The organism is Acinetobacter sp. XS-4 (assembly GCF_023920705.1).
Classification (GTDB): Bacteria; Pseudomonadota; Gammaproteobacteria; order Pseudomonadales; family Moraxellaceae; genus Acinetobacter.
In genome coordinates this window covers 749,299-806,969 of sequence record NZ_CP094657.1, presented here as the reverse complement: position 1 = coordinate 806,969, position 57,671 = coordinate 749,299, and the positions used below count along the sequence as shown (strand labels likewise).

The 57,671-nt window shown below is 38.6% G+C and carries 55 protein-coding genes (2 of these 55 only partly in view); 25 read left to right on the top strand and 30 right to left on the bottom strand.

Annotated elements, in window-relative coordinates:
* The 3 genes in view from sdhA to sdhC are tightly spaced (at most 12 nt apart) and all read right to left on the bottom strand, a layout consistent with a single transcriptional unit that may run on beyond the window.
* Positions 1–829, bottom strand: the 5' end (the start) of a protein-coding gene (gene sdhA, locus MMY79_RS03955; protein ID WP_252612178.1) for a succinate dehydrogenase flavoprotein subunit. 1,007 nt of this gene lie to the left of the window's left edge; only the first 829 of its 1,836 coding nucleotides appear in the window; its start codon is at positions 827–829; its stop codon lies beyond the left edge, outside the window.
* A gap of 12 nt (positions 830–841) precedes the next feature.
* Complete coding sequence (sdhD, locus tag MMY79_RS03950) at positions 842–1,207, bottom strand: succinate dehydrogenase, hydrophobic membrane anchor protein (protein ID WP_016137039.1); 366 nt, start codon at positions 1,205–1,207, stop codon at positions 842–844.
* Entirely contained in the window at positions 1,207–1,608 is a 402-nt protein-coding gene (gene sdhC / locus MMY79_RS03945) for a succinate dehydrogenase, cytochrome b556 subunit (protein ID WP_003655453.1), read from the bottom strand. Before sdhC ends, sdhD begins: the two co-directional genes overlap by 1 nt.
* Before the next feature lie 942 nt (positions 1,609–2,550).
* Here sdhC and gltA point away from each other — a divergent pair.
* Complete coding sequence (gene gltA, locus MMY79_RS03940) at positions 2,551–3,825, top strand: citrate synthase (protein ID WP_252612176.1); 1,275 nt, start codon at positions 2,551–2,553, stop codon at positions 3,823–3,825.
* Between the two features lie 80 nt (positions 3,826–3,905).
* On the opposite strand, the gene MMY79_RS03935 is transcribed toward gltA, so the two are convergent.
* Entirely contained in the window at positions 3,906–4,391 is a 486-nt protein-coding gene (locus MMY79_RS03935; protein WP_252612174.1) for a DUF1289 domain-containing protein, read from the bottom strand.
* Between the two features lie 111 nt (positions 4,392–4,502).
* Here MMY79_RS03935 and MMY79_RS03930 point away from each other — a divergent pair, with 111 nt between their 5' ends.
* A complete protein-coding gene (locus tag MMY79_RS03930) occupies positions 4,503–5,435 on the top strand; it encodes a rhodanese-related sulfurtransferase (protein WP_252612172.1) in 933 nt (310 codons plus the stop codon).
* A 296-nt stretch (positions 5,436–5,731) separates the two neighbouring features.
* On the opposite strand, the gene MMY79_RS03925 is transcribed toward MMY79_RS03930, so the two are convergent.
* Positions 5,732–6,256, bottom strand: a complete 525-nt coding sequence (locus MMY79_RS03925; RefSeq protein WP_199967695.1) for a YecA family protein — start codon at positions 6,254–6,256, stop codon at positions 5,732–5,734.
* Positions 6,257–6,330: 74 nt separating this feature from the next.
* Positions 6,331–6,537: a PA3496 family putative envelope integrity protein gene (locus MMY79_RS03920; protein ID WP_002116495.1), complete on the bottom strand. Its 207-nt coding sequence runs from the start codon at positions 6,535–6,537 to the stop codon at positions 6,331–6,333.
* A gap of 358 nt (positions 6,538–6,895) precedes the next feature.
* On the opposite strand from MMY79_RS03920, the gene rpoD reads away from it, so the two are divergent.
* The 6 genes from rpoD (at position 6,896) to MMY79_RS03890 (ending at position 13,474) form a co-directional block, all read left to right on the top strand.
* Positions 6,896–8,779, top strand: a complete 1,884-nt coding sequence (rpoD, locus tag MMY79_RS03915; RefSeq protein ID WP_252612170.1) for an RNA polymerase sigma factor RpoD — start codon at positions 6,896–6,898, stop codon at positions 8,777–8,779.
* Between the two features lie 97 nt (positions 8,780–8,876).
* Positions 8,877–9,164, top strand: a complete 288-nt coding sequence (locus MMY79_RS03910) for a DUF493 domain-containing protein (RefSeq protein WP_062850024.1) — start codon at positions 8,877–8,879, stop codon at positions 9,162–9,164.
* Positions 9,165–9,368: 204 nt separating this feature from the next.
* Positions 9,369–10,022 (top strand): lipoyl(octanoyl) transferase LipB, encoded by a 654-nt coding sequence (gene lipB, locus MMY79_RS03905; RefSeq protein ID WP_252612168.1) that lies wholly within the window; start codon positions 9,369–9,371, stop codon positions 10,020–10,022.
* A gap of 81 nt (positions 10,023–10,103) precedes the next feature.
* Positions 10,104–10,637 (top strand): hypothetical protein, encoded by a 534-nt coding sequence (locus tag MMY79_RS03900; RefSeq protein WP_252612166.1) that lies wholly within the window; start codon positions 10,104–10,106, stop codon positions 10,635–10,637.
* 1 nt (position 10,638) lies between these two features.
* Positions 10,639–11,823, top strand: a complete 1,185-nt coding sequence (locus MMY79_RS03895) for an iron-containing alcohol dehydrogenase (RefSeq protein WP_004789399.1) — start codon at positions 10,639–10,641, stop codon at positions 11,821–11,823.
* A 265-nt stretch (positions 11,824–12,088) separates the two neighbouring features.
* A complete protein-coding gene (locus tag MMY79_RS03890) occupies positions 12,089–13,474 on the top strand; it encodes an APC family permease (protein WP_252612164.1) in 1,386 nt (461 codons plus the stop codon).
* 36 nt (positions 13,475–13,510) lie between these two features.
* Here the strand turns inward: MMY79_RS03890 and MMY79_RS03885 are convergent, their stop codons facing one another.
* Entirely contained in the window at positions 13,511–14,071 is a 561-nt protein-coding gene (locus tag MMY79_RS03885) for a flavodoxin family protein (RefSeq protein WP_252612162.1), read from the bottom strand.
* Positions 14,072–14,187: 116 nt separating this feature from the next.
* Here MMY79_RS03885 and MMY79_RS03880 point away from each other — a divergent pair, with 116 nt between their 5' ends.
* Entirely contained in the window at positions 14,188–14,568 is a 381-nt protein-coding gene (locus MMY79_RS03880) for a helix-turn-helix domain-containing protein (RefSeq protein ID WP_252612160.1), read from the top strand.
* Positions 14,569–14,641: 73 nt separating this feature from the next.
* Here MMY79_RS03880 and MMY79_RS03875 read toward each other — a convergent pair whose 3' ends face one another.
* The 3 genes from MMY79_RS03875 to MMY79_RS03865 form a co-directional block, all read right to left on the bottom strand.
* The gene (locus MMY79_RS03875; RefSeq protein ID WP_252613425.1) at positions 14,642–15,274 is read right to left on the bottom strand and encodes a hypothetical protein; all 633 of its coding nucleotides are present in this window, start codon (positions 15,272–15,274) and stop codon (positions 14,642–14,644) included.
* Between the two features lie 16 nt (positions 15,275–15,290).
* Positions 15,291–16,100 (bottom strand): DUF6502 family protein, encoded by an 810-nt coding sequence (locus MMY79_RS03870; RefSeq protein WP_252612159.1) that lies wholly within the window; start codon positions 16,098–16,100, stop codon positions 15,291–15,293.
* A gap of 85 nt (positions 16,101–16,185) precedes the next feature.
* Complete coding sequence (locus MMY79_RS03865) at positions 16,186–17,376, bottom strand: cupin-like domain-containing protein (RefSeq protein WP_252612158.1); 1,191 nt, start codon at positions 17,374–17,376, stop codon at positions 16,186–16,188.
* A 101-nt stretch (positions 17,377–17,477) separates the two neighbouring features.
* Here MMY79_RS03865 and MMY79_RS03860 point away from each other — a divergent pair, with 101 nt between their 5' ends.
* On the top strand, positions 17,478–19,067 hold the full coding sequence (locus MMY79_RS03860; protein WP_252612157.1) for a PT dipeptide repeat lipoprotein: 1,590 nt from the start codon (positions 17,478–17,480) through the stop codon (positions 19,065–19,067).
* A 59-nt stretch (positions 19,068–19,126) separates the two neighbouring features.
* Here the strand turns inward: MMY79_RS03860 and MMY79_RS03855 are convergent, their stop codons facing one another.
* From MMY79_RS03855 to rplU, 7 genes are all read right to left on the bottom strand, one after another.
* Positions 19,127–19,600: a tRNA (cytidine(34)-2'-O)-methyltransferase gene (locus tag MMY79_RS03855; protein WP_002116042.1), complete on the bottom strand. Its 474-nt coding sequence runs from the start codon at positions 19,598–19,600 to the stop codon at positions 19,127–19,129.
* A gap of 43 nt (positions 19,601–19,643) precedes the next feature.
* On the bottom strand, positions 19,644–21,017 hold the full coding sequence (gene cysG / locus MMY79_RS03850) for a siroheme synthase CysG (RefSeq protein ID WP_252612156.1): 1,374 nt from the start codon (positions 21,015–21,017) through the stop codon (positions 19,644–19,646).
* A gap of 67 nt (positions 21,018–21,084) precedes the next feature.
* Positions 21,085–22,356, bottom strand: coding sequence for a serine--tRNA ligase (gene serS, locus MMY79_RS03845; RefSeq protein ID WP_252612155.1), 1,272 nt, complete (start codon positions 22,354–22,356; stop codon positions 21,085–21,087).
* 118 nt (positions 22,357–22,474) lie between these two features.
* Positions 22,475–23,275 carry an RsiV family protein gene (locus tag MMY79_RS03840; RefSeq protein WP_252612153.1) on the bottom strand — a complete coding sequence of 267 codons (801 nt, stop codon included), beginning with the start codon at positions 23,273–23,275 and terminating at the stop codon, positions 22,475–22,477.
* Between the two features lie 117 nt (positions 23,276–23,392).
* On the bottom strand, positions 23,393–24,088 hold the full coding sequence (gene lolA, locus MMY79_RS03835) for an outer membrane lipoprotein chaperone LolA (RefSeq protein ID WP_009389642.1): 696 nt from the start codon (positions 24,086–24,088) through the stop codon (positions 23,393–23,395).
* Positions 24,089–24,329: 241 nt separating this feature from the next.
* Positions 24,330–24,587, bottom strand: coding sequence for a 50S ribosomal protein L27 (rpmA, locus tag MMY79_RS03830; RefSeq protein WP_002116037.1), 258 nt, complete (start codon positions 24,585–24,587; stop codon positions 24,330–24,332).
* Positions 24,588–24,605: 18 nt separating this feature from the next.
* Positions 24,606–24,917 carry a 50S ribosomal protein L21 gene (rplU, locus tag MMY79_RS03825; RefSeq protein ID WP_004639133.1) on the bottom strand — a complete coding sequence of 104 codons (312 nt, stop codon included), beginning with the start codon at positions 24,915–24,917 and terminating at the stop codon, positions 24,606–24,608.
* 443 nt (positions 24,918–25,360) lie between these two features.
* Between rplU and sdsA the strand changes: the two genes are divergently transcribed.
* The 8 genes from sdsA to MMY79_RS03785 all read left to right on the top strand — a co-directional run bounded on the left by sdsA (position 25,361) and on the right by MMY79_RS03785 (position 36,039).
* Positions 25,361–26,338 (top strand): All-trans-nonaprenyl-diphosphate synthase, encoded by a 978-nt coding sequence (gene sdsA / locus MMY79_RS03820; RefSeq protein WP_252612151.1) that lies wholly within the window; start codon positions 25,361–25,363, stop codon positions 26,336–26,338.
* Between the two features lie 14 nt (positions 26,339–26,352).
* Complete coding sequence (locus MMY79_RS03815) at positions 26,353–28,413, top strand: site-specific recombinase (protein ID WP_252612149.1); 2,061 nt, start codon at positions 26,353–26,355, stop codon at positions 28,411–28,413.
* Positions 28,414–28,596: 183 nt separating this feature from the next.
* Positions 28,597–29,223 carry a phosphatase PAP2 family protein gene (locus MMY79_RS03810; protein WP_252612147.1) on the top strand — a complete coding sequence of 209 codons (627 nt, stop codon included), beginning with the start codon at positions 28,597–28,599 and terminating at the stop codon, positions 29,221–29,223.
* A 23-nt stretch (positions 29,224–29,246) separates the two neighbouring features.
* Positions 29,247–30,494 (top strand): multidrug efflux RND transporter periplasmic adaptor subunit AdeI, encoded by a 1,248-nt coding sequence (adeI, locus tag MMY79_RS03805; protein ID WP_252612145.1) that lies wholly within the window; start codon positions 29,247–29,249, stop codon positions 30,492–30,494.
* Positions 30,495–30,506: 12 nt separating this feature from the next.
* Positions 30,507–33,683, top strand: a complete 3,177-nt coding sequence (gene adeJ, locus MMY79_RS03800) for a multidrug efflux RND transporter permease subunit AdeJ (protein ID WP_252612143.1) — start codon at positions 30,507–30,509, stop codon at positions 33,681–33,683.
* Positions 33,683–35,137 (top strand): multidrug efflux RND transporter outer membrane channel subunit AdeK, encoded by a 1,455-nt coding sequence (gene adeK, locus MMY79_RS03795; protein WP_252613423.1) that lies wholly within the window; start codon positions 33,683–33,685, stop codon positions 35,135–35,137. Before adeJ ends, adeK begins: the two co-directional genes overlap by 1 nt.
* A 109-nt stretch (positions 35,138–35,246) precedes the next feature.
* Entirely contained in the window at positions 35,247–35,597 is a 351-nt protein-coding gene (locus MMY79_RS03790) for a YbjQ family protein (protein WP_252612141.1), read from the top strand.
* 7 nt (positions 35,598–35,604) lie between these two features.
* Complete coding sequence (locus tag MMY79_RS03785) at positions 35,605–36,039, top strand: YbjQ family protein (RefSeq protein ID WP_252612138.1); 435 nt, start codon at positions 35,605–35,607, stop codon at positions 36,037–36,039.
* Here the strand turns inward: MMY79_RS03785 and MMY79_RS03780 are convergent.
* From MMY79_RS03780 to MMY79_RS03770, 3 genes are read right to left on the bottom strand one after another with little or no spacing between them, the layout of a single operon-like run.
* The gene (locus tag MMY79_RS03780; protein WP_252612136.1) at positions 36,036–36,470 is read right to left on the bottom strand and encodes a nuclear transport factor 2 family protein; all 435 of its coding nucleotides are present in this window, start codon (positions 36,468–36,470) and stop codon (positions 36,036–36,038) included. The two genes, MMY79_RS03785 and MMY79_RS03780, sit on opposite strands and share 4 nt — an antisense overlap.
* A 53-nt stretch (positions 36,471–36,523) precedes the next feature.
* Entirely contained in the window at positions 36,524–37,330 is an 807-nt protein-coding gene (locus tag MMY79_RS03775) for an SDR family NAD(P)-dependent oxidoreductase (protein ID WP_252612134.1), read from the bottom strand.
* A gap of 27 nt (positions 37,331–37,357) precedes the next feature.
* Entirely contained in the window at positions 37,358–38,029 is a 672-nt protein-coding gene (locus tag MMY79_RS03770; RefSeq protein WP_252612132.1) for a hypothetical protein, read from the bottom strand.
* Positions 38,030–38,225: 196 nt separating this feature from the next.
* On the opposite strand from MMY79_RS03770, the gene MMY79_RS03765 reads away from it, so the two are divergent.
* Positions 38,226–41,123 carry a valine--tRNA ligase gene (locus MMY79_RS03765; protein WP_252612130.1) on the top strand — a complete coding sequence of 966 codons (2,898 nt, stop codon included), beginning with the start codon at positions 38,226–38,228 and terminating at the stop codon, positions 41,121–41,123.
* 27 nt (positions 41,124–41,150) lie between these two features.
* Here the strand turns inward: MMY79_RS03765 and MMY79_RS03760 are convergent, their stop codons facing one another.
* Positions 41,151–42,341: an MFS transporter gene (locus MMY79_RS03760; RefSeq protein ID WP_252612128.1), complete on the bottom strand. Its 1,191-nt coding sequence runs from the start codon at positions 42,339–42,341 to the stop codon at positions 41,151–41,153.
* 120 nt (positions 42,342–42,461) lie between these two features.
* Between MMY79_RS03760 and MMY79_RS03755 the strand changes: the two genes are divergently transcribed.
* Positions 42,462–43,376 (top strand): LysR family transcriptional regulator, encoded by a 915-nt coding sequence (locus tag MMY79_RS03755; RefSeq protein WP_252612126.1) that lies wholly within the window; start codon positions 42,462–42,464, stop codon positions 43,374–43,376.
* Positions 43,377–43,422: 46 nt separating this feature from the next.
* Here the strand turns inward: MMY79_RS03755 and MMY79_RS03750 are convergent, their stop codons facing one another.
* Together MMY79_RS03750 and MMY79_RS03745 are read right to left on the bottom strand one after the other, a co-directional pair.
* Positions 43,423–44,439: a molecular chaperone DnaJ gene (locus tag MMY79_RS03750; protein WP_252612124.1), complete on the bottom strand. Its 1,017-nt coding sequence runs from the start codon at positions 44,437–44,439 to the stop codon at positions 43,423–43,425.
* Between the two features lie 126 nt (positions 44,440–44,565).
* A complete protein-coding gene (locus tag MMY79_RS03745) occupies positions 44,566–45,471 on the bottom strand; it encodes an AEC family transporter (protein WP_252612122.1) in 906 nt (301 codons plus the stop codon).
* A gap of 116 nt (positions 45,472–45,587) precedes the next feature.
* On the opposite strand from MMY79_RS03745, the gene MMY79_RS03740 reads away from it, so the two are divergent.
* The gene (locus MMY79_RS03740; RefSeq protein WP_252612120.1) at positions 45,588–46,472 is read left to right on the top strand and encodes a LysR family transcriptional regulator; all 885 of its coding nucleotides are present in this window, start codon (positions 45,588–45,590) and stop codon (positions 46,470–46,472) included.
* Between the two features lie 302 nt (positions 46,473–46,774).
* The gene (locus MMY79_RS03735; protein WP_252612118.1) at positions 46,775–47,962 is read left to right on the top strand and encodes an ammonium transporter; all 1,188 of its coding nucleotides are present in this window, start codon (positions 46,775–46,777) and stop codon (positions 47,960–47,962) included.
* Positions 47,963–48,056: 94 nt separating this feature from the next.
* On the opposite strand, the gene MMY79_RS03730 is transcribed toward MMY79_RS03735, so the two are convergent.
* Positions 48,057–48,191 (bottom strand): hypothetical protein, encoded by a 135-nt coding sequence (locus MMY79_RS03730; protein ID WP_252612116.1) that lies wholly within the window; start codon positions 48,189–48,191, stop codon positions 48,057–48,059.
* A 77-nt stretch (positions 48,192–48,268) separates the two neighbouring features.
* On the opposite strand from MMY79_RS03730, the gene MMY79_RS03725 reads away from it, so the two are divergent.
* Positions 48,269–48,970 (top strand): phosphatase PAP2 family protein, encoded by a 702-nt coding sequence (locus MMY79_RS03725; RefSeq protein ID WP_252612114.1) that lies wholly within the window; start codon positions 48,269–48,271, stop codon positions 48,968–48,970.
* Position 48,971: 1 nt separating this feature from the next.
* Here MMY79_RS03725 and MMY79_RS03720 read toward each other — a convergent pair whose 3' ends face one another.
* From MMY79_RS03720 to MMY79_RS03695, 6 genes are all read right to left on the bottom strand, one after another.
* Complete coding sequence (locus tag MMY79_RS03720; protein ID WP_252612112.1) at positions 48,972–50,306, bottom strand: ATP-binding protein; 1,335 nt, start codon at positions 50,304–50,306, stop codon at positions 48,972–48,974.
* A 30-nt stretch (positions 50,307–50,336) separates the two neighbouring features.
* Positions 50,337–51,005 (bottom strand): response regulator transcription factor, encoded by a 669-nt coding sequence (locus MMY79_RS03715; protein ID WP_252612110.1) that lies wholly within the window; start codon positions 51,003–51,005, stop codon positions 50,337–50,339.
* Between the two features lie 14 nt (positions 51,006–51,019).
* A complete protein-coding gene (locus MMY79_RS03710; protein WP_252612108.1) occupies positions 51,020–52,669 on the bottom strand; it encodes a phosphoethanolamine--lipid A transferase in 1,650 nt (549 codons plus the stop codon).
* A 181-nt stretch (positions 52,670–52,850) separates the two neighbouring features.
* Positions 52,851–54,149: a DcaP family trimeric outer membrane transporter gene (locus MMY79_RS03705; RefSeq protein WP_252612106.1), complete on the bottom strand. Its 1,299-nt coding sequence runs from the start codon at positions 54,147–54,149 to the stop codon at positions 52,851–52,853.
* 271 nt (positions 54,150–54,420) lie between these two features.
* Positions 54,421–54,612 (bottom strand): hypothetical protein, encoded by a 192-nt coding sequence (locus tag MMY79_RS03700; RefSeq protein WP_252613421.1) that lies wholly within the window; start codon positions 54,610–54,612, stop codon positions 54,421–54,423.
* A 73-nt stretch (positions 54,613–54,685) separates the two neighbouring features.
* A complete protein-coding gene (locus MMY79_RS03695; protein WP_252612104.1) occupies positions 54,686–55,945 on the bottom strand; it encodes an MFS transporter in 1,260 nt (419 codons plus the stop codon).
* A 128-nt stretch (positions 55,946–56,073) separates the two neighbouring features.
* On the opposite strand from MMY79_RS03695, the gene MMY79_RS03690 reads away from it, so the two are divergent.
* Positions 56,074–56,700 carry a lysophospholipid acyltransferase family protein gene (locus MMY79_RS03690; protein WP_252612101.1) on the top strand — a complete coding sequence of 209 codons (627 nt, stop codon included), beginning with the start codon at positions 56,074–56,076 and terminating at the stop codon, positions 56,698–56,700.
* Positions 56,701–56,766: 66 nt separating this feature from the next.
* A protein-coding gene (locus MMY79_RS03685; RefSeq protein ID WP_034591625.1) for a patatin-like phospholipase family protein crosses the window boundary here: on the top strand, positions 56,767–57,671 show its 5' portion. It continues 13 nt past the right edge of the window; only the first 905 of its 918 coding nucleotides appear in the window; its start codon is at positions 56,767–56,769; its stop codon lies off the right edge, out of view.

Here is a 57,671-nt window from a genome sequence, read left to right as displayed (position 1 = left end):
TATTACGAAGGATTGCACCTTCACCACGACAACCTTCTGTCAACAAAACACCAGCGCCGGCAACACCTGTTGGGTGGAATTGCCAGAATTCCATATCTTGCAATGGAATACCAGCACGAGCAGCCATACCAAGACCGTCACCAGTATTGATATAAGCATTAGTTGATGCACGGTAAACACGACCAGCACCACCCGTAGCAAATAATGTCGCTTTTGCTTGGAATACTGAAATATTACCAGTTTCTTGGTCAATCGCTGTTACACCAAGAACCTCACCAGCTTCGTTACGGATCAAATCAAGAGCGATCCACTCAACGAAGAATTGAGTACCCATTTTCACGTTGCTTTGATAAAGAGTATGCAATAATGCATGACCTGTACGGTCCGCAGCTGCACAAGCACGTGGAACTGGCTTATCGCCATAGTTAGCAGAGTGACCACCGAACGGACGTTGGTAAATTGTACCATCAGCGTTACGGTCAAACGGCATACCCATGTGTTCAAGTTCATACACAACTTTTGGTGCTTCACGACACATAAATTCAATTGCGTCTTGGTCACCTAACCAGTCAGAACCTTTTACTGTATCGTAAAAATGGAAATGCCAGTTATCTTCTTGCATATTACCTAACGACGCACCGATACCACCTTGAGCAGCTACAGTGTGCGAACGTGTCGGGAAAACTTTAGTCAGTACTGCAACCTTCAAACCTGCTTGAGCAAGTTGGTAAGATGCACGCATACCAGAACCACCACCACCAACGATAACTGCATCGAAAGTGAGGTTTTGAATATTTGAATAATCTTCTTTAGGGGTTATCGCGCCCATGATGTCTTCCTATCAATTCGCCCAGAAAATCTGGATGCCCCAGATTGCGTACACAAACACTGCAATAATGACAGCCGTCGTCAGTACAAGGCGTAAACCTTTCGCTGAAGGACCCATTTGACGAGTAGTGACATAGTCAGTAAAAACTTGCCACATACCAATCCATGCGTGTGCGATAAGCGATAAAATTGCCAATAAAGAAAAAATCTTCATTGGTAATGTCATCATGAACCCAGCCCATTGTTGATAGTCAAATCCGCCTTTGCAGAGAATCCAACCCAAAAGAACAACAGTATAGGCCGCTAATACAACCGCACTTACACGCTGGATATACCAATCGCGAGAACCTGAACCAGTTAAACCTGTAGCACTTTTCATTAGAACATAATCCATACAAAGGCTGCGATAATGGCTACCACAGATAAGATCAATGAAATTGTCGCTGCAATACGACCACTTTGCAGTTCTTCAGCAAAACCTAAATCTGCAAGTAAGTGCTTTACTCCAGCAATAAAGTGGAATAACAAGCCGGCTACAAATACCCAAACGATAAAACGTACAAGGATATTTCCAAACACGACATTTTTAACGTAGTCAAATCCTTCTGGTGAAGATAATGATTTATCTAAAATCCATAATAGAACTGGTACTAATAAGAAAACGATGACACCTGATAAACGGTGTAAAATTGATGCAATAGCCACGGGTGAGCGTAAATTTACCGCTAACACCTGACCCATGGACAAATTGACAGGTCTGTTGCTTTTCACAGCGGGCATCCTGTAGGTAGAAACTCCGACCGGAGTTTGTTGAATTAATTCCAAGGAAAGCTGGCATTGTTAGGCAAGCACAGCTCATGCCTAACCTATAAACGACACTGAATTATAAAACGCGAAGTATCAAAATACAAACAATCCACTTTCCCATTTAAGTAAAAAACAATTAAATAAGAATCATTCACAATGATATCACCCTATTAACCCCATTAAAAAGATATACATAGTTCCATCATGTTGTTGTTTAAAATAACTTTTTATTTAATTTCATTTTTTCTCAAATTTCTTTTAAATAAGTAAGTTTTAGACTAAAGATAAAGTTATAAATTCATCATATAAATAGAAAAATGTTAGTAACTCCTCATATTTTCAATAAAAGCCACAATTCAATTAAGTAAACGCACTTACATTCACCCCAAATCAGTCAATCTAAAATACATTTAGGAGAGCAATTTCCACTAAAAATAGGAGTTTTTATTATTTTAGGGCAGTTCAATTAGCTATTTTTTATACAATTAAACTTAAAAAAACACCAACACTCTTTGTTACAACTAAATAAAAATAGAGTTTTTTTTGATTAGCAATTTGAAATTACACCATGAGTTTTATGATTTTTTTAATTGGATTGGCATTTTCTACCTGCTTATCATTTTTAATCTTAATTTTAAAATTTGCTTACAATTGGACTGATACTTCATTTTTTTTCTGCACGTTCTTGTTGAATTGACTTATTATACCATCCCGATGCAGTGATTTTACTGACTTTTTTGCTCGGGTCTTGATGACTAACTCTCTGTGAGATCGTCATTTTTTATCCATAAGTATAATTGACAAAATTTCAGTACTCACTAATCTTATAGCAAATTTTGACACCGTCTGATTCGCACATGAGAACATTAGGATTTCGGGTCAGATCAACATTCACCAGGACAGGAGATCTATTGAATGTCTGAAGCAAATGGCAAAAAAGCCGTATTACATCTTGATGGCAAAGAAATTGGTTTACCAATCTACAGTGGCACTTTAGGTCCAGATGTAATTGATGTCAGCAGCATATTGAAAGAAGGTCATTTTACTTTCGATCCTGGTTTTATGGCGACAGCTGCATGCGAGTCTAAAATTACGTTCATTGATGGTGACAAAGGTATTTTATTACACCGCGGTTACCCAATTGATCAGTTAGCAACTCAAGCAGACTATCTTGAAACTTGTTATTTATTATTAAATGGCGAGCTCCCAACTGCTGAACAAAAAACAGAATTTGATGCCAAAGTTCGTGCTCATACGATGGTTCATGACCAAGTTAGCCGTTTCTTCAATGGTTTCCGTCGTGATGCTCACCCTATGGCAATCATGGTTGGTGTTGTTGGTGCATTATCTGCGTTCTATCACAACAACCTTGACATTGAAGACATCAATCACCGTGAAATCACTGCAATTCGTCTAATTGCAAAAATTCCAACACTTGCTGCTTGGAGTTACAAATACACAGTAGGTCAACCATTCATCTATCCACGTAACGACTTAAATTACGCGGAAAACTTCTTACACATGATGTTTGCTACCCCTGCTGACCGTGATTACAAAGTAAATCCTGTCCTTGCTCGCGCAATGGATCGCATTTTCACGCTTCATGCTGATCACGAACAAAATGCTTCTACGTCTACAGTACGCCTTGCTGGTTCTACTGGTGCAAACCCATACGCATGTATCTCTTCAGGTATTTCTGCGCTTTGGGGACCTGCTCACGGTGGTGCTAACGAAGCTGTGCTTAAAATGCTTGATGAAATTGGTAGCGTAGAAAACGTTGCTGAGTTCATGGAAAAAGTAAAACGTAAAGAAGTTAAACTCATGGGCTTCGGTCACCGCGTTTACAAAAACTTCGATCCACGTGCTAAAGTCATGAAACAAACTTGTGACGAAGTTCTTGAAGCATTAAATATCGATGATCCTCAATTAGCTCTTGCTATGGAACTTGAACGCATTGCATTGAACGACCCGTACTTTGTTGAACGCAAACTTTACCCTAACGTAGACTTCTACTCAGGTATCATCCTTAAAGCGATTGGTATCCCAACAGAAATGTTTACGGTAATCTTTGCTCTTGCACGTACAGTAGGCTGGATCAGCCACTGGTTAGAAATGCATAGCGCACCATACAAAATCGGCCGTCCTCGTCAGCTTTATACTGGCCCGACTCAGCGCGATATCAAACGTTAATATTCGAAAGAAAATTAATAATAAAAAAGCTGCCTTATGGCAGCTTTTTTATTGAGATATATTCCATTCAATCTACAAACTTATTCTTCGTCAAAGACACTTAATAAATGATGACTAATTCCATTAGCCCTCAACCAAGCTAACTCATAACTCGCTTTAGCCAAAGCCAAAACACGCCTTTCAAATTCAACCCATATTGTTTTGACTTGAGGCTCTGAAATACCCAAACCACTTTCTGTTGCCAGATGCTTATTTTTCTCACATATTTTTAAAGCATGATAAAGTTTGCGGCCTTTGCTTGCTCCATCCATCAATCGAACACGTTTACCTAAAATAAATCCCTCTACATGCTGCAAGTTCGCATGAGGTAACATCGGTACTAAAATTTGATTCAGTTGATCATCTAAACGCTTCCATACAGCCAAACGCTGCTCTGCTGTATAAGTATTCCATTGAATCACTTCATGGTTAAAACGGCGACAACCACGGCAAACTTGATCACCAAAAACTGTTGAACAACGCCCTGCACATGGGGTGAGAGAGAGCATTCGATGATCATTACTCAAAACAAACTCCTTAAATAAACCATATACTTTTTATGGTTTTCTCGCTTATTACACATTTTCGCGCTAAAATATGCGCCTTAAATTTATATCTTAATACATTTGGAGTTTTCCATGAACGCTACTGTAGAACAGCTTGCACCTGTAGAACAGCAAGCGACCGCAGGTTGGGTTGTTGCAGCACTATATCAATTTAAAGAAGTTCAAGATCCTACAGATCTTCAGCAACGTCTATTAGACTTAGTGAAAACAATTAACCTTTGTGGAACTCTGATTGTAGCAGGTGAAGGAATTAATGGTACTGTTGCGGGCGATCGTGTAGCAATTGATAGTCTCTATCAATTTTTGCTCAATGAAGGCTTTGCCTCTATGGAATACAAAGAATCCCATAGCTCTGACAAACCTTTCCGTAAAATGAAAATTAAACTTAAAGAAGAAATTGTGACTTTAGGTGTTGAAGTTAAACCCCGTGACTTAGTGGGCCACTACCTTAATCCAAAAGAGTGGAATGATTTAATTGCACGTGATGATGTAATTTTAATCGATACACGTAATGATTATGAATATAAGGCAGGTACTTTCAAAGGTGCAGTCGACCCTAAAACTGAGACATTCCGCGAGTTTCCAGAATATGTTAAAAAAGAGCTAGAGCAACATAAAGATAAAAAAATTGCGATGTTCTGTACAGGCGGTATTCGCTGTGAGAAATCAACCTCTTTACTTCTTCAAGAAGGATTTACAGAGGTTTACCACCTTAAGGGCGGTATTCTTAAATATTTAGAAGAAACCCCTGCTGATGAAAGCTTATGGGAAGGCGAATGTTTCGTATTTGACGGACGTACTGCTGTAACTCATGGTGTTGAAGAAGGCGTAAATATTAAATGTCACGCTTGTGGTTGGCCATTAACACCAGAAGAGTCTGCTCTAACAAGTTATGAGCATGGTGTTTCTTGCGTATATTGCATCGATAAGACAACTGAAAAACAAAAAGCTGGTTTCCGTATGCGCCAGTCACAAATTGCAGCTGCAAAACGTAAACGTTTATAATTTTTAATTGAAAGGCATTTAGTTTTCTAAATGCCTTTTCTATAGAAATACTAAATAATAAAAATATTTTGACTATGTAACCTTTCCAAACCAATTCATTCACTGAAGGCTAGTTTTAAAATTTTAACACCAAGCTCCATCAAATTATAAAAAACAACTTGTTCAACATTCTGATTAAAATTCTAAATTAAAGACCAAAAGCTTAAAAAATACTGCTTAATTCTTTAATCAATTAGAAAAACCAAAGCATAAAAAACGCCCTAGAAAGGACGTTATTTATTATTTCTTCTAATAAATTAATTTGGCGTATGATACATCAAGTATAATTCATTCAAATTATCTGGAATTTCTTCTGCCAGCTCATCCATTAACTGTCCATTGCGACGGAAAGATTCCATCTGCGGATCTTCTTCATCAATTCCACTAAATACCATCATTGGTAAAGTTAAATCAATTAATTGTTCTTCATGTTCAGGGGCAAACCACGCCTCTTCATTTAAGAACATTGCATCAACAAATCCCACACTCCAGTCGCCCAAGCTAGATTCAACATCAGCTTCTTCAACTTCAAATGGAAATGCAATTCCATTCTCATTTGCTAAATCTTGTCGAATTGACTCTAACCACGCCTTGATTTGCTGAATAATTTCAGCAGGAACCTTCTTATGGTTATTATCAAACAGCTCATCTAACCAACGGTCAAACTGAGGGCCTACTGCAATTGCACACAGAAAACCATGAGTTGCAGCGAAATCTAGACCATACTCATTGTGGTCTCCATCTAGATATTCACTTAATTGGTCTAAATCTAACGCACTCATTGTGTTACCTGACTATAAAAAAGAAATCTACGATAGCATAGCATTTAAGCTGACGATGCCCTATTCAGATTTGATTAGTCTTCATCATCAAGATCATCATCGTCTAAATCATAATCAAAATCTTTCAACTCACGTTCTAAACGACGTTGAGCTAATAGATCATCGATTAATCTACGTTTTTCTAATGATTCTTTTGCAGTGATTTTGCCTGATGACTCATCAAAACCGACATCATCATCATCACCGTAGTTATCATCTAGTTCAAAATCTGTAGAAGACACTAAAACTACCTCTAATGAAAAAATGTGAATGGGTCTAGGCGCTATTTATCTCGCTTACAGAATCATGTCAAGTTTTATTTATATTTTTTTCATTAAACTGCATATTTGTACTTTTTTTCACCCGAAAAATTGTGTATTTATAAAACTCAACTATTTTTTTGATCAAGAAAAAATTCTATGATCTTTTCGATGATTTAAGCTTGAAAAAAATGATTTTAGCCCAATATTCAAAAAACAGACGTGAATTCAAAGATATTTTTTATTTAACGGTTGCCGATCAAACCCAAAACATTTCAAGCAAATTGTGCTATCATGCACGGTTTTTCACTGCCACAGATTCAACGAAGAGTAAGCAAAGATGAGCGATATGCATTCCCCTACTTCTCAAGTAGCGGCTCTGATTAGCCGAGGCAAAGAACAAGGTTACTTAACTTACGCTGAGGTTAACGATCATCTGCCGGACTCGATTACTGAAAGCGAACAGATTGAAGACATTATTCAAATGCTTCAAGACGTTGGTATTCCTGTACACGAGCGTGCACCTGAATCTGACGATACCATGTTCGGTGAGTCAACTGACACAGCCGATGAAGTTGCTGAAGAAGAAGCTGCTGCCGTACTTGCATCGGTTGAAAATGAGCCTGGACGTACGACAGACCCTGTACGTATGTACATGCGTGAAATGGGTACAGTTGAACTGTTAACCCGTGAAGGTGAAATCAGCATTGCAAAACGTATTGAAGAAGGGATTCGTGATGTCCTTAATTCAATTGCGTACTGGCCAAATGCTGTTGAAGTTGTATTAAAAGAATATAATGATTTCTTGACTGGCGAACGTCGCCTTGCTGATATTTTATCTGGCTATCTTGATCCTGAAACTGACGAAGATATTCCTGAAGTTCTAGAAGAAGAAACAGAGCTTGAGGAAGAAGAAGCGCCAGCTACACCAGCAAAAGAAGTTAAGCTTGACGACGATGAAGAAGATGAAGAGTCAGAAAGCGATGACGACTCTGAAGGTGAATCTGGCCCAGACCCTGAAGTTGCAAAAGTTCGTTTTAATGAACTTGAAGCTGCATGGACTAAAACAAAAGCTATTATTGCAAAACATGGCCGCAATAGCCCAGAAGCAGATGAAGCTTTAGAATCTTTAGCTACTGTGTTCATGATGTTTAAATTTACACCACGTTTATTCGACATCATTTCTGAAATGATTCGTGGTACACATGAGCAAATTCGTGCCAACGAACGTGAAATTATGCGTTATGCAGTACGTCGTGGCCGTATGGATCGTACTCAATTCCGTACATCTTTCCCTAAGCAAGAATCTAATCCAGCTTGGTTAGATGAACAAATTGCTAAAGCTCCTGCTGAAATCAAGGCACATTTAGAAAAAGTTCGTCCAGATGTTTTAGCATTCCAGCAAAAGATTGCAGATATTGAGAAAGAACTTAGTTTAAGCGTTGCTGAAATTAAAGATATTTCTAAGCGTATGGCGATTGGCGAAGCGAAAGCACGCCGCGCTAAGAAAGAAATGGTAGAAGCCAACCTTCGTTTGGTAATTTCGATTGCGAAGAAATATACCAACCGTGGTTTACAGTTCCTTGACTTGATTCAAGAAGGGAACATTGGTTTGATGAAAGCTGTAGACAAGTTTGAATATCGTCGTGGTTATAAATTCTCGACTTATGCAACTTGGTGGATTCGTCAGGCGATTACCCGTTCGATTGCCGATCAGGCTCGTACAATTCGTATTCCTGTACATATGATTGAAACGATTAACAAGATCAACCGTGTATCTCGTCAATTGTTACAAGAAATGGGCCGCGAACCGACACCTGAAGAATTAGGTGAACGTTTAGAAATGGACGAAGTTAAGGTTCGTAAAGTACTTAAAATTGCCAAAGAACCGATTTCAATGGAAACACCTATTGGTGATGATGAAGATTCGCATCTTGGTGATTTCATTGAAGATCAAAACATCACTTCTCCAATTGATGCTGCGACTTCAGAAGGCTTAAAAGAAGCAACACGCGAAGTTCTTGAAAACTTAACTGAACGTGAAGCAAAAGTATTGAAGATGCGTTTTGGTATTGATATGCCAACCGATCATACGCTAGAAGAAGTGGGCAAGCAGTTTGACGTAACACGTGAACGTATTCGTCAGATTGAAGCAAAAGCATTGCGTAAATTACGCCACCCTTCTCGCTCTGAACACTTACGTTCTTTCTTGGAAAATGACTAAGTTTTGAAGGCTTGAAATTTCAAAACCAAGCCCCATTTAATAGAAAGAGCTATAAACGCCTGCGATGATGCAGGCGTTTCAAATCATGAGGTAACTTATGTTAGACCGCACTCCATCTCGCGAACTACAAGAACATCTTTGGGTATTTCCGATGGATTATCCAATTAAACTTATTGGCGATGCGGGTGAAGAATTACGTGTTGCTGTAGTTGATATTTTGGTAAAACATTTTCCAGAATTCGACCACTCAACACTAAAAGTTCAAGAATCTCGCACCGGCAAGTATCATTCTTTAACAGCACAATTGCGCTTTGAAGAATTAGAACAAGTTCATGCACTTTATGCTGACTTGGCTGCTTGTCCGCAGATCCGAACTGCGCTTTAATTTTAAGTTCTTCAATCAATACCACAGTTAGACATTCTTACTGTGGTATTTTTTTGGAAATTTTTAAGCCATTCAACAATGAAAAAACAATACAAATATTTAGAACTACTATTATAAAATCCTTTAAAATTACAGGGTTTTCGGCTTCTATCTTGCAGATATTAACTGGGTGCCACATAAACCAACTTATAGGAATATATTGTGATGAGCCTTGATAAACCCAACTTGATCATTCGCCAATGGAACGATTTACAAGATTATCAAAGCAAGTTTGAAACCATGAGACTCTTAACAAACGAGCGTGATCAAGATACGCCTGATGAGTTATGGCTACTTCAACATCATAATGTCTTAACACAAGGCCAAGCTGGCAAACCAGAGCACATTTTAATTTCATCAGACATTCCGGTTGTACAAACCGACCGTGGTGGACAAGTGACTTGGCATGGACCAGGTCAACTGGTTGCTTACTTCATGTTTGATCTTAATCGGCTAAAATGGAACGTGCGTACTTTGGTCAGTTTTGCTGAACAATTTATGATAGATGTTTTAAAAAAATATGGAATTGAAGCTTATGCCAAGCCCGATGCACCCGGAGTATATGTAGATGGTCGTAAGATTGGTTCCTTAGGTTTTAAAATTCGTCGTGGTCGTAGTTATCATGGGTTAGCACTCAATCTGGACTGTGCTTTAGATGGATTCCAGACCATCAATCCTTGCGGCTATGCAGGCTTAGAAATGGTACGTATACAAGATTTAGTGACTCCTTATCCATCATTTGGTCAACTTTGTCAGGACTTTATTGAGTATATTAATAGTACGGGGTACTTTAATGACCCTAAAGTCAAATATGAATAAATCGCTTTGCGATGAAATAAAAATGGATTAGAGTAATTACTCTAAATTTGCTTTAGCATAATTTTAACAAGGGATACGCGAGTGATTTCGACAAAAGCGGTAAAGCCGACTCTGCAACTTGCCTACGTTAAGCTCATGATGGATGTTATTGGTCGTGGCTTAGTCATGGCAAGTCAAGTGGACTCTGAAATACAAGAGGAAGTATCTAAATTTCCTGTTCACTTTGTACTTTCAATGAATGTTTTCCCAAATGGACCAGCTTTTTTTGCTCGAGTGACAGAAGACAAACAGCTAGAACTACTTCAAAGAGCTGAAAGAAAACCAGACTTAACGATTACATTCAAACATGTCACTCATGCCTTTTTGGTGTTTTCTTTTCAAGAAAGTACTGCCCAAGCATTTGCCAATGACCGGATGATTGCTGATGGTGATGTATCTGCTGCTATCCGCTTGGTACGCTGCTTAAATAAAATGGAAGCTCTTATTTTACCTAAATTGGTTGCATCATTAGCAGTCAAAGAATACCCAACCGAACTCACCCTAAAAGAAAAATTCAACGAAGCTGCAAATATTTACTTAAAAGTAGCCAAGTCCTATTTCAAGCGGAGCGCATAACATGGCCAAACCATATTACGAATTCTTTTGTCCTGTAAAAGTCATTGCTGGTAATGCTGCGCTAGAACATATTCCGTTTGAGCTTGCAACTTTAGGTGCAAAACGCCCTCTTATCATTACAGATAAGGGTGTTCGCGCAAATGGCTTATTAAATCCGATTGAAGCTGCATTTAGTACAACTGATGCTGTCATTGGTCATGTTTTTGATGATGTACCACCCGACTCAAGCTTAGAAGTCGTTCGTCTTGCAGCAGAAGCTTATCGCGCAAACAAATGTGATGCGATTATTGCTGTAGGTGGTGGTTCAGTTATTGATACATCTAAGGCAACTAACATTTTAGTTTCTGAAGGTGGAAATGACTTATTGCAATATGCAGGTGCTCACAACCTACCGAAACCATTAAAACCATTTTTTGTGATTCCGACAACTTCAGGCACTGGTTCTGAAGTAACAATGGTTGCCGTAGTTTCAGATACTCAAAAGAATGTTAAGTTAGCATTCGCTTCTTATTATTTAATGCCACATGCAGCGATTTTAGATCCACGCATGACGCTTACATTACCTCCTCATTTAACGGCAATGACAGGTATGGATGCCTTAACACATTGTGTTGAAGCCTATACATGCATGGCTGCCAACCCATTGAGCGATGCTTATGCAAGTGCCGGAATTAAAAAGATTAGTGAAAATCTGTTTAATGTCTTAGAAAACCCAAATGACTCTCAAGGCCGTTTGGAGTTAGCACAAGCTTCAACAATGGCGGGTATTGCATTTTCTAATTCGATGGTCGGCTTAGTTCACTCTTTAGGACATGCTTTAGGTGCTGTTGCTCACCTTCCCCACGGTTTATGCATGAACTTATTCTTACCTTACGTGCTTGAATATAATAAACAAGTAAATGGTCAGAAAATTGGTGAGTTGCTATTACCACTCGCAGGTGCAGATATTTATGCACAAACGCCTGCAACCCAACGTGCAGATAGAGCAATTACGACGATTTTGGCAATGCGTGATCGCCTATTTACTTTAACAAAGCTACCACGCACTCTACGTGAAACAGGTAAAGTAACTGAAGCACAGCTTGATGAAGTTGCAGAAAAAGCACTAAATGATGGCTCAATTATTTACAACCCGAAAGAAGCAAGCTTAAAAGATATCCGAGACATCTTAGAAAAAGCTTGGTAATTCGATAAGTTAAACTCAAAAAAATCTATAAAGGTCTGATTTATATATTAAATCAGACCTTTTTTATAACTAAGTATTTTTATTAATTATTTTATTTGAAATATGTGGCAAAAAATTTGCTAAAAAATAGATGAAAGTACTGACAATTTATATCAATTTAGGATAGATTGGCGCACTTTATCTTTTTCTGTAGGGGGGATCGTTCGTCTCAAACGATCCTTAACACCAAGCTGATCCTTGATCAACGATTATGAGGATAACGCCGTTGACAAATTTATCTGGGACTAAACCAACAGGCAAGCTTCAAAAGAATCTTGTACTTTGGCATATTGTTATTATTGGTTTAGCTTACATTCAGCCATTAACGTTATTTGATACTTTTGGTTTAGTGTCAGAACGAAGTGGCGGTCATGTACCAACTTCCTACATTTTTGCATTAGTCGCAATCTTATTAACATCGATCAGTTATGGACATATGATTAAGCGCTACCCTTCTTCTGGGTCAGCCTATACATATGCTCAAAAATCAATTCATCCTAATGTTGGCTTTATGGTGGGTTGGTCTTCTTGGTTAGACTATCTACTGTCACCGCTTGTTAATATTATCTTGGCAGATATTTATCTAAGAGCTCTTTTTCCAGAAGTAAATAACTGGTTATGGGTGATTGGTTTAACAACGCTCATGACTGTTATTAATTTATTTGGTGCACGGTTTGTTGCACGTTTTAACAGTACGATTGTTGTTATTCAGCTTGGCGTAATTTTTTATTTTGTTTATCAAGTATATATCTTACTTACTCAAAGTGTATATGCAGATGGAACTTTAAATCCAGATAAAGCGGCATTGTGGTCATTAACTCCTTTTTGGAACGATATGACGTCTGTCAGTTCTTTAATTGCTGGCGCGACTGTACTCTGCTTCTCTTTTACCGGATTTGATGCTTTATCGTCTCTTGCTGAAGAAACAAAAGATGCAGAAAAAACGCTACCAAAAGCTATTTTTTCTACAGCATTACTTGCAGGTATTATTTTCATTGTAAGTACTTACTTCATCCAATTATATTTCCCAAGTAACCCAAACACTTACTTTAATCCTTTAGATGAATCACAACCTGTGATGGTCGCTGCGATTGGTAGTTTGCTGTTTAAAACTTTGGTTTTATATTTTGCTGTAGTTGCTGTAATGGCATCAGGTATCTCTGCCCATGCGGGTGTATCACGTTTAATGTATGTGATGGGACGCGATGGCGTCATCAACAAGAAATTATTTGGTCATATCAGTCCAAAATTGCACACCCCAACTTACAACATTCTTATTGTTGGTGTGGTTGCTTTATCTGCTGGTTTCCTAGATCTTGAACATATTGTTAACTTGATTAGTTTTGGTGCTTTAACTGCTTTTAGTTTTGTTAACTTCTCTGTAATTTCTCGCTATGCATTAAGAGATGGCAAGAATAAAACGCTTAAAGACATCATTAATTATATTGCTATACCAACGCTTGGTTTTGCCAGTGTGTTTATGATGTGGTTAGAGATTGATAAGCTTGCCTTACAAATTGGCTTAGCTTGGGCCGTTATTGGTGTAGGTTATCTTGCCTATAAAACCAAAGGCTTTAAATATAATGCTCCACAACATAACGAGCATGAGTAATAAAAAGGCGCTTAAAGCGCCTTTTTTATGATCAAATTAACCGTAAATTTTATTTACAATGCTTTGTACACGTTGTGCATAAAGTTTTGCTGTTTCAAGGTCTCCAGTAGGAACCTCTTCCGCACTTGCATCCGAAGGCGATTGAACTAAAAGCCCTACCGAACCGCCTAAGTTATTTACATCTTCACGTGTAGCATCTTTCGTATTTGCTGGTAATAAACCAAGACTCACCCAAATGCCACCATGCTGTGATGCTAAAGTTTGTAGTTGAATAAGAGTTACTTGCTTATCCCCATTTAAGCTCGCACTGTTTGTAAAACCTGCAAATACTTTATCTTGCCAACCACGTGTAAACCATACTTTTGAAGTTGCATCAGCAAACTTTTTAAACTGCCATGGCGCTGTACCCATATAAGTAGGTGCACCAAAAACAATCCCCTTCGCATCATTTAATATCTGCCAATCTTGATCAGTAATATTTCCCTCTTGATCAATTTGGATAAGCTGAGCATTAATTTCGTTTGCAAATGTTTCAGCCACGACTTTTGTGTGGCCATAACCAGAGAAATATACAACCGCGATATTAGAGTTAGACATGGGAGCAAACCTTTGTTTTATTAAATTCCACTTTATGATATATTTTAGAAACTAGGTGTCAATTAGTTACTAACTGGTAACTAGTGTAATTTTTCAAAAAATTATAGGTAAATGATATGAATGAATGTCTAAAATATAATATTTTTCAACAACATTGCCCTGCTCGTTTATTTTTTGAAAAAATTGCAGATAAATGGGTTCTATTAATTTTAAATGTTCTTGAAGAAGAAACTCAGCACTTCAATTTGCTCAAAAAGAATATTCAAGGTATCTCGCCGAAAGTTCTATCTCAAAAATTAAAGATGTTGGAGAGAGATGGTTTCATCGAACGTAAAATCCAAAATACATCTCCAATTCGTGTTGATTACTCACTTACTTCTTTAGGGCAAAATGTAGCTTCAATGGCGTTCCAATTAAAGGAATGGGCTGAAAATAATATTGAGCAAGTTTTAGCAGCCCAAATAACTTATGATGGAAAAGTGCTAGAGCAAGCTTAACCCATAAATCCTTTAAAATTTTATTGAACTTGATTGATTAGGCTTTTTTCTTAGCGGAAGGGCGCGGCTCAACTTAATTAATTTTAATCGGTTCAGGCGGCACACTTATTTTAAATTGAATAGTTAAAGGCTCGCATTGTTTTAACTCCTGCTCATTTTTCAAATAAGTGCTTTCTAGACCATATTTCCAAGTACCATTCATGACTTCAAATGCAGGATAATTGACAATAAAAGTTTTGGTTTCACTAGGCTGATATTCGTAAGTTTGAGTCTCTTTACACTCATTTTCTGGATAAGAACGTTTAGTATTTCCAAATAAATAGAGTTCTAAAGGCACATAACACGCAGGTTGTCGTTCTTGTATTTTCTCTAATCCCTTATTAGTTTGAGTAATCTGCAAAGCCAGAGTACCGTTTAGAGTTAACTGCTGTGCATATTTAAAAACTGTTTCTTTTTCGATTGGTTCACGCGTTACATTATTTAAGAACTGTAGTTTACGATGCAAGCCATTACAGTCATCTTCAACAGGTGCGGGTAACCAGATTTCATTATCTTTTGAGTCACCTTTCTCACCATCGGCAGGTGTTTCATAATCACCTGGTTTACCGGGTTTAGTCGGATTTCCCGATCCACCTAAACTGGCACCACCTGCGAATAAATCCTCTCCGCAAGCAGTCAAAAGACCACCCATCAAAATGAAACTCATGGATATTATTAATTTTTTATAAGTTGTTTTCATCATATTGATAAGCTCCGAAACGGAAATTTTTAGTTGCACCCTCTTTTCCTTCATCGAGTGCACAACGTTCAATGGCTAACTTGAGTACTTGTAATGATAGATCTTCCCACAAGCGTAAACTTGCTTCTTTGAGTAAAGTGATCGATTCATCTGTTAATTCATCAGCAAAAATTGCTTGTTCTAAATAAGGTTCTTTTTCTGGCTGAAATAAATTATGAACTCCGGCAGCTAAATGTGCCTCTAAGTTATTCGTTAATAATTTTCTAACCTCGAATTGCTCAACATCAGGCATAAAACTACGCTGCTGCAACACCACAAGGTCATCTTCTTCTTTCACAATGTTCAGACGCTCAAGTTCGTTCAAAATAGATCTTGGATGTTTTTCGGTTGAAACTTTCTTTACCAAACTTTCAAAGCTAATCTGATCTTCGCTAATAAAAGGAATTTTTTCTGCCAATCCCTCTGCAAGCCACAAGCCAATCACCCGAGCAGGAACACTTACTGGCTCTGCTACTTTTGCTTCTGTTAAAGGCTGCCCAGCCTGCATCGCCTTTTTAAATGCATTCACATCTTTGCGATGTAACCCTGAAAGTAAACTGACCGCTGAATCGGTTGGTTTTTGCTCTATACGCTCTAGCTCAGTTAAAGCCTGTTGATAAAAAACAGGTTTCAAAGCAGTCACAAAGTCGTTATATCCCACTCCTGAACGAATTAACCATTGCGTCAGGTATTCCATTAACATTAATACCTGCTTCTGATTAAGTTCTGCATTGTTCGTTTGGAGTGTGGTCATAGGGTAACAATTTTCCTTCATATTTGAAAAACAGTATGGGCCGAGCAATTGTCACACTGAACGGTTTAAGATGCAATTTTCATTCTTAGACCTCTTTTGGAAACCGATCAACATAATGATTTGGCGCATTAAAATGGGTAAAAGAAATACTGATTGAGACATCTAAACTTTCTACACTATGCCACCAACCAATGGGGATAAACAAAGCCTCCCCAGCATTCAAAATACATTCCACTGGAGTGATTGATCTTGCCAAAGGATATTTTTCAAAATCAATTTTATTTGCATTACTTAATTCGCTAAACACCCAATGATCGTTATATAGATGAGGAACTTGCAAGGCAGGAATTAAAGTTACTTTTTTGCGTCCATAAATTTGAACTAACATATTATTCGTTAAATCATGATGTAATGGCGTAAAAGTTCCTTTAGGTCCAAACCATAAAAAACTACGCTCATCTTTTAAAGCCGAGTCACAATAACCTTCTGCAAAATCACCAATATCTAAAAATAGTTCTTGAAGCATCTGATGGCTGTTGGTCGCATTATTTGCAGTCATATAAAAATCATTACTGGCATCAACTGACATAACTTTTGATACAAATTCTGACATCTTCATTTTCTGTTTTAGTGATGGAGAATGTCTTTCAAACTGTTCATCTAAATTTCTATTCATCTGAACTTCAACTGAATGATGGCCAAATTTAGAAGCAAAATATTGCGGAGACCATTTGTGCAAAGCTGGCCAATGTTCTATTCCTTCTTTTAAAATCACAGGGCGATGTTGACTATAGTAATCCTTTATAAAGCCAGAGAACTGTGGAGCAGTAATTGAAGGAATTTCTTCACTATAGCCAGAGTTTAGCTGTGCCAATTGATCTACAGTGTCTATTAACCATTCACGTTTTTTAAGTTGATGATGCTTTTTCTTCAAAATTTTATATAACTGATTATTTTCTAAATTATTTAAATATTCTTTTACTTTTAAATCATTATGCCCCTGCTCTATTAATATTTTTACTATTTCCGTAGACGTGACCTTATTTAAAACTTGTTCAATTATCCACTCTTGATCATGATCCGATAAAGTCTGAAATTTCAAATCATTCATTTCAAATCTTGGCTCAAATCCATTTGCTTTTAATACATCGACTAATTGTTCAACTCCACACCCTTTTTCTAAATTTTCTTCAAGCCAGTTTTTCCATTCTAATGGCAACTGGTCAAACCATTTTTGACTTTTTTCGAATATTTCAATTTGATTATAAGCTGCCATGTTGAACCTTTTTTCAAATTTGATCTTTACAACTGCATTATAATTGATCTATTTTAAAAATGTTAAATTTTCACATTTTTAATAAAAAAAGGGTTCATGTGATGAATAACATAGTAAAAGGAAGCAGCATTGCTTTGATTTTTATAGCTTTAAGTGGGTGTGGGTCTGACGATAATGATTCGACACCGACACCAACACCAACACCAACACCAACACCAACACCAACACCAACACCAACACCAACACCAACACCAACACCAACACCAACACCAACACCAACACCAACACCAACACCAACACCAACACCAACACCAACACCAACAAGTGTAGCGGATCGCTTTGTTGGAAGTTGGTTAGCGGGCAAAGGAGGTTGTATTAACGGTTCTGCTCTAAAAATGAACGTCATTAAAGTTTCTGATAACAGCGTTCGATTTGCTAGTGAAACAATACGTTATGAGAATGAATCGAACTGTACAGGTAACATTGTTGCAAGTTACCGCCAAGCTGAAGATTTTAGTCTGGTTTCAAATATTGGAGCACCTCAGACAATACAAACCTCAAGCTATAACAAAGTAGATTGGCAGCTTGTAGTAGCAGGAAAGCTAACTCAGAAACAGCCAGCTATTCTAGGGTTTAAAAATGCAAATCAATTTTGCCTAGTCCCTACGGATGAACCAAATGCGATACATAATTATTTACAGCAAGCAAACTTTGATTTAACAACTACTTGCTTCACAAAAACAACACCATCAGCAAGCATGCAAAAGCCAACCCAAGTATTGGCAACAGCAAGTTATAGACTAGGGGACAATAAAGAATCTTGGGCAGATCTATTGACCCAACTTAACGATCAAGGACGCCAAGGCTATGCCCTTCTCACACCATCTGTAAGTTTGAATAATCCTGATAGTAGCTTTGCCCTATATAAAAATTTATATGTCAAAAACAATAAAACCACTGATACATACACCTATAAAACAGTTGATGTTAAAACCAACTCGGTAGCAAACCGTTATTTACTATGGGTGAATGAGCTAAATAAACAAGGTAGCTTAGGCTATATATATAAACTTTCATTTGGAGAAGTTACATCTAATACAGATAAATATCTATTTGTGAAAAATGATAAGAAACCAGCAACTTACACTTACTCTAATCGATTCTTAACCAATACCTCTCGCACAACAATTTTAAATGCCTTCAACGAACTTGGTGCACAAGGTTGTAAGCTAATTTATGCAAACTCAGCATTCACTAATAATGGCACAACGAATGGAACCTTCTATGTACCTACTTGCGTAAATAGCAGTACACATAACGGAACCTATGCGTATCGTTATTTTGAAGTTCCACAACATATTCCGTTTAACAAGGATGATGCAATTAAACTTGAAAAACTTCTTAAAGAGCAGGCAGCTGAAGGTTATAGACTGGTTGATGCAAACAATAATCTAGGCTTCTTTAATATTGATGGTTATCTATTTGAGCGTGATAGTGAAAATACGGGACCTGTTGAATATAAAGTATTTATTGAAGATGCTGCATCCGAAACAGATGAGCCATATCTCGTTGAAAATCGAATTCAAGACCAAGGTAAATTAGGTTGGTTCTTTGCAGTTCGACTTGGATCGGTCTATACCAACTCACCAACAAATTATGATTTAGCAAGTGGTGTAATTTTCCCTAAATAGGATATCTAAAACAAATAAGGCCACAATTGTGGCCTTATTCTTACTTAAAATTAGATAACTTATCCTAAGTTTTTAAAACCCTGCTGACGCCATGCTTCATAAACAATCACAGCCGTTGCATTAGATAAATTTAAACTTCTTGAGTTTTCAGCCATCGGCAAACGGATCCATTGTTCTTGCGGAAACATTAAGCGAACATGCTCAGGCAAACCGCGTGTTTCTGGCCCCATCAGTAAAGCCACAGGTCGATTCAAATCGACTGTATGTGGAGTCGCTGAGCCTTTAGTGGTGAGTGGAAAAACATGCTCAACACCTTTAGCTTTTAAGTCTGCAAGACACAGTTCAATGTTGTCCCAAATCTGCATACGTGCCCATTCGTGATAATCAAGGCCTGCTCTTTTGAGTTTTTTATCATCCAACTCAAAACCTAGGGGTTTGACTAAATGTAACTGTGCGCCCGTATTAGCACATAAACGAATGATATTGCCTGTATTGGCAGGAATTTCAGGCTCGTATAGAACAACATGAATCACAAATTTTCTCGACTTTAATAACCAGCAATAAATTCAGATGAACTTATTGCCATTTTAACTGTTCACGTAAACTCACCACTTCACCAATAATGGTTAAAGTCGGCGCTACGATATGATGTTCAGACACTTTAGTTGCAATATCAGCTAATGTTCCAACAATAACTTTCTGTTCTGGTGTAGTTCCTTTAGAAATTAAGGCTACAGGCATATCAGCACGCTGACCATGAGCAATAAGTTGCTCACAAATGCGTTCCAAACCAACCAACCCCATGTAAAGGACTAAAGTTTGATTTTCATAAACTAGTTCATTCCAAGGGAGTTCAGGTGAACCTTCCTTTAAATGCCCAGTCAAGAAACGGACACTTTGTGCATAGTCACGATGAGTTAATGGAATACCTGCGTAAGCAGAACAACCTGATGCTGCTGTTATGCCCGGTACCACTTGGAAAGTGACATTCGCCTCAACTAGCTCTTGAATCTCTTCACCACCACGCCCAAAGATAAATGGATCGCCACCCTTTAGACGACAAACACGCTTTCCTTTTTGAGCATATTCAACCAATAAAGCATTGATACCATCTTGGGGAACAGAGTGATTTGAACGGGCTTTACCAACATAAATTTTGGTCGCATCACGACGGCAAAGTTCTAAAATTGGTGCAGACACCAAACGATCATAAATCACCACATCTGCTTGTTGCATGAGACGCAATGCTTTTAGTGTCAGTAGCTCAGGATCACCTGGTCCAGCCCCGACCAAATAAACCTCACCTTTAGGTGCAGTCCACTCTGTTAAGGCTTGCTGAATCAAATCATTTGCAACTTCTAAATTGTCATTAAAAACTTGTTCTTTTAATGGGCTAGCATAGAGGTTTTCCCAAAAGATTCGACGCTCATCGGGGTTAGTAATTTTCTCTTTTACTTGCTTACGCCATTGACCAGAAAACTCAGCCAATTTACCCATGCCATGTGGAACAATCGTTTCGATTTGAGTACGAAGTTGTCTAGATAAAACTGGCGATGCGCCATTTGAAGCAACAGAAATGATCAATGGAGAACGATCAATAATCGCTGGAACCATAAAACGACAGTGTGGAATATCATCGACACTATTTACCAGTAAATTACGCGCTTCACATTGTTCAAAAACAGCTTTGTTTACTTGCGCATCATTAGTAGCAGCAATAACTAATCTGTAAGGGGTATTTAAAGAATTTTCGGCAAAGGTCTCAGCAAAGTACTGCCCTCCAGTTGCCTGAATCAACGATAAAAGCTGATCTTCAATTGCCGGAGCAATAATATCAATTACTGCTCCTGCTTTGGCTAAAAGATTTGCTTTGCGCAAAGCAATATGCCCACCACCCACAATCAGACAACGTTGCTGTTGCAACTTTAAAGAGATTGGAAAAATATCCACCTTAAACCTCTACATTAATCATCTGATTTTGGTTAAGCAAAAACCGTGCACAATTTAGATGCAAAGCTTAGTCAATAAATGTTAAACCACCCATATATGGGCGCAATACTTCTGGAATCTCGATAGAACCATCTTCACGTTGGTAATTTTCCATTACAGCAAGCAAAGTGCGACCCACAGCTAGACCAGAGCCATTTAAAGTATGCACCAATTCGGTCTTCTTTTGATCCATTCTGTAGCGTGCTTTCATGCGGCGTGCTTGAAAATCACCCATATTAGAGCAGCTTGAGATTTCACGGTAAGTATTTTGGCTTGGGACCCAAACTTCTAAGTCGTAAGTTTTAATCGCGCCGAACCCCATATCACCACCACAGAGCAAAATTTTGCGGTATGGCAAACCAAGTGCCTGCAAAATGCCCTCAGCATGTGCAGTAAGGTCTTCAAGTGCTTGCATAGAAGTTTCAGGTTTAACGATTTGCACCATCTCAACTTTATCAAACTGATGCTGACGAATTAAACCACGGGTATCGCGACCATAAGAACCAGCTTCACTACGGAAACATGGTGTATGTGCTGCATATTTTAATGGCAAGCGTTCGGTATCAATAATCTCATCACGAACGAAGTTAGTAACAGGAACTTCTGCTGTAGGGATGAGGTAATATTCTTTTTCACCTTGAAGTTTAAATAAATCTTCTTCAAATTTTGGCAATTGACCAGTACCACGAAGTGAATCAGCATTTACTAAATAAGGCACATAAGCTTCTGTATAGCCATTCTTTAAAGTATGGGTATCAAGCATGAACTGTGTTAAAGCACGTTGTAGGCGCGCTAAAGAGCCCTTTAAAACGCTAAAACGTGAACCAGTCAATTTAGTCGCGGTTTCAAACTCTAAACCGCCCATCCACTCGCCTAAATCGGTATGATCTTTAATTTCAAATTCAAACTGACGAGGCGTACCCCATTTTGAAATTTCAACGTTATCATCTTCATTTTTACCAGCAGGAACAGATTCATCTGGTAAGTTAGGAATGCTAAGCGCTTTTTGTTCAATTTCGTTTTGGAGCTCTGACAAAGCAACTTCAGCAGCTTTGATTTCATCACCAATCGCTTGCATACGCGCCATGATTTCAGAAGCATCACCACCGGATTTTTTAATCTGACCCACTTGTTTTGCACCGGCATTACGTTCTGCCTGCAATTTTTCAGTTTTTGATTGCAAGTCTTTACGGTGAGTTTCTAAAGAAGCCCATTCTTGAACATCTAATTGAACGCCACGTTTTGCCAAAGCCGCATTAACTGCTTCAATATTATTTCTGAGTAACTTAGGGTCGATCATAATCAATCATAATATGGGTAAAAAACTGGCTATAGTGTAAGGCCTTCACACTAAAAAATATAGTGATCATCTTCATAACGAATAGCTTTCACACAATTCTTAGAATAGATCACCTATTTTAGAACTTATAGTTTGGCACACTCGGTAAATACTCAGGTTTAATGAATTTACTTGCTTCAAAATACGGCAGCGTTAATTCAGACATTCCTTCAGCATAAGAAGCCAACTCATAAATCGGATAGACAAAAACAATCCCATTTGCGCCATAGTAGAAATTATCACTTAATTGCAGTTTTTCACGGCTAATATTATGCTCTTGAAGCCAATTTGTATTCGCATCAAAAAGAGCATCAACTAATTGTTTTTCAACATCTGGCTGAATCAACTCGGCAACAGTAATATGTTTTTTATTTAATAAATCAAAAGTCACAAACTCTTGATGTGACATGCCATGTGCTGCACCAGCAGAATATGAATAGGTCTGTAATGCAAAAGTTGCAAGATTATAATTTTGCCCTAAATAGCGGACATAAATTGCACTTTGACTCGAACGTGGCTCACCTTCAGGTACGTCGACTGGCTGATCAGCTAAATTTGCAAAAGCATTCGGATCTGCTTTCTTTATTCGATTAGTGAAGTAATCATTAATCCACTTTTGATTGGTTTGTACTGTTTGAAAGTCATACTCAGTACAACCATCTTCTAAACAAACTTTTGATTTCGGCAACTTTACTGGGATTACTTTTGCCTGAATTACAGGAACACCAACCTCTTTCGCTTCTTTAACTTTTGCAGTCGAAGCAGCCTGCTCGTCTTTGGCTGCCGACTTTGGTTGGCAACCACTCACAATTGCCATTGCAGCCATTAATGGAAGAATACAAATAATTTTTTTATCGTAAAGTCGCATAATAATCCCCATGAATTTACCTCTATCACTATACAAAGCGTCTGATCAAGGTGGGGTTAAAAAATGTATCTATCTCTCTTATATAAAAAAAGCTACCGTGAAAGGCAGCTTTTTTTGAAGAGGCTTCAATTATTGGTCAATAACATCTGTGCCTTTTGGTGGCGTAAAGTTAAAGACCGATGCTGGAATTGAAGCATTTACTTTCACATTATTAAAGCGCACATAGGTGGTTTGGCCTAATGAGTCTTGTAATACCATAAGTGTTGGCGCTTTATTTGCTCCAAAACTAATCGTTAAGCTTTGGAAAGCACCATCTTCTTTTTTAGGGAATAATGTGAAATAGAGTTTTGATTTATCTGGTTGCGTTACACGATAAGACTTCATGATTTGATTAGTATTACCAGAGAGTAATAACGCCGGCGTATCTGCAACCTGATCATCTAAGCTTTGGCGTACAGCTTGTTGTAAATCTGGATCATAAATCCAAACTGTTTTCCCGCTCGTTACAATCGTTTGTTTAGACGGACTTACTGTTTCCCAATAAAATTTCCCCGGACGTTCAACTTTCATTGAGCCTTTGAATGTCTGGTTCATATGCTGTGCACTTAAACTCTTTTTCTGTGCCACAGTTTTTGTATTAGCTTTAGTTGTTTGTTCAAAATCGGCAGTCAAACGCTGTAATCCTGATAACTGATTAACCAGGTTCCCAATTGCCTGTTGCTCCGGTGCTGCTACAGGCGCAGCAAACACTGTAGTACTCATTACAGGAGCAAGCACTGACGCGCTGAGTGTAATAGCACACATAGTTTTACGAAGCATATTCATGTCATCACCTTTTTAGTTGCTGTAAGACAACTTGCCTTCTTTCAAAGTTATGAAACTTAGCAAGCTCTTAATTCAAGACTCATATTAACCGACAAACTCTGTGCTAATCATTGAGAAAATAAGATATTTTGTTATGTTATTCATGTTGTTTGTAGAATTTCATTCATCATGATGAAGATACACTAGATTAAATTCCATAAAAAAAGCCCACAAAATGTGGGCCTTTTTTTAAAGCTAAAACTTATACAGTTTCAACTTTTACGTAGCGACGGCCAAATTGACCTTTCACTTCGAATTTTACTACGCCGTCAGCAGTAGCAAATAAAGTATGGTCACGGCCCATACCAACATTTGCACCAGCGTGGAACTCAGTACCACGTTGACGAACGATGATGTTACCAGCAGTTACAGCTTGACCGCCGTAAACTTTAACACCTAACATTTTTGGGTTTGAATCACGACCGTTCTTCGTCGATCCACCGGCTTTTTTAGTTGCCATGTCTCTTACTCCTCGTGATTAGCCTGAAATACCAGTAATTTTCAACTCAGTGAACCATTGACGGTGACCTTGTTGTTTACGGTAGTGTTTACGACGACGCATTTTGATAATGCGGATTTTGTCGTGACGACCATGACCAACCACTTCTGCAGTTACTTTAGCGCCAGCTACAACTGGAGCACCGATTTGAATGCTGTCACCGTTTACAACCATTAATACATCATCAAATGTAATAGTCGCGCCAGATTCAGCTTTCAATAATTCAACTTTAAGGGTTTCACCCTCAACTACACGGTGCTGTTTACCACCGCTTTGGATTACTGCGTACATAATGTACTCCAATTAGCCCGTGTCGTCGTGCCGATAAGGGATATATCGATCTTAAAACGCACGCCACTGGGGTTATATAAGGCGACAGATTTTAAGTGAAATTTGATCAAACGACAAGTATTTTCTAGTTATCAGTGATGCCTATTCCCCTATTTTTACAAAATCAACAAGCAGCTTAGATTGGAATTTAGCAGTTTTCATTGATTCTGAATGAAAATTAAAATACAGTTCCAGACACAAATTGCGACAAGAACAAGTTGTATTAATGCTGATGTCATTAAATTTATTGTTTTGCCGGAAATATCATGTTTTGCTTAAATAAAGAACAAAGAACGCATAAAGACAATAGAAATGGTTAATATCAGCCACTTGTTCACCTGTGCAACACACCTTTAATTGTTACACTAACGCCACTTATCTACCAATACGGGGTTTTTCTTCATATGGTCATCGATTTCAAGCAAGACATTCTTGCGCCTGTTGCCTCAGACTTTGCTGCGATGGATCACTTGATTAATGAAGGAATTAGCTCAAAAGTCGGTTTAGTCATGTCTGTCAGCAAACATGTTGTTGAAGCTGGCGGAAAGCGTATGCGCCCAATTATGTGTTTGCTTGCAGCACGTGCTTGTGGTTTAGATAATATGGCAAATGCACAGCGCCTAGCTGCAATCATTGAAATGTTGCATACCGCGACATTGGTTCATGATGATGTGGTAGATGAATCTGGGCTTCGTCGTGGTCGACCTACAGCAAATGCGACATGGAACAATCAAACTGCCGTATTAGTCGGTGACTTCCTCATTGCACGTGCTTTCGATTTACTGGTCGATTTAAACAACATGACTTTATTGAAAGACTTTTCAACAGGTACATGTGAAATTGCTGAAGGTGAAGTATTACAACTTCAATCACAGCATCAACCGGATACAACAGAAGAAACTTATTTAAAAATTATTCATGGTAAAACGTCTCGCCTGTTTGAACTGGCTACAGAAGGCGCCGCTATTTTGGCTGGGCAAGAAGCGTATCGTGAACCATTAAGATTATTCGCCGGCCATTTTGGTAATGCATTCCAAATTATTGATGATATTTTAGACTACACATCAGATGCTGAAACATTAGGTAAAAATATTGGTGATGATCTAATGGAAGGTAAGCCAACTTTACCGTTAATTTCTGCATTATCACACTCAACAGGTGAAGAGCATGCGATTATTCGTCGCAGCATTGCAACTGGCGGAGTGGACCAATTATCTCAGGTCATAGAAATTGTACAGAAGTCTGGTGCTTTAGATTATTGTCACCAACGTGCCCAAGAAGAAACAGAAGCAGCACTGCAAGCTTTATCAAAGCTACCTGATACACCGTATCGTCAGGCTTTGATTAACTTAACTCAGCTTGCGTTACATCGAATACAATAGATATTATTCTGCCTATGCATATAAATTTTTCAGATCATTTTTTAAAAATACAGAAACAGCTTGAGGATTCTCAAGCTGTCATTGACGAAAATCTACTCATTGAGTTAGTCAATGACATTCGTCCATCCGACCCTCAGGATACGGATGAGATAAAGCAAAAAATACAGGCTTTCATTGAAAGTCTATTACGCACACCTACAGCTCCCTTCCTGCTACAAACTTTTTTATTACGTCTAGTTAATCGCTATAAACAAGTCAGCTTATATGCCGATAGCGGAATTTTGTCTCTAGATGGTTTCTGGAACCAGCTAGGACAAAGACTCGGAGCACATTTTTTACCATTAATCGAAGATGCAAGCCAACTCAAAATATTAATTGGTAAGATTTTCTATTTAGAAAGTGACAAAATCTGGCTCAATAATATTGACGATGAAGATTGGGCAAACCTATTTGGTCTTATTGGACAAAGCCAAAGTAATGTAAACGAAAAGCTTGTCATTCAAAGTGAAATGATTAAAGCAATTACTGTCTTATCTTATCGAATTAGTGGAATTGGCCTTTACCCCGAATTTATTAATGCTCAACCGGAATTAACTGAATATGAATCACCATTTTTAGTTCAAAACCGTGAAATTATTGAGTTTATCGAGAAGTACAAAAAACAAGAACTTGCTGAACATGAAATTGCGGTGACTTCCCCTCCAGATGCATCACAAGCATTTGTTATGCTGGAACAATGCCGAGATGTAGTTTTAAAAATTCGTCGTGCCACCAAAAGAATTGGCGTCAGCTTAAGTTTGACTTATTTATTATCCTTACTTGAGCAGTGCCTTGACCGAATTGAATTACTGCTTTATTTGGTTGTAGATAACACTAAAGGAAAATATGTCTCTTTAGGGCATCTTATTTCTGATTTAACCAAAGCACACTACAGTGAAAAAAGTGTTCGCTCTTTACTAAGTACAACAAGTGAACTTATTGCCTTTCAAGTGACTGAAAATGCCAGCCGAACAGGTGAACATTATGTAAGTACGGATACCAAAGGTTTCTGGGGCATGTATAAAGCTGCCGCTGGAGCAGGCGTTATCATTGCCTGTATGGCATCTTTAAAAATTCTTGCAGCTAGAATGACGATGGCTCCGCTCATGCAAGCCTTTACTTTTAGTATGAATTATTCTCTTGGATTCCTTCTAATTCATGTTCTGCATTTTACAGTTGCCACTAAACAACCCGCGATGACTGCTGCGGCCCTCGCTGCCACAGTACAACAGCGTAAAGGCTCTAAAACAGCTCAAATTGCAGAGTTAGCAGCGCTTATTATTAATATTATTCGAACACAATTTATTGCTATTTTAGGCAATATTTCAATTGCGATTCCTACTGCAGCACTCATTACTTTTGCTTGGCAGTTCTATCTTGATGAGCCTTTATTAACTCATACTAAAGCGACTTATTTGTTGCACAGCTTAAATCCCTTCACCTCTTTGGCAGTTCCACATGCAGCCGTAGCCGGAGTTTGCTTATTTTTGTCGGGTCTTATTGCTGGCTACTTTGACAATATGGCCGTTTATAGAAAAGTTGGTCCTCGCTTAAGAGCGCATCGCCGCTTAGCCAACTGGTTTGGGCAAGATCGTCTCAACCGTTTTGCTGAATATATTGAGCGCAACTTAGGAGCTCTAGCGGGTAACTTCTTATTTGGTATTATGTTAGGAAGTATGGGTACCATAGGCTTTATTTTAGGTTTACCTTTAGATATCCGCCATATTGCCTTTGCATCTGCTAACTTTATTCAAGGTTTAATGACCATTAATGGCAGTCCAGACATCGGACTGATTATCGTGTCTTTTCTAGGCGTGTTATGTATTGGTCTCACTAACTTATTTGTTAGTTTCACCTTAACCATTATTGTGGCACTACGGGCGCGTCGAGTTCGCTTCGAACAATGGAAACCTTTAGCCAAACTCGTTATGACCCATTTTCTAACTCGCCCAAGCGATTTTTTCTGGCCCCCAAAACAACCGCTAGAACTTGAAGAAAATACGACTACAAATAATGGAAAAAAGATAGAACATTAAGAATTTTGCTTTGTACACAAAATGTGAATTCCGTCAATTTTGTTGTGATTGTTTTTCCAAATGTTAAAAAATTTTCAAAATGAATTTACGATGATCTATCAGGCTTGAAAAAAAGTGTACTGGCAAGTACACTTTTAGCGGCTTTCAGTAGTGGACACTGCTTAAATAAGCAAAGGTATATACATGCCCTATTTATTGCTTCTTATTGGTTGTATTTTTTTAGGATTAGGTATTCTTGGTCTTTTTGTACCAAGACTTCAGTCTTTGGACCTTCTCAGCGTTCAAATATTGAGTGAATATCGTTCAAATTATCTTAACGCTATTACGATCTTTCTAGCACGAATAGGTGGTATGCCTTTTGTATGTTTTTTATCCCTTCTGGTGTGTATATATCAGGCATGGTATAAAAAATATATTACTGTTATTTTCATTAGCGTGGGAGTTATTGGCAGTATCACCATGGGTTGGCTGCTCAAGTGGTGTGTTGATCGCCCAAGACCCCCACAGGTATATCATATTGTCGAAAGTTACGGTGCATCGTTCCCAAGTGCACACAGTGTTTATGCATCAACACTGGCTTGTTTGGCAATGATAATGTTATGCCATAAGCCCAACACTAACTCTCCTTATATCATTTTGATTTCTTGCCTTTGGTTTATCTGCATGGGGCTTTCAAGAATATATGCTGGAGTTCATTTTCCAACAGATGTACTTGCCGGTTGGGGCATAGGTTTTATTTGGATTGCACTGCTTTGGCTCTGGTTATTACAAACACAAAGTAGGTTAAGTAAAAAACAAATATATTTTTAGATTTTATCTAACGAGGTGGAACAATGATGTCGGCTAAGCTTTGGGCTCCTGCCCTTACTGCTTGCGCATTAGCAACAAGTATCGCACTTGTTGGTTGTGGCAAAGGCTCCGATGAGAAACAGCAAGCTGCTGCTGCTCAGAAAATGCCGCCTGCTGAGGTAGGTGTTATTGTTGCTCAACCACAAAGTGTTGAACAAAGCGTTGAGCTTTCCGGCCGTACTTCAGCATATCAAATTTCTGAAGTTCGTCCTCAAACAAGTGGCGTAATTTTAAAACGCTTGTTTGCTGAAGGAAGTTATGTTCGTGAAGGTCAGGCTCTATATGAACTGGATTCTCGAACGAATCGTGCATCGCTTGAAAATGCAAAAGCATCACTTTTACAACAACAGGCAAATCTAGCTTCACTACGTACCAAGCTAAACCGTTATAAGCAACTTGTTTCGAGTAATGCTGTATCTAAACAAGAATATGACGACTTACTTGGTCAGGTTAATGTTGCCGAAGCACAAGTTACTGCTGCGAAAGCTCAAGTAACGAATGCAAATGTAGATCTTGGTTATTCTACAATTCGCTCACCAATTTCTGGTCAGTCTGGGCGTTCTTCTGTAACAGCTGGTGCTTTAGTCACTGCAAACCAAACTGATCCTTTAGTGACGATTCAACAGTTAGATCCAATCTATGTGGATATTAACCAGTCTAGTGCCGAGTTATTACGTTTACGCCAACAACTCAGCAAAGGTAGTTTAAACAACAGTAACAACACGAAAGTGAAATTGAAACTTGAAGATGGTTCAACCTATCCAATCGAAGGACAACTTGCTTTCTCTGATGCTTCTGTAAATCAGGATACAGGAACGATTACTTTACGTGCCGTATTCTCGAACCCGAATCATTTGTTACTTCCAGGTATGTATACAACTGCGCAGATTGTTCAGGGTGTAGTTCCAAATGCTTATCTTGTTCCTCAAGCCGCAATTACGCGTTTACCGACAGGTCAAGCTGTAGCAATGCTTGTTAATGCTAAAGGCGCTGTTGAGAGTCGTTCTGTTGAAACCTCTGGTGTTCAAGGACAAAACTGGATTGTGACTAACGGTCTCAAAGCTGGTGAAAAAGTGATTGTTGATGGTGTTGCCAAAGTTAAAGAAGGGCAAGAAGTGTCAGCAAAACCTTACCAAGCTCAACCAGCGAACCCTCAAGGTGCAGCTCCAAATGCTACAAAACCGGCTCAATCAGGTAAACCTCAAGCAGAACAGAAAGCATCTAATGCATAAGGGGTAGATTGAATGGCACAATTTTTTATTCATCGCCCCATTTTTGCTTGGGTGATTGCATTAGTCATTATGTTGGCGGGTATTCTCACGCTCACAAAAATGCCTATTGCACAGTATCCGACGATTGCACCACCGACAGTTACAATTGCTGCAACTTATCCTGGTGCATCGGCTGAGACTGTTGAAAATACAGTAACCCAGATCATTGAACAACAAATGAATGGTCTAGATGGTTTACGTTATATTTCATCTAACAGTGCGGGTAACGGTCAGGCCTCTATTCAATTAAACTTTGAACAAGGTATTGATCCAGATATTGCACAGGTTCAGGTTCAAAACAAACTGCAATCTGCAACTGCGCTTTTACCTGAAGACGTTCAACGCCAAGGTGTGACGGTTACTAAATCTGGTGCAAGCTTCTTGCAAGTTATTGCATTCTATTCACCAGACAATACCCTGTCAGACTCAGACATTAAAGATTACGTAAACTCGTCAATTAAAGAACCACTTAGCCGTGTTGCTGGTGTTGGTGAGGTACAAGTCTTTGGTGGTTCATACGCAATGCGTATCTGGCTCGACCCTGCAAAACTTACCAACTATCAGTTAACACCAAGTGATATTGCGACTGCTTTACAAGCGCAAAACTCACAAGTTGCTGTAGGTCAGTTAGGCGGCGCACCAGCGGTTCAAGGTCAAGTGCTTAACGCGACAGTAAATGCGCAAAGCTTGTTACAGACACCTGAACAATTTAAAAATATCTTCTTAAAGAACACAGCATCAGGTGCTGAAGTTCGTTTAAAAGATGTTGCTCGTGTAGAGTTAGGTTCTGATAACTACCAGTTCGATTCGAAGTTTAATGGTAAACCTGCTGGCGGTCTCGCAATTAAAATTGCAACTGGTGCTAACGCACTTGATACCGCTGATGCTGTTGAACACCGTTTAGCTGAATTACGTAAGAACTATCCAGCAGGCCTTGCAGATAAACTGGCTTATGACACTACTCCATTTATTCGTCTTTCAATTGAAAGTGTTGTACACACATTAATTGAAGCGGTAATTTTAGTGTTCATTGTTATGTTCTTATTCTTACAGAACTGGCGTGCAACGATTATTCCAACACTTGCTGTACCTGTTGTTGTATTGGGTACATTTGCTGTCATCAATATCTTTGGTTTCTCAATTAACACCTTAACCATGTTCGCTATGGTATTGGCAATTGGTCTTCTGGTCGATGACGCCATTGTTGTAGTAGAAAACGTTGAGCGTGTTATGAGTGAAGAGCATACCGATCCGGTCACGGCAACTTCACGATCAATGCAACAGATTTCTGGTGCGTTAATTGGTATCACAAGCGTATTGACAGCAGTATTCGTACCAATGGCATTCTTTGGTGGTACAACAGGTGTAATTTACCGTCAATTCTCGATTACCCTTGTAACAGCAATGGTTCTATCGTTAATTGTAGCGTTAACCTTCACCCCTGCACTTTGTGCAACCATTTTAAAACAGCATGATCCTAATAAAGAACCAAGCAATAATATTTTTGCTCGTTTCTTCAGAGGATTTAACAATGGTTTTGACCGCATGTCGCATAGCTACCAAAATGGTGTTAGCCGCATGCTTAAAGGCAAAATCTTCTCAGGACTACTCTATGCTGTAGTGATTGGCCTATTAGTGTTCTTGTTCCAAAAACTCCCATCTTCATTCTTACCAGAAGAAGATCAGGGTGTGGTCATGACACTTGTTCAATTACCACCAAATGCAACGCTTGACCGTACAGGTAAAGTGATTGACACCATGACAAACTTCTTCATGAATGAAAAAGATACTGTGGAATCTATTTTCACCGTTTCAGGTTTCTCATTCACAGGTGTTGGTCAAAATGCTGGTATTGGCTTCGTTAAATTGAAAGACTGGAGTGAACGTACTTCACCAGAATCTCAAATTGGCGCGTTAATTCAGCGCGGTATGGCATTAAACATGATCGTCAAAGACGCATCTTACATCATGCCATTACAGCTTCCGGCAATGCCTGAACTCGGTGTAACTGCTGGTTTTAACTTGCAGCTTAAAGATTCAAGTGGTCAAGGCCATGAGAAACTTATTGCCGCACGTAACACAATTTTAGGTTTGGCTTCACAAGATAAACGTCTTGTAGGGGTACGTCCTAATGGTCAAGAAGATACACCTCAGTATCAAATTAATGTAGATCAGGCTCAAGCTGGTGCTATGGGCGTTAGCATTGCTGACATTAACAACACTATGCGTATTGCATGGGGTGGCTCATACATTAACGACTTCGTTGATCGCGGTCGTGTGAAAAAAGTTTATGTTCAAGGTGATTCGGATAGCCGTATGATGCCTGAAGACTTAAACAAGTGGTATGTACGTAATAGCAAAAGCGAAATGGTACCGTTCTCTGCATTTGCTACAGGCAAATGGACATATGGTTCTCCTCGTCTTGAACGTTATAACGGCGTGTCATCGGTTAACATTCAAGGTACACCTGCACCTGGCGTGAGCTCTGGTGATTCGATGAAAGCTATGGAAGAAATTATTGCTAAGTTACCATCTATGGGCTTACAAGGTTTCGACTATGAATGGACAGGTTTATCACTTGAAGAACGTGAGTCTGGTGCTCAAGCTCCATTCTTATATGCGCTTTCATTGTTAATCGTTTTCCTTTGCTTAGCTGCATTATATGAAAGCTGGTCTATTCCGTTCTCGGTTTTACTTGTAGTACCACTTGGTATTATTGGTGCAATCGTATTGACTTACTTGGGTATGATTATTAAAGGAGATCCAAATCTCTCAAATAACATTTACTTCCAGGTAGCAATGATCGCGGTCATTGGTCTTTCTGCAAAAAATGCGATCTTGATTGTTGAGTTCGCAAAAGAGTTGCAGGAAAAAGGTGAAGACCTACTTGAGGCAACTTTACATGCTTCAAAAATGCGTTTACGTCCAATTATTATGACTACCCTTGCCTTCGGTTTCGGTGTACTTCCACTTGCCCTTTCAACAGGTGCCGGTGCAGGAAGTCAGCACTCAGTTGGTTTCGGTGTACTCGGTGGCGTACTCAGTGCAACGTTCTTAGGTATCTTCTTTATCCCTGTATTCTATGTGTGGATTCGTAGTATCTTTAAGTACAAACCAAAAACCATAAACACTCAGGAGCATAAATCGTGATGCAAAAAGTATGGTCTATTTCAGGTCGTAGCATTGCGGTATCTGCACTTGCGCTTGCTTTGGCAGCTTGTCAAAGCATGCGCGGCCCAGAACCAGTCGTGAAAACCGATATTCCAGAAAGCTATGCATATAACAGCGCTTCTGGTGCGTCTATTGCTGAACAGGGTTACAAACAGTTCTTTGCTGACTCTCGTTTGCTCGGAGTGATTGATTTGGCTCTAGCCAACAACCGCGACTTACGTACAGCAACGCTCAATATTGAACGTGCCCAACAGCAATATCGAATTACGCAAAACAACCAGCTTCCAACCATCGGAGCAAGTGGTAGTGCAATTCGTCAGGTTTCTCAAAGCCGTGATCCGAATAACCCCTACTCTACTTATCAAGTAGGTTTGGGTGTAACTGCCTATGAACTCGATTTTTGGGGCCGCGTACGTAGCTTAAAAGATGCTGCGTTAGATAGTTATCTTTCAACGCAAAGTGCACGTGATTCGACTCAAATCAGTCTGATCAGTCAAGTTGCTCAAGCATGGTTGAACTATTCTTTCGCAACAGCAAATTTAAAACTTGCTGATCAAACACTTAAAGCTCAACAAGACTCTTACAATCTCAACAAAAAACGTTTTGATGTGGGCATCGACAGTGAAGTTCCACTACGTCAGGCACAGATTTCTGTAGAAACTGCGCGTAATGATGTAGCGAACTACAAAACACAAATTGCTCAAGCACAAAACTTGTTGAACTTGTTAGTGGGCCAATCAGTTCCACAAAACTTGTTGCCAAACCAACCTGTAAAACGCATTACTCAACAAAATGTATATACAGCTGGTTTACCGAGCGATTTGCTTAACAACCGTCCAGATGTAAAAGCTGCCGAATATAACTTAAGTGCTGCTGGTGCGAATATTGGTGCTGCAAAAGCACGTTTATTCCCAACAATTAGCTTAACGGGTTCTGCGGGTTATGCATCAACTGACTTAAGTGATCTATTTAAGTCTGGCGGCTTCGCATGGTCAATTGGTCCAAGCTTAGACTTACCAATCTTTGACTGGGGCACGCGTCGTGCCAATGTAAAAATTTCTGAAACCGATCAGAAAATTGCATTGTCTGATTATGAAAAATCAGTTCAGTCTGCGTTCCGTGAAGTGAATGATGCACTTGCAACTCGTGCCAATATTGGTGAGCGTTTAACAGCTCAACAACGTCTAGTAGAAGCGACTAACCGCAACTACACACTTTCAAATGCCCGCTTCCGTGCTGGTATTGATAGTTACTTGACGGTTCTTGATGCGCAGCGTTCATCTTATTCAGCCGAACAAGGTTTATTGTTGCTTCAACAAGCTAATTTAAACAACCAAATCGAGTTATACAAAACTCTAGGTGGTGGTTTAAAAGCAAATACTTCAGATACAGTGGTTAATCAACCATCAAGTGCTGAACTTAAAAAGCAATAAGTTTTAAATAACTTAATTTATAAAAGCTCACTTCGGTGGGCTTTTTTATTGCATCTCATGTGATTATTTTTTATCTTGAAACTTTAAGAATTTAGATTGATAAAAAACAATGTTACTGAGTAATTTAGAAAGTGTTCCGGGCCACCAGATTGTAAAGCAACTTGATGTTGTTTATGGAAGTACTGTCCGCAGTAAGCATGTTGGCCGTGACTTGATGGCAAGTTTAAAAAATATTGTGGGTGGCGAACTTACGGGTTATACCGAGTTATTAGAAGAATCTCGCAAAGAAGCCATGGATCGGATGATTGCCAAAGCTCAGCAACTTGGTGCGAATGCAATTGTCGGTATTCGTTTTTCAACTTCAAATATTGCTCAAGGTGCTTCTGAACTATTTGTCTACGGTACGGCTGTGGTTGTTCAACCTCAAGCCCCCCATCTACCAGATCCATTTAGTGCATAGGTAAAAAATGGAAAATCTTATTTTTCAGCTTGTTATTTTTCTCATTCTTTTCAGTATTGGTTGGGGTTTTGGCCGCCATATTGAACGAAAACATTTGAAAGAACTTCAAGAAAAAGAACAGCAATTTGCCCATATCAGAATTGATACCAATCGTTTTTCGACGAGTGATCAGCTAGGCTATTTTATTAGTAGTAATGTGGTGATTTCTCATGACTACTTTAAATATGTATTGGCATCCATTAAGAACGTTTTGGGTGGTCGACTCACCAGCTATGAAAGTGTAGTTGAACGCGCTCGCCGTGAAGCGATTGTTCGTTTAAAACAACAAGCTCATACCGCAGGAGCTAACCATATTATGGGAGTTCGGCTGAGTACAACCGAACTTGGTATGCAAGGTGGAATGGTCGAAGTATTTGCTTATGGTACTGCTGTAAAAGATTAGCACTGCCCAATAGCGGAAAAATGAATGCGTGGATTGCCAATATTTTTAGTTAAATGTTGGCAAATTCCAGTAATTTTCCAACTGCCCTGTTGTTTTACCAAAGTAAAATAATAACGACCAAATGAATGAAAATAATCATTTTCCGAAAAACGATAAATTTGATAATTACATTCTAACCATGCTTGATCTTGTTCAATCCGAATCAAAGGATTACTCAAATTGTGCTGTAGCCGTAAATGCGATAAAGCTTGTTGCCGAGAACCTTTATACTCATGACAAGACACGACACATAAAGGCTCTCCCCTAAACTGGAAATAGTCCACCTCAAGTTGATCTGCCAATAAATCATCAAAAGCGTCCCAATTTTTCTGGTCAAAGACCAATTGAAAACGCGTAATGACGTCTAAAATACGGTGATAATCTTGATCCATGGTGAACCTTCTATGCGGGTTTTCCATCAATTTAGCACGGCGAAATCACTTTTTTATTTTACTTTTGTTTTCCGAATCATTTTATAGAGAAGTTTTGGTGACATCCGAGAAACCATAACGCCTAGTTTTTCTTTGCTTCCCCCAATAACAATATATTCTTGACCATGCATTAAGGCTTTAACTGATTGCTGAGCAAATACGTTTGCCTCTAAACCATTCTCAATGGCTTCATCTTGATGACCTTGAGGTTGCCCAGCACCATTTAACGCATTAAAGGACACATTTGTTTTTACAAAGCCCGGGAAAATAACAGAAACTTCAACACCTTGATCTGAGACCTCAGCACGTAAACTATTTGCCCACATGTGAATTGCAGCTTTAGCAGCAGAGTAGCTTGCGCGGTACTGAGTTCCTAATAAACCTGCCACACTCGACACAAATACAACTCGGCCAGACTTTTGTTTTAGCATGGTCGGCAGCACAGTTTTGGTTAATGCCACTTGAGAGAAATAGTCGACTTCCATAATGGCCCGTTCGGTTGCCATTGTTGTGTCTTCAATTAAAGCACGTTGGCTTAAGCCCGCATTATTAATGAGCCAGTCAATTCGCCCTTTGGCTTTTAAAATCTGCTGGTAAGCTTCTTCTACTTGTTTTTCATCAGTAATATCGGCAACTACAGACAAATGATGCTCTGGTTTTAATAAACCAACTCGAACCTCTTCTAATTCTTCAAAACGACGCGAAGTCAAAATTACTTCTGCCCCTTGCAAAGCCAACTCCCCTGCTAAGGCCTTGCCCAAACCAGAAGATGCTCCCGTAATCCATACCACTTTATTTTGTAAAGTATCAAGTTTGGCCATGCTTTATGTTCCTATTATCTTTTTAAATTATGCTGCTTGATGCATGAAGGCCAAAAAGTGGTTGATATAATGAGTTGCTGTGGTCTGATCAATCTGTGTACCTAACTTTTCCAAACGTTTATAGCCCAAATGCGTCGTCATGTTGATCACTCCGTTAAGAGTTTTATCGACAACTAAATTAAATTTTAAACGCTTTTTAGGCTCACGTACTAGGCTTGTTACGCCTAAATCTACAATTTGTATTAAGGTTTCAAAAGCCGCTGTAATACTTTGCATATTACCGTCACGAATTTGCTGCGTAAGGTTTTGAGCTTGTTGTACGAGTTGCAGGGTAACTGGGTAGGTAATATAAACTTGTTGCCCCTGTTCTTTCATCAGAGATGTCATGTAATCGACTAAAGGCAAAAGACGCTCATTTCCAAAGAATGAAACTGACCAAGGCATATATTTTCGAAAAGTCTCTAAAACTTGCTGAACCACTTTTTCAGACTCAGCTTGTTGTTTTGGAGACATGGTTGTACTTCCTGACTGTAAAAGCACAGAAAAAACCTGTTCAATAATTTCACAAGAAAGATCAGAGAGTACATCGCCTAAAGGTTTTGCCTGACTTTGACTTACCCCATCATGCAGTTTCTGCCGAATGGTCTCGAATTGGGTATAAGTTGAATCGGAAATTTTCAAAAAAACTTCATAACTCATGAGCAACATCCTTTTTCAATTCGTTTGTAATTTTTGTGCCGTGTGTCTACACGATTAAATTGTGATCCATCTTTCATAAATCTACCGTTTTTTGAAAAAAATACAAAACCGTTTATCTGTTTTCAGCACATTAATTTCGAGGCATTTTTTTGCTACAATAGGTGCAATTTTTTATGCATATTCGATCTAAGCTACTATGACTGACGCTCAAACCGCTCAAAATATTGCGACCACATACGATCCAACCGAGATCGAAAAGAAGTGGTACCAAACGTGGGAAGAACAAGGTTACTTCAAACCTTCTGGTCACGGTGAATCATTCTGTATCATGATTCCACCACCAAACGTCACAGGTAGTTTGCACATGGGCCATGGCTTTAACAATGCCATTATGGATGCCCTCACCCGTTATAACCGTATGATGGGTAAAAACACTTTGTGGCAACCGGGTACTGACCACGCTGGTATTGCAACTCAAATGGTTGTTGAGCGTCAACTTGGTTTACAAGGTGTGACTCGTCATGACTTAGGCCGTGATAAGTTCATCGAAAAAGTTTGGGAATGGAAAGAACAATCTGGCGGCACAATTACGAAACAAATTCGTCGCTTAGGTTCATCTGTAGACTGGTCACGTGAACGCTTCACAATGGACGAAGGTTTATCAAACGCAGTTAAAGAAGTATTCGTTCGTTTGCACGAAGACGGTTTAATTTACCGTGGTAAGCGTCTTGTAAACTGGGATCCTAAACTTCAAACAGCACTTTCTGACCTTGAAGTTGAAAGCAAAGAAGAAAAAGGCTCACTTTGGCACTTTAAATATTTCTTTGAAGACAAATCAGTTAAAACTCAAGATGGCAAAGACTATTTAGTCGTTGCAACGACTCGTCCTGAAACATTACTGGGCGATACGGCTGTAGCTGTTCACCCAGAAGATGAGCGTTATGCACACCTTGTTGGTAAAAATATTGTATTGCCAATTACTGGTCGTTTAATCCCGATCGTTGCTGACGACTACGTTGAGAAAGACTTCGGTACTGGCTGTGTAAAAATTACCCCTGCTCATGACTTCAATGACTATGACCTAGGTAAACGCAACAGCTTGCCAATCATTAATATCTTCAACAAAAATGCCGAAGTTTTGGCTGAGTTTGAATATATTGCAAAAGCTGGCGAACAAATTTCTAAAACCATTACTGCACCTGCGGAATATGCTGGTTTAGAACGTTTTGCAGCACGTAAGAAGTTAGTTGCTGAAGCGGAAGCTGAAGGCTGGTTAGATCAAATCCAACCGTATGACTTAAAAGCTCCACGTGGCGACCGTTCAGGTGTGATCATTGAGCCGTTACTGACTGACCAATGGTACGTAAAAATTGCTCCGCTTGCTGAGCCTGCAATTGAAGCAGTTCAAGATGGCCGTATTAAGTTTGTTCCAGAACAGTACAGCAACATGTACATGGCTTGGATGCGTGACATTCAAGACTGGTGTATTTCACGTCAGCTTTGGTGGGGTCACCGTATTCCAGCTTGGTACGATGCAAATGGCAACATCTATGTTGGTCGTAACGAAGAAGAAGTACGCGCGAAAAACAACATCGCTGCTGATGTTGAACTTAAACAAGACGAAGACGTTCTTGATACATGGTTCTCATCTGCACTTTGGACTTTCTCAACTTTGGGTTGGACTGGCGACGACAAGAAAGATGAACTAAATGATTTCTTAAAAACCTTCCACCCAACAGATGTATTGGTGACTGGTTTTGACATCATTTTCTTCTGGGTTGCCCGTATGATCATGATGACCCTGCACTTCATGAAAAATGAAGATGGTTCATCACAAGTTCCATTTAAGACTGTTTACGTTCACGGCTTGGTACGTGATGGTGAAGGTCAAAAAATGTCGAAGTCTAAAGGTAACGTACTTGACCCATTAGACTTGATTGACGGTATTGATTTAGAAAGTTTAGTTGCAAAACGTACGACTGGCCTAATGAACCCGAAAGATGCAGCGAAGATTGAAAAATCAACGCGTAAAGAGTTCCCAGAAGGTATTAATGCTTACGGTACTGACGCAGTTCGTTTCACGTTCTGTGCGCTTGCAAACACTGGTCGTGATATCAAGTTCGACTTAAAACGTGTTGAAGGCTACCGTAACTTCTGTAACAAAATCTGGAACGCAACTCGTTTCGTTCTGATGAATGTTGAAGGCCAAACTGTTGGTCAAGAAGCACGTCCTGATCTTTGGGAACTTCCAGAACAATGGATTATCAGCCGTCTGCAAAAAGCAGAAGCTGCTGTACATCAAGCGTTCGCAACGTACCGTTTAGATCTTGCTGCTCAAGCGATTTACGACTTTATCTGGAATGAATACTGTGACTGGTACGTTGAGTTAACTAAACCAGTTCTGAATGATCCAGAAGTTGCAGAAGAGCGTAAAGCTGAAGTACGTCGTGTATTGCTTGCTGTAATGGAAGCATCATTACGTTTGGCTCATCCATTAATGCCGTATTTGACAGAGGAAATCTGGCAGACTCTTGCACCAATGCTTGGTCAAGGCGGCCCAACGATTATGACTGCTCAATACCCTATTCCTGAGCAAGCAAAAATCAATGAACAAGCTGAAGCAGATATGCAATGGCTTCAAGGTTTGATTGGTGCAGTACGTAACATTCGTGGTGAGTTAGGCTTAGGTAACGCGCGCTTGTTGCCAGTATTACTTCAAAACACGTCTGACGCTGAACGTGAACAAATCATTCGTATTGAAGCATTGTTCAAAGCACTAGCTAAAGTTGAAAGCATTGAGTTCTTGAATAAAGACCAAGAACCGCCTTTATCTTGCTCTAGCGTTGTCAGCCATGCATCAGTATTTGTACCAATGAAAGGCTTAATTGACCCTAAAGCTGAGCTTGCTCGTTTGCAAAAAGACTTGGATAAAATCCAAAAGCAACACGACCAAATCGCGGGCAAACTTGCAAATGAAGGCTTTGTATCTAAAGCACCTGCAGCTGTTGTTGAAGGTGAAAAAGCGAAGCTTGCTGAGTTTGCTGCTCAGTTAGAGAAAGTTAAAGCGAATATGGAGCAGATTGCTGCGCTTTAATGCAGTCATTTGATTCAAAAAATCCCCTCAAATGAGGGGATTTTTATTGTGATTAATAAATATTAAAATGGCCGCAATACAAGCTAATACACTTCCAAAAAATAGATTCAACCCGCTTCCAAAGGCATCATAAATTAGCCCACCTAAAAAAGCTCCTAATCCTATTGATAAATTAAACATAGTAATATTAAGTGCAGATGCTAACTCAATATGCATAGGAGCTGAACGAATCATCCAAGTCATTAATGATATTGAAACCCCACCATAAGAAAGCCCCCAAATTAAAAGTAACGCTAGACTAAGAAACTTAGAATCACCGAAAAACATAAATAAAAATAATGTACTACCCAATAATAAAGCAATGATAAACAATGTTTGCCAAAGAAATTTTTGAATACTAAATCCTAAAATAAAATTACCTAGAATTCCAAAAACACCATAAATTAGTAATAAAGCTCCAATAGAAGAATCAGAGAAATGGGCCATTTCTTGTAGTAGCGGACGTATAAAAGTATATGCTGAAAAATGCCCTGTAACTATAAATAAGGTCATCCCTAGCCCAACGACAATATTTGTTTTTTTTAATACAACTAAAGCCTCTCTCCATGTACTCGTTTGTTGAACCGTAAGAGGTGGTAATGACCAAAATAGCATTAAAAATACTATTGCAACTAACATCGATATACTAATAAATGCCATCCTCCATCCAAATAAATCCCCTAGATAAACTCCCATTGGCACACCCAATACCGAAGCTGCAGCAACACCACTAAAAATAAGTGAAGTGGCGAGCCCAACTTGTGCAGTTGGAACTAAACGAACTGCAATACTTCCTGCTAGGGACCATATTCCCCCCATAGAAATTCCAAATAATACTCGGGCCAGCAACAACCAATGAAATGCATTAGCCATTGCAAAAACTAATGTTGAAATAAACAATAACAACATAAATAAAAGAATTAGTTTACGACGAGTAATGCGGTTAAATACTAAAATGACACATGGTGCAGTAATTGCAGCAACTAGAGATGGAGTAGAAACAATAAGACTCATGCTTCCTAATTGTTGTTGCATACTTTTTGCAATAGGTGTTAATAATCCAATAGGTAGCATTTCTACACTAACTACAATAAAAATCGCCAAAGCAACAGCTATAACTGCTAACCAAGCATGCAAACCAGCTTGAGATTTTTGTTCATTAAGAATGGGGGTTTTCATATTGAGCGGGTACATCAAATATAATGTTGTACTAAAATATACTTACCACCCTGTACTTGATAAACTCCATTTGAGTGCCAGCAATGGGGAATAAAAGTGGTTAATCTCGCTATAACAGAGATGACTAATTTATCTGACCTTTTAATTTTTGTACGTGTCGTTGAAACTGGGAGCTTTACCGCTGCAGCTGACTCTCTTAATTTGTCACGCTCAGCAATAGGTAAATGTATTCAACGCCTAGAATATAGGTTCCACACCCGTTTAATTTATCGTACTACACGCACCTTGAGTTTAAGTGACGAGGGGCATCTATTCTATGAGTACGCACAACGCATATTACAAGAAGTTGAAGAAACTGAAACCTTGATTATGACACGTACTCAAAAGCTGAAGGGACGTTTACGTCTTACAGTACCTGTTGCTTTTGGTCGAATTTATATGATGCCAATCATATTAGATTTTTTAAATGTATATGCTGAAATCGAGATTGAAGTAATTTTTTCTGATGAGTTTCAAGATTTAATACATGATGGCATAGACGTTGCGATACGATTTGGGCAACAGGTGAGCAGCAATCTAGTGCAACAAAAATTAGCCAGCCATTGGTTAATCACTTGTGCTAGCCCTAGCTATCTGAAAGAAAAAGGTAAACCATACAAAATAGAAGATCTACAGCAACATCAAAATCTTATTTATTTACATCAAGGCCATCAAACACCTTGGCGTTTTCATATTGAAGGAAACAATATTGACTATGTAGCACAAGGTAGAATTCGCTTATATGATGTTGAATCCCTACGCGATGCGGCACTAAATAATTTTGGTATTATCCAAGTAGGTGCTTATCTTGTTACCAATGACATTTATCAAGGAACACTTGTACCAGTCTTGGAGGATATTGCACCAATACAACACTCGATCTATGCTGTATATCCATCAAAAAGACATATTTCCCCAAAAGTAAAAGCTTTAATCGAATTTATTCGGTGTTACTGGCAAAAACAACCACCAAGTTGGGAAAATCCTGAAAGCTAATCATTACTTTCATCAGTTAGCTATCTCGATAAGATTATCTAATGAATTAAAGCACCCCATTCTCCAATAACATCTCAACCCCACTCACCTTTTTCATATGCTTTAAACGTTCCTTTTCCCATTTCACCTGCTGCTTTAGCTCAGCACAATCAGCATCTACAGCTTTATAGACATCACTAATATGTACATGCTCTGCTTTTACATTCTTCGCTAACTGAAAAGAATCCAAAATCTCAGCAATTTGGCTTTCAAGCTGCTGACTTTGCGCATCTAAAGCAAGTTTATAAAACCGCAATTGCTCGGCAGATAATTCTTTAGCGCCTAGCCCTTTATTCTGTTCAAGCTGTAACTGAAGTTTGAGTAAATAAAACAAATCCTGCTTTTCGTAGGCCTGACTTGCCTGTTGGAACAACTCAGTTTTTTCCTGTTTTTTTGTTTCATCTTGCTCACGGTCTGGGTGAATCATCGCGGCAATTTTTAAATAGACTGTTTTAAGTGACTGCGTTGCCATCTGCTCGGCTTGTTCACGTTTCTGTTGTTGTCTTTGCTGCTTGGCTTGTTCCCGCGCTTGTTGTTGCTCAGCAGCATATTGTTCAAAGTCTTCTTCTAACTCTGCACCTTGCTCAGCACTTTCTTCGTATTCAAATTTTATTGACTGAGCTTTTTTATTCTTTTTTACCGACTCCCCCACATGTTGCTCATAAAAGGTATTGATCTGCTTCACTAACTCTAACTGTCCAGCCGATAGCATTTTGGAGCGCTTCAACATTTGTGCAAGCTGGGCAATTTTTTCGTCTAGTTGTTGTATATCTGCTTTGGAAAACTCGTGGCTATGCAACATATTCCAAAGTTGATCCAACTGCTGAAATAAGACCTCATGTAAATCGCTATACACAGGCATCAATTTTTGCCGTATGTGCTGTTGAATCTCAGCTTGTGCATTTTGCCATGTGCTCAGGCTAACTTTTTGCTGCTCTATTTTATCAATCAGGCGATTCAGTTTTTTCTGCTGTGCAGACGGTTCAGACCTTTGCTGCAAGTTGACTTTGAGATCAAAGGACATACTCATCCACCTGAAAAAGAAAAAAGTGTAGCAATAATCAGATAAGGAAGGTAGCAAAGCATTTATTAAGTCAGAATCGGCCTATTTATTTTTAGAAAATAGAATGCGACTTAACTAAGTTATAACCTAAGAGATCCACCAAATCACTAATGGTAAAGTCACGGCAGCACATAAGGTTTGAAAGCTAATTACAGCTGCCATGAGCTGACTATCGCCACCCAAAACCTTAGTTAAAATGTATGAAGCAGAAGCCGTCGGTAGCGCAAAGAAAATGACTAAAATCTGTGTTTGCAAATTTGGTAAATCAAACCACATGCAAACCGCGTAAGCCAAGGCAGGCACTGCTAAAAGTCGTGAAAATGTATCAGCAGCCAATACCACGATGTCCTTTTTAATTTGCATAAACTGTAAAGCTGCGCCAACACATAGCAAACCTAATGGCAAACTTGACACTGAAAAAAGCTTAATAAACTGAGTAAAGCCTTCCCAAATCGGGATATGAAGCGCATTGACTGCTGCCCCTACTACACACGATGCAATTAAAGGATTTTTAAGAAGTGCAATCAAAACAGGTTTCATTGCCATGTGCTCTTTAGGGGTTAAAGCAAGCACTGAAATAACGTTCACAAGTGGAATGCAAAGCGCCAATAAAATTGCCAGAATTGCCATTCCTTCACTTTTAAAAAGCGAAGTGACTAGAGCCAAGCCAATATAGGTATTAAAGCGAACCATACTTTGTACATGCACACCAAAACGTGCAGGCGATATGTGCCAAAACATTCGAAGTATGTATAAAAAGGCGGTTACTGCTAAAACCACAATCAACATCGCAATAATGGCTGTGCTTAAGCTTTGTAAGTCAATTTTTGCGGTCGATAGCGTACTAAAAAGCAAAGCAGGAAATAAAATATAATAATTGAGCTTCTCTGCCCCGGCCCAAAACTCATCGCTAAAAAAACGATATTTTTTAAATAAGTATCCCGATGCAATTAATGCAACTAAAGGAAAAAGAGATAAAACAATGCTATTCATTTCTTTACTCGAGTGTTGTTGAGGCTTGCTGTTTTGGCAACTACCTTGGCTTACTCATATATTAAAGATAATGAAAACTCATGATAAAATGAGTTTTTACTCATAACAAATACAACATGACCTTTACCCAACTTGAAATTTTCGCACTTATTGCTGAACTAAAAAGCTTCACTGCTACAGCAGAAAAGCTGGGAATTTCACAGTCGGCAGTTTCCCATGCGCTTAAATCATTAGAGCAACAATGGGGCATTAACCTGATTTCACGCACTCAAAGTGATATTGAGCTCACCACGACAGGTCAGCAGCTACTCATTCATGTAAAAGAGCTATTGAGTATTTCCGATACCTTAGAAAAAGAAGTGGCTGCAATCCATGGTTTAAACGAAGGTACATTACGTATTGGCTCTTTTGGTGCTTCATCTTCTATTTATCTATTGCCTGAAATTTTAGAAACCTTTCGGCAGCGCTACCCTAAAATCGAAATTTATATTGATGAAGGCGAAGATAAAGAAGTTGCTCAGTGGTTACTAGAACGGCGCATAGAAGTTGGTTTTTTAATTATGCCAGATGAGCGATTCGATACATTCCCTCTAATTGAAGATCGTTTTGTTGCCTTAATTCCTAGTCACTATCCGCTCGCGCAACAACTCTATATTGATCCAGCACAGTTAGAAAACTGCCCATTTATTATGACAATGGCCGGTAGTAGACATCAGGTCGAATTAATTTTAAAAAACTTTAACGTGAAACCAGACATTAAATTTTATGTGTCACAAATTTTAAGTATCGTCAGCATGGTTCACAACCAGTTAGGAGTTTCGATTGTCTCTGATATGGTACTTACCAAAGAGCTACTCTCACTCTATCCAAACGTGGTCAAGCGCCCTTTTAAACCGAACCTTAAACGCTCTATTGGACTCGCAGTGAAAAATAAAAAGCACATGAGTCCAGCTGTGAAAGCATTTATTGAAGTCGCGCAATCCGTTTGGTCTAATCATTAAATGATTACGAATAATTTTTAGGAATCTGATAACGAAATCTTCCAGGTCAATTTTTGAGCGCATTAGATGACTTTTAACGTAAAAAGCGCCATAACTGCCCTATCCTAACCAAATCAATGCACCATTTATCGCCAAAAACTACTTTTTCAATTCAAATTGGTGCACTTATTGCATATTCACTTTTATGCAATTGAGTTTGTTTCGACAAACTTAGGTTTTTAGATTCCTTAAATCTATTTTGGTGCAATTTACAGACCCAGATTTGTTCCAAAATGGAATTTAGCACTTTTTTCGAGCATGCTATGCAAAATGTAGATCTATTTTTCTTATTACTTGGTGCTGTTTTGGTTCTTGCCATGCACGCAGGTTTTGCATTCTTGGAACTTGGTACAGTTCGCCATAAAAATCAGGTGAACGCACTTAGTAAAATTCTGACTGACTTTGCCCTCTCTGCAATCGCATATTTCTTTGTTGGCTACTATATTTCTTATGGTCAACATTTCTTCCATGATGGTACAAGCCTTGCGAGTGATCATGGCTACAACCTGATGCGTTGCTTCTTTTTACTCACTTTTGCTGCGGCTATTCCTGCCATTATTTCGGGTGGTATTGCTGAACGTGCAAAAATGCGTTCACAAGCAATTGCGACACTCGCTTTAGTTGCGCTGGTTTATCCATTTTTCGAAGGCATGGTCTGGAATGGTAACTACGGTCTACAAAAATGGTTAGAAGCCACTTTTGGTGCACCTTTTCATGACTTTGCAGGTTCAGTTGTAGTGCATGCTATGGGTGGTTGGATTGCACTTGCCGCTGTAATTTTATTGGGTGCTCGTTCTGGTCGTTATAAGAAGGACGGTCGTGTAAGTGCTCACCCACCTTCTTCTATTCCGTTTTTGGCGCTTGGCTCATGGATTTTGATTGTTGGCTGGTTTGGCTTTAACGTGATGAGCGCGCAACGTGTTGATGCAATTTCTGGTCTGGTTGCCATTAACTCGCTCATGGCTATGGTCGGCGGCACCATTACAGCAAATGCGATTGGGAAAAATGACCCTGGTTTCTTACACAACGGCCCACTCGCAGGCTTAGTTGCGATCTGTGCGGGTTCTGACATCGTTCATCCAGTCAGTGCACTTGTTATTGGTGGTGCAGCTGGTGCAATGTTTGTATATCTATTTACCTACACACAAAACAAACTCAAAGTTGATGATGTATTAGGTGTATGGCCGTTACATGGCGTATGCGGTGCGTTCGGTGGTATTGCAGTCGGTCTATTTGGTCAAAAATGGCTTGGTGGTTTAGGCGGTGTATCTTTTGCCTCACAACTCATTGGTACAGCACTTGCGATTGCCATTGCGCTCGCTGGCGGCTTTATTGTTTATGGCTTACTTAAAGCAACTATTGGCATTCGCTTATCTCAAGAAGATGAGTTTAGGGGTGCAGATTTATCCATTCACAAAATTTCTGCAAACTCTGAAGAAGGTATGTTTTAATTCTGTGTAGGCACGACAGAGTCTTTTCTTCTGTAATAGCAAATAATATCAGTTAATTACGTTACTTTTGTTTCGGCATGAGTAGCGTCTAAAGCTACGCAAGACCAAAACCATTTCCATTCACAAAACCTGTTCCCTGTTTATTACTATCAAAATAGTTTGCAAAAACTTTAAACTTCTTATGCTCAACAGGTTGTGAATGGATACACACATTCATCATTTTGGTCACGAAATTAAATTTAGTTTAAGAACAATTTAAGTTTTATTTTATGTAATACCTCCAACTCACATTCAAATTGATGTTGCATGGTAATGAATCAACAAAAACAATTTTTCCAACTTCAGCTTATTTTTCTTGTTCTTAGTTTTTTTATACTTTTATTCATATTTCCAGTGGGTGGGAACATTGATATGTATTTCATCCACCCTTGGATGGACTCAACAGGTCATTTCTTCAATCGGGACAATTGGTACCTTGTCAGGGTTAACCATGAAATCGTAAAACAAATCATTACCACGGTTTATGTGATCTTTTTATTTCTGTGGATTACGTCATTCAAAGTAGAAAAATTGAAGCTTTACCGCTGGCAATATGGCTATATGTTTTTTGTGAGCATGATTGGTAGCGGTGTAGTTGGCCTATTAAAATCACAATCTGCTCACGCTTGCCCTTGGAATATGGTTCATCCGACTGCTTTAAGTTATGTCTGGGACTTTACCTCTACGCATGGTCATTGCTTTCCAGGTGGTCACGCAAGCGCGGGCTTTATTCTAATGACAGGCTTTTTTGTTTATCGCCTTGAACAACCTAAACGTGCCTATTTTTATCTCATCGCTGGCATCATCTTAGGCTTTCTAATGGGCTGGGGACAAATGATGCGTGGTGCCCATTTCCTTAGTCACAATTTATGGACAGGCTGGGTGGTTTGGGCAGTGAATATCTTATTTTATAAAATTTGTGTTCACCGCTTTGAGTTTGAAAAACGAATCAAAGAAGAACTTGCTTAAATCAAGTTCTTGCTTCATGAATATGTAGAGCTTTAGGTAGTTTAACTAGAACAGAAAGTCCGCCAAGTTCCATGCTTCGATCTAAGGTCAATGTTCCACCTAAACGCTGAGTCGCTCGGTCAACAATTGATAAACCTAAGCCACTGCCCACTTCAAGATGGTGGTGTACCCGATAAAAACGTTTTAAAACTTTATCGTAATGTTCAGGGTCAATCCCCGCACCGCTATCTTCAATTTGTATACATGCTTCACCATCTTTAGCAGTAAAGACTGAAATATTAATCATTCCTTCATGAGGCGTATATTTAATTGCATTATCAATTAGATTAAAAATAATTGAGTGCACTGTTGGCTCAATACTATGCATTTCTATCGGTTCATTACGGACAAATCCTAGGTCAATATCTTTTTGCATAGCTAAATTAACCAGCTGTTCAACACAATTTAAAGCGACATCATTGAGTTGAAAAGCTTTGGTTGGTTCAATCACACTTAAAGAGACATCTTGCTTAGCCAAAGCCAAAAGCTGTGTGACCAAATGCTGAATACGTGCTAATCCCTTACTCAGATTTTGCAAAGACTCATGCTCAGGAAGTTGACTGATTAGAATTTTTGTTTGTAAATTTAGAGCTGTAACTGGGGTTCGAAGTTCATGTGCAGCATCAGCAATAAACTGTTTCTGTTCCATTTGAGCCTTTGATATACGCTCAAATAAACGGTTCATTTCATCGATGGTTGGCAATAACTCTTGAGGATAATCTGCAACTTCAATGGGTGTCAGTTCTTCCGAATCACGATGAGTCAGTTCATTTTTAAAGTCATCTATTGGCTTTAGCCCTCGACGAATAATTGCTGCTAGAGCAAAAATCGCAAATGGCAAAATAATTAAATATGGAATGAACATACTTCCAGCAAGTTCCCAAGCAAAAGCTTCACGAACCCGCTCTTGTTGACTGACCTGAATCTGGTAATCTTTTAAAGGCAAAACATAAGTTCTTACGACACCTTGGCTAGTTTTATGCGAATAAAAACCAGCTTGTGTAACAGGTGGAACCAATAAATGTAGATGGTGTGATAAATGGGCCTGATCTTTATAAGCCCAAATATCTACAAACAAATCTTCTTCATGATAAGTCTTATGAAAATCAAACTCGCTACTTACCGTTTTCAATGGATATTCAGCTGTTCGTTCTGCCAGATAACGCATTTGCGTATCTAAAATTTCATCAACTTCTTGAAGTGCAACCTTATAGGCACTAAAAATTAATATACAACCTAAGATGACACTGAAAATTGAGGTGCCCCAAATCAGTCGTTTCTTTAATGAATAATGCACTTTTATAAAGTTCCAAAATTGAAGCGAGGATTACCCTAAACGGTAACCCAACCCTCGAATAGTTCGAATAAAGTCTTTTCCAAGTTTAGCTCTCAAGTGATGCACATATACTTCAATCGTATTACTGGTCACTTCACTATCGAAATCATATAACTTATCTTCAAGATTTGCTTTAGAAAAGATTTTATTTGGGTGGCTCATTAAAGGAATAAGAATCGCCCATTCACGGTTCGACAAATCAATCCGTTGGCCTTTAAAGGTTGCAATATGTTGTTCAACATTTAAAACCAGATCGCCATTTTGTAAAAGTTGCTCATGGTTCGCAAGCTGAGCCTCTACTCCTGTACGACGCAACAGTGCATGAATACGGGCAAGTAACTCATCAAACTCATATGGTTTAATTAAGTAATCATCTGCACCATGGTTTAATCCATCTACACGGTTTTGTAGCTGGTCTCGTGCCGAAATGATTAAAACTGGAGTGACAGCTCTTTGACGAATTTGCTTTAAGACCTGCATGCCATCCATCATTGGCAAACCTAAGTCTAATAAAATGATATCAAATTTACTTTTGGCCAAGTGAGCCAGACCATCTAAGCCATTATTGACCCACTCCACCTCAAATTGATGATATTGCAACAACGTTATTGTTGACTCAGCAATCATAAAATCATCTTCAATCATTAAGATTTTTGTCATGTTCTAGGCTCGCTTTAGTTCACATGGGCACAAGAGTGCAGCATGTCCAGTTGAGGATTGATGACCTGAGTTTTTACATCCAGCATACTTAACAAACTTGGGAATAAATTATCCTGACTTAACTTTTGTTTCGTCTGTTGGCCTAAACAACTCACTTGTGCAAGATTGTGCTGTTTCCATTTATCAGAGAACCACATAATCATTGGTACATGTGTCTGTTGGGTTGGTGCGATTGCATAAGGCGAACCATGTAAATACATACCATGTTCACCAGTTGATTCACCATGATCAGATAAATACCATAAACCTGTTTGATATTTCGATACTTCTTTCAAATTATTAATCATCTGACTTAATACATGGTCTGTATACACAATCGTGTCATCATAACTATTTAATAACTCTGTTTGAGAACAGCCCTGTATCGCATTAGTATCACAAGTCGGTTTAAATGGTTGATATTGGGCAGGTGCACGCTTGTAATAAGCTGGACCATGACTTCCGACTTGATGTAAAACAATTAAACGTGGACGCGTATCTTCTTTAGGAATAGTGGCTAAATACTCATTTAAGCTATCAATTAAAATATCATCAAAACATTCGCCATCTTTACACCATTTTTGCTTTAACTTTTCTGATATTTGATATTGCTCAACACGATCACATGCGCCTTTGCAACCAGAATTATTATCAATCCAAGTCACTTGGTAACCTGCACGCTTTGCAATATCAAGTAATCCTTCACGATGACTTGCTAACTGTTCATCATAGTCAACGCGTGGCATGCCAGAGAACATACATGGAACCGAAACAGCGGTTGCTGTACCACATGAACTAACTTGAGAGAAATTCAAAATATCTTGTTTAGAAAGCTCTGGATTCGTGTTTTTAGCATAACCATTGAGTGAAAAACTTTCTGCACGAGCTGTCTCGCCAACAACCAGCACCATTAATTTAGGCAGGTTCTTTTGTACTTGCTGAACTTGATGAGCGTCTTCACCATAATGTATTAATGGTAAGTTCTTCTTAGGTGCCTTTTTATGATAATAAGACATTAAAGAAGAAATGGTGTTTTGAGGAGAAATCATGCCTTTCAAATCGCGATGTTCACGAAAAATGGCTGCAAAATCCACATAATATGTAAAAAGCAAAATACCAACAATTGCAAAAGAAGCGATAATTGAACCGACTTTTTTCAACAACAAATGGGATACTTTTTCTTTTTTAAGCTTTACTTGAGTAATTAAAATAATAGGTAAAACAACAAAGAAAACTGTCCAAAGTCCAAAGCGTAATGAAACTAAATCAGAAACTTCGGATACATCTGTTTGTATCATATTTTGAATCTGATCAGGCGAGATGATTACACCTAACGTATTAACAAAATAAGAGCTAAAACCACCAATAAAGACTAGCAAAATTGCAAAAATTTTAGCTGTCCATTTCCAGTTTAAAATTTGTAAAAGCGCATAATAAGCAGCAACAACAATAACTACTGTAGCAGCTAAAAATAGAATAGCCTTTACTCCAAAATATGGAGTTAAAAGATGTACTTTGTTATAAAAACCAATATTTAGAATTGCACCTAACCAAATGGCTATAATGAAATTAAACATAAACAGTGAAATCTGTTTATTTTTTAAGGTAGAAAAAAAATTCAGCATCTTGGGGGAACTACAATCTTTTTATGATGCTTTACTGTAGAAATTGAAACTTAAAAATGACTTAAATAAAAAATGATCTAAGACAGAAATCTTAAAAAATACTTATTTCAAAATTTTTTCTAACAAAAAGACGAGGTTAAATTTAACCTCGTCTTTTTTGATTTTTAACTAAATATTGTTCTTAGAAACTATATTTAGCCATTAAACCAACACGGTTATCTTTGTAAGACTTACCTTCAAAGGTATCACGCTTACCATTTACATATTCTAGACCTAAATCAATTGGTTTAACTGGTGTATAAATTACGTTCAGCCATGCTTGTTGAACTTTTTCATTTGCAGAAGCATTTAATTTTGCAAAATCAGTACCGTCATCAGCAAATTGAGCACCATACGCTAGTGTAGAACGTAAGTTAGGTAAAATCTTATAAGTTCCACCCACTTGTACTGCTACAAATTTATTCTGCTCAATAGAATTACCTTCTACTGCGTAAGGAGTGTTACTACCATATAAATAACTATTATCACCAACAACATATGATGCATCAGCAAAGAGTTTTAACGGATCAGATACTTTAAAGTCAGTACCTACAGCTACGCCCCAACCAACTTTATCATCATCAGCAAGCTGTGATTTATAATTTTCAACTAATGCACGAGCTGAAGCAGAACCTCTGCCTTCTGCATAGCCTTGAGTGATTTTAGCAGTTAATGCAGGTAGGCTATACTTAATACTATCGCCTGTAACCGAAGTAGTACTATCACCTTTTTCAGCAGAAACAAATAGTTGCGTGGTTGGACCTAACTTGTAGTTATAACGTACTTGAGGTACACGTTTAGTACCACCACCAATGTTTGTCGAGAAGTCGATCATTTCTGGTGCATGGTTAGATAGGAAGTTTGAAGTAGTTTGACCAAACAACCAGTTGTTATATGTTAAATAAGCATGACGAATACGCAATGAGCCATTTGAGTCTGTTGTTGAGCCAGCAAAATCGACTTCGATTTTACCACCTACTTTATCATCTCCCACAGGCGTATTAAAATCTAAACCAAGGCGTGTAGTTTTAGCAGTCGCACGTAATTTATCATGCGTTTTGCCGTCTGACTTACTTACATCACCGAAGTCGTTATCCGCACCTTCAATAATATAGTTAGCGTCACCACGAACAAAACCATATAGGTTCACATCAGCGCCAGCTTTAGATTTAAATCCTGCTAACGGCGAAACTGGTGCAGCAACTGGTTGTGCCTTAACTTCAGCTAACTGTACTTGCTGTTGTTGCTGTACTTGCTGCTGCTGTTGCTGTACTTGGCTTTGTTGTTGAATTAAAGCTTTTAAAGCTTCAACTTCTTTACGAAGCTGTTGAATTTCCGCTTTATCGGAAGTTGCAGCATGTGCCCCACTCATCATTAAAGCTGTAACTGTAAGCGCTAAACTTTTAACAACGAAAGATTTACGATTAAGGAATAGATCCATCAAAAACTCCAAAAATATATTTTATGTTGCCTATCCATGCCAAGTTGATTTACGCCATTAAATTAGGGGCTAAAAAATCAACTCTCCTCCACTTTGGTTACATTAATTTTATTACCGCAACCAAAACCAATTTCAACGTTATGCAAGACCAAAACCAATAACCAAAGACATAAAAAACACACTTTGAGTTACAGATTTTTACCTTGTCTTCATGTTGTAACGAATCCTACACAACTCTCTTATCTTATAGAATGATTAAATCGTTATTTCATTATTCTTTTTTAGACTTTAGGCTAATATCCAATCTAATTGAACATTTTTCTACCCATTTTAATTGATTCACATGATTTTTCTTGTTAACGAAATCCATTTTTACTCCAGTTAGCTTCCATTTGCTACCCAAACAAGATGGCATAATTAATAAAGCATTTAAATAGCTAAAAACATACATTTTTAAAAACATAGACAAAGGTATTAGATAACCCTTAGATCACTCGTTAATCGATATTAAATTTCTTTATTTCATTTAGTTAACATTATTTTTCTTGTAGTTTTACATATTTCCAGAGGTAAATAGGGAGCAAAGTAACAATGCCAATAATGACAATAGCTATCAAATAATGAAAATAACCGAAGGCATCTCCAAATACACCACTCAAACTATAAAGACCACCACTCACAGTCGCCATGACTGAAACCTGAAAGGTAAAATCTGTACCCGCATATTCTTTTCGACTGTAATGCATGACTAAAGTCAACATAACCACCAACAACATTGCCGAGAATGCATCCTCTAACGCATTGACTGTATAAATAGCCCAGACATTGAGTTGAATTTTCTGTTCGTAAGCATAAGCTAAATAGGTATAGGCCGCTAAGCTCATGATTTTAAATACTGAAAAAATAATTAAAGTGGTAGGTCTAGAGAAGTATTTAAGCACTCCACCAGCTATTGCTGCCCCTGCCAGTGCTGCTACTGCACCAAGCATGGTGATATAAACGCCAATTTGAGTAAAACTTAGCCCCATATCAACCATTAAAGGCTTAAGTAATGGCCCAGCTAAACCATCTGCTACTTTAAAAGTAATAAGTACAACTAACCAAGAACGAAGCTCTTTATTTTGAGAAAAATAACTCAAATAGGCCTTAATCTTTATGACTAAACTTTGCTGGCTAGGTTTAAGTTGATGACCTGAATAAGCTGCATGTTTAGGTTCTTTAAATAATAAAACGGGTAAAGTATTTAAAAATACCAAGGCTGCTAATAAGAGGAAAGTAGGTTGCCATGTTAACCAGTCTAAACACCAGAGTACGGCACCGCCCCCAACAATAAAACCCAGTCGGGAACCAATCACCTGAAACGTATTTCCCCAATGTTGCTGGTCATGCTTTAACAAATTGACAGCCAAAGCATCGGTCGCAATATCTTGTGTTGCTCCTGTTAAGTTCATTAAAAGAAGCGAAATAAAAAAAGCAAATAAATAAAGAGGCTGGTCTAAAGCTTGAATGGGGAAAAAAGACAAAATACACAGCACACCCACCGTCAAAAACTGCGTAGGTAAAATCCAACTACGATAGTGCCCCAAATGGGAAAGTGCATGTCGGTCAACCCACGGCGCCCAAAAGATCTTTATTGACCAAGGCAACATTAATAGGCCAAAACCACCAATATGAGCAAGTGACACACCTTGTGCCCTTAAAATAACCGGTAAAGCATGGGTCATAAAACCCACGGGTAGCCCTTGCGCCCAATATAAGGAAAATAGCAGAAGATAAAGATTTTGCTGCCGAAACATATATACCTACTTTTTATTTCTTTAATGAGGAATAACATCAAATGTCATGTTGTTCTTACATTTTGCCAATGAAGCATATATTTCAAAAGATTAAGATAAAACGAGGACAAGTTAAAATTTAAAAAAATATGGATCAATATTTCCCTAATTTACCTGATTTGGTACCCCAACGTGGTACTGCTTTAAGCCGGGCACTATTTAAGAAACTTTTTTTAGCGCAAGGTTGGACAATTGAAGGCGAAGTTCCTAATTTTCCAAAAGCAGTAGCGATTATTTCCCCTCATACTTCCAATATTGATGGATGGTATGGCTTTCTTGCGATTTTCGGATTAGGTATCCAAATTACAGTATTAGGTAAAGATGCCCTTTTTAAACTACCGTTTAAGCGAGCGTTAGACTGGGCTGGCGTTATTCCTGTTAAACGTGACACAGCCAATGGACTTACTGAACAAGTCGTTGCAACCATTCAAAAATATGACAAGATCTGGATTGGGATGGCACCCGAAGGCACACGTAAAAAAGCAAAAAAAATGAAAAGTGGTTTTTACCATATTGCCGCAAAAGCCAACATTCCCATTGTGATGTTTTCTTTTGATTATGATCGTAAGACGATTCACTGCTTAGGTCACTTAGACCCAAGTGGCAACTATGCTGAAGATCTACAAAAGATTTTTGAGCGTTATGAGGGAAAAATTTCACCCAAAAATCGCAATTGGCTTGCCGAACCTTTACAAAATCTAGTGAAAAAAACCTAGCAAAAATTGAGCGAATCTGGTCTTATGGCCCTTCTTAATTTATCTCGACATAGATTATTTTTAAAGATGAAAATTGCTCAATTTGCCAGTATTGGATTTATCTCTCTAGCACTCTTTGGCTGTGATAAATTTAGCAAAACACCAACGCCGACTACCTCAATTAAAGCCCGTGAACCTGTAATTGCACTTGCTTTAGGTGGCGGTGGAGCAAAAGGATTTTCACATATTGGTGTAATCAAGGTTTTAGAGTCTCATGGGATTAAGCCTAAAATTGTAACGGGTACCAGCGCTGGTAGCTTTGTTGGAAGTATCTACGCGAGTGGACAAACACCTTATCAATTGCAAAGTCTGGCTCTGAAATTACAAGAGTCTGATATCCGTGATTTAACGCTTAACCGTCAAGGCATTATTCTCGGGCAAAAGTTACAAGACTACGTTAACCGTAATGTTGGCAATAAACCGATTGAGAAGTTCCCAATCCGTTTTGCGGCTGTGGCAACTCGCCTTGATAATGGTCAAAAGGCAGACTTTATTAAAGGTAATGCAGGCCAAGCAGTACGTGCTTCTTGTAGTATTCCAAATGTGTTCGTGCCAGCCACAATCGGCAATCAAAAATACATTGATGGCGGATTAGTTAGTCCAATTCCTGTTAAAACAGCTCGTGATATGGGTGCAGATATTGTGATTGCCGTTGATATTTCAGCGCGCCCAGCAGGTAATCGCCCAGCCAATATGTGGGGATTACTGGATCAAACCATTAATATTATGGGTCAACAAAGTATTAATGAAGAACTCAAGCAAGCCAATGTTGTGATTCAGCCTAAAGTGGGTCATTTAGGTACACTTGACCTCAAATCAAGTAATCAAGCAATTTTGGAAGGTGAAAAAGCTGCTCAAGCTCAAATTCGCCAAATTGAAAGTGCGATTGCAACCTTCAAAAAATCTCCAGCAGCATTTAAGCCCGCGCCACG

Coding starts and splice junctions, on each gene's coding strand:
- gltA (WP_252612176.1), top strand. CDS start 2,551: ATGTCTGAAGCAAATGGCAAAAAAGCCGTATTACATCTTGATGGCAAA.
- serS (WP_252612155.1), bottom strand. CDS start 22,356: ATGATCGACCCTAAGTTACTCAGAAATAATATTGAAGCAGTTAATGCG.
- MMY79_RS03750 (WP_252612124.1), bottom strand. CDS start 44,439: ATGTCCTTTGATCTCAAAGTCAACTTGCAGCAAAGGTCTGAACCGTCT.
- MMY79_RS03880 (WP_252612160.1), top strand. CDS start 14,188: ATGAATGAATGTCTAAAATATAATATTTTTCAACAACATTGCCCTGCT.
- rplU (WP_004639133.1), bottom strand. CDS start 24,917: ATGTACGCAGTAATCCAAAGCGGTGGTAAACAGCACCGTGTAGTTGAG.
- MMY79_RS03740 (WP_252612120.1), top strand. CDS start 45,588: ATGACCTTTACCCAACTTGAAATTTTCGCACTTATTGCTGAACTAAAA.
- lolA (WP_009389642.1), bottom strand. CDS start 24,088: ATGAATATGCTTCGTAAAACTATGTGTGCTATTACACTCAGCGCGTCA.
- MMY79_RS03930 (WP_252612172.1), top strand. CDS start 4,503: ATGAACGCTACTGTAGAACAGCTTGCACCTGTAGAACAGCAAGCGACC.
- adeI (WP_252612145.1), top strand. CDS start 29,247: ATGATGTCGGCTAAGCTTTGGGCTCCTGCCCTTACTGCTTGCGCATTA.
- sdhC (WP_003655453.1), bottom strand. CDS start 1,608: ATGCCCGCTGTGAAAAGCAACAGACCTGTCAATTTGTCCATGGGTCAG.
- MMY79_RS03700 (WP_252613421.1), bottom strand. CDS start 54,612: ATGTTTTTAAAAATGTATGTTTTTAGCTATTTAAATGCTTTATTAATT.
- MMY79_RS03860 (WP_252612157.1), top strand. CDS start 17,478: ATGAATAACATAGTAAAAGGAAGCAGCATTGCTTTGATTTTTATAGCT.
- rpoD (WP_252612170.1), top strand. CDS start 6,896: ATGAGCGATATGCATTCCCCTACTTCTCAAGTAGCGGCTCTGATTAGC.
- MMY79_RS03705 (WP_252612106.1), bottom strand. CDS start 54,149: ATGGATCTATTCCTTAATCGTAAATCTTTCGTTGTTAAAAGTTTAGCG.
- MMY79_RS03760 (WP_252612128.1), bottom strand. CDS start 42,341: ATGAAAACCCCCATTCTTAATGAACAAAAATCTCAAGCTGGTTTGCAT.
- MMY79_RS03735 (WP_252612118.1), top strand. CDS start 46,775: ATGCAAAATGTAGATCTATTTTTCTTATTACTTGGTGCTGTTTTGGTT.
- MMY79_RS03725 (WP_252612114.1), top strand. CDS start 48,269: ATGGTAATGAATCAACAAAAACAATTTTTCCAACTTCAGCTTATTTTT.
- rpmA (WP_002116037.1), bottom strand. CDS start 24,587: ATGGCAACTAAAAAAGCCGGTGGATCGACGAAGAACGGTCGTGATTCA.
- MMY79_RS03810 (WP_252612147.1), top strand. CDS start 28,597: ATGCCCTATTTATTGCTTCTTATTGGTTGTATTTTTTTAGGATTAGGT.
- MMY79_RS03870 (WP_252612159.1), bottom strand. CDS start 16,100: ATGACCACACTCCAAACGAACAATGCAGAACTTAATCAGAAGCAGGTA.
- MMY79_RS03780 (WP_252612136.1), bottom strand. CDS start 36,470: ATGGATCAAGATTATCACCGTATTTTAGACGTCATTACGCGTTTTCAA.
- lipB (WP_252612168.1), top strand. CDS start 9,369: ATGAGCCTTGATAAACCCAACTTGATCATTCGCCAATGGAACGATTTA.
- MMY79_RS03885 (WP_252612162.1), bottom strand. CDS start 14,071: ATGTCTAACTCTAATATCGCGGTTGTATATTTCTCTGGTTATGGCCAC.
- MMY79_RS03865 (WP_252612158.1), bottom strand. CDS start 17,376: ATGGCAGCTTATAATCAAATTGAAATATTCGAAAAAAGTCAAAAATGG.
- MMY79_RS03785 (WP_252612138.1), top strand. CDS start 35,605: ATGGAAAATCTTATTTTTCAGCTTGTTATTTTTCTCATTCTTTTCAGT.
- MMY79_RS03895 (WP_004789399.1), top strand. CDS start 10,639: ATGGCCAAACCATATTACGAATTCTTTTGTCCTGTAAAAGTCATTGCT.
- MMY79_RS03755 (WP_252612126.1), top strand. CDS start 42,462: ATGACTAATTTATCTGACCTTTTAATTTTTGTACGTGTCGTTGAAACT.
- sdhD (WP_016137039.1), bottom strand. CDS start 1,207: ATGAAAAGTGCTACAGGTTTAACTGGTTCAGGTTCTCGCGATTGGTAT.
- MMY79_RS03770 (WP_252612132.1), bottom strand. CDS start 38,029: ATGAGTTATGAAGTTTTTTTGAAAATTTCCGATTCAACTTATACCCAA.
- adeK (WP_252613423.1), top strand. CDS start 33,683: ATGCAAAAAGTATGGTCTATTTCAGGTCGTAGCATTGCGGTATCTGCA.
- MMY79_RS03775 (WP_252612134.1), bottom strand. CDS start 37,330: ATGGCCAAACTTGATACTTTACAAAATAAAGTGGTATGGATTACGGGA.
- MMY79_RS03745 (WP_252612122.1), bottom strand. CDS start 45,471: ATGAATAGCATTGTTTTATCTCTTTTTCCTTTAGTTGCATTAATTGCA.
- MMY79_RS03875 (WP_252613425.1), bottom strand. CDS start 15,274: ATGAGTTTCATTTTGATGGGTGGTCTTTTGACTGCTTGCGGAGAGGAT.
- MMY79_RS03695 (WP_252612104.1), bottom strand. CDS start 55,945: ATGTTTCGGCAGCAAAATCTTTATCTTCTGCTATTTTCCTTATATTGG.
- MMY79_RS03840 (WP_252612153.1), bottom strand. CDS start 23,275: ATGGGGATTATTATGCGACTTTACGATAAAAAAATTATTTGTATTCTT.
- MMY79_RS03815 (WP_252612149.1), top strand. CDS start 26,353: ATGCATATAAATTTTTCAGATCATTTTTTAAAAATACAGAAACAGCTT.
- MMY79_RS03790 (WP_252612141.1), top strand. CDS start 35,247: ATGTTACTGAGTAATTTAGAAAGTGTTCCGGGCCACCAGATTGTAAAG.
- MMY79_RS03765 (WP_252612130.1), top strand. CDS start 38,226: ATGACTGACGCTCAAACCGCTCAAAATATTGCGACCACATACGATCCA.
- adeJ (WP_252612143.1), top strand. CDS start 30,507: ATGGCACAATTTTTTATTCATCGCCCCATTTTTGCTTGGGTGATTGCA.
- sdsA (WP_252612151.1), top strand. CDS start 25,361: ATGGTCATCGATTTCAAGCAAGACATTCTTGCGCCTGTTGCCTCAGAC.
- MMY79_RS03715 (WP_252612110.1), bottom strand. CDS start 51,005: ATGACAAAAATCTTAATGATTGAAGATGATTTTATGATTGCTGAGTCA.
- MMY79_RS03910 (WP_062850024.1), top strand. CDS start 8,877: ATGTTAGACCGCACTCCATCTCGCGAACTACAAGAACATCTTTGGGTA.
- MMY79_RS03925 (WP_199967695.1), bottom strand. CDS start 6,256: ATGAGTGCGTTAGATTTAGACCAATTAAGTGAATATCTAGATGGAGAC.
- MMY79_RS03690 (WP_252612101.1), top strand. CDS start 56,074: ATGGATCAATATTTCCCTAATTTACCTGATTTGGTACCCCAACGTGGT.
- MMY79_RS03710 (WP_252612108.1), bottom strand. CDS start 52,669: ATGCTGAATTTTTTTTCTACCTTAAAAAATAAACAGATTTCACTGTTT.